The 54,967-nt window shown below is 70.9% G+C and carries 59 protein-coding genes, 1 tRNA gene and 1 pseudogene (1 of these 61 running past the window's edge); 43 read left to right on the forward strand and 18 right to left on the reverse strand.

What is annotated here, in order from left to right:
- The first annotated feature begins 64 nt into the window (after window positions 1-64).
- Window positions 65-274 (forward strand): hypothetical protein, encoded by a 210-nt coding sequence (locus JWR33_RS05245; protein WP_297410028.1) that lies wholly within the window; start codon window positions 65-67, stop codon window positions 272-274.
- The gene (locus tag JWR33_RS05250) at window positions 264-1,664 is read left to right on the forward strand and encodes an alpha/beta hydrolase (protein WP_297410029.1); all 1,401 of its coding nucleotides are present in this window, start codon (window positions 264-266) and stop codon (window positions 1,662-1,664) included. Before JWR33_RS05245 ends, JWR33_RS05250 begins: the two co-directional genes overlap by 11 nt.
- On the opposite strand, the gene JWR33_RS05255 is transcribed toward JWR33_RS05250, so the two are convergent.
- Window positions 1,618-2,019 (reverse strand): phage holin family protein, encoded by a 402-nt coding sequence (locus JWR33_RS05255; protein ID WP_297410030.1) that lies wholly within the window; start codon window positions 2,017-2,019, stop codon window positions 1,618-1,620. The two genes, JWR33_RS05250 and JWR33_RS05255, sit on opposite strands and share 47 nt — an antisense overlap.
- Before the next feature lie 43 nt (window positions 2,020-2,062).
- On the opposite strand from JWR33_RS05255, the gene JWR33_RS05260 reads away from it, so the two are divergent.
- The 13 genes from JWR33_RS05260 to JWR33_RS05320 all read left to right on the forward strand — a co-directional run bounded on the left by JWR33_RS05260 (window position 2,063) and on the right by JWR33_RS05320 (window position 13,013).
- Window positions 2,063-3,166: a histidinol-phosphate transaminase gene (locus JWR33_RS05260; protein ID WP_297410031.1), complete on the forward strand. Its 1,104-nt coding sequence runs from the start codon at window positions 2,063-2,065 to the stop codon at window positions 3,164-3,166.
- Between the two features lie 126 nt (window positions 3,167-3,292).
- The gene (locus JWR33_RS05265; RefSeq protein ID WP_297410116.1) at window positions 3,293-4,381 is read left to right on the forward strand and encodes a thiamine pyrophosphate-dependent enzyme; all 1,089 of its coding nucleotides are present in this window, start codon (window positions 3,293-3,295) and stop codon (window positions 4,379-4,381) included.
- Window positions 4,378-5,352, forward strand: coding sequence for an alpha-ketoacid dehydrogenase subunit beta (locus tag JWR33_RS05270; RefSeq protein ID WP_297410033.1), 975 nt, complete (start codon window positions 4,378-4,380; stop codon window positions 5,350-5,352). The genes JWR33_RS05265 and JWR33_RS05270 overlap by 4 nt, the downstream gene beginning before the upstream one ends.
- 10 nt (window positions 5,353-5,362) lie before the next feature.
- On the forward strand, window positions 5,363-6,658 hold the full coding sequence (locus JWR33_RS05275; protein WP_297410035.1) for a dihydrolipoamide acetyltransferase family protein: 1,296 nt from the start codon (window positions 5,363-5,365) through the stop codon (window positions 6,656-6,658).
- Between the two features lie 96 nt (window positions 6,659-6,754).
- On the forward strand, window positions 6,755-7,642 hold the full coding sequence (locus tag JWR33_RS05280; protein WP_297410036.1) for a zinc ABC transporter substrate-binding protein: 888 nt from the start codon (window positions 6,755-6,757) through the stop codon (window positions 7,640-7,642).
- 16 nt (window positions 7,643-7,658) lie between these two features.
- Window positions 7,659-8,462 carry an ATP-binding cassette domain-containing protein gene (locus JWR33_RS05285; protein WP_366073748.1) on the forward strand — a complete coding sequence of 268 codons (804 nt, stop codon included), beginning with the start codon at window positions 7,659-7,661 and terminating at the stop codon, window positions 8,460-8,462.
- On the forward strand, window positions 8,462-9,337 hold the full coding sequence (locus JWR33_RS05290) for a metal ABC transporter permease (protein ID WP_297410037.1): 876 nt from the start codon (window positions 8,462-8,464) through the stop codon (window positions 9,335-9,337). The genes JWR33_RS05285 and JWR33_RS05290 overlap by 1 nt, the downstream gene beginning before the upstream one ends.
- Window positions 9,334-9,753, forward strand: a complete 420-nt coding sequence (locus JWR33_RS05295; RefSeq protein ID WP_297410039.1) for a transcriptional repressor — start codon at window positions 9,334-9,336, stop codon at window positions 9,751-9,753. Before JWR33_RS05290 ends, JWR33_RS05295 begins: the two co-directional genes overlap by 4 nt.
- Window positions 9,754-9,876: 123 nt before the next feature.
- Window positions 9,877-10,113, forward strand: a complete 237-nt coding sequence (gene rpmB / locus JWR33_RS05300) for a 50S ribosomal protein L28 (RefSeq protein WP_297410040.1) — start codon at window positions 9,877-9,879, stop codon at window positions 10,111-10,113.
- Window positions 10,110-10,280, forward strand: a complete 171-nt coding sequence (gene rpmG, locus JWR33_RS05305) for a 50S ribosomal protein L33 (protein ID WP_366073768.1) — start codon at window positions 10,110-10,112, stop codon at window positions 10,278-10,280. Before rpmB ends, rpmG begins: the two co-directional genes overlap by 4 nt.
- A gap of 2 nt (window positions 10,281-10,282) precedes the next feature.
- A complete protein-coding gene (gene rpsN, locus JWR33_RS05310) occupies window positions 10,283-10,588 on the forward strand; it encodes a 30S ribosomal protein S14 (protein ID WP_297410043.1) in 306 nt (101 codons plus the stop codon).
- Between the two features lie 109 nt (window positions 10,589-10,697).
- A complete protein-coding gene (locus JWR33_RS05315) occupies window positions 10,698-10,979 on the forward strand; it encodes an HU family DNA-binding protein (protein WP_297410045.1) in 282 nt (93 codons plus the stop codon).
- A 117-nt stretch (window positions 10,980-11,096) separates the two neighbouring features.
- Window positions 11,097-13,013: a cytochrome c oxidase assembly protein gene (locus JWR33_RS05320; protein ID WP_297410047.1), complete on the forward strand. Its 1,917-nt coding sequence runs from the start codon at window positions 11,097-11,099 to the stop codon at window positions 13,011-13,013.
- Window positions 13,014-13,049: 36 nt separating this feature from the next.
- Here the strand turns inward: JWR33_RS05320 and JWR33_RS05325 are convergent, their stop codons facing one another.
- Window positions 13,050-14,060, reverse strand: a complete 1,011-nt coding sequence (locus JWR33_RS05325) for a hypothetical protein (RefSeq protein ID WP_297410049.1) — start codon at window positions 14,058-14,060, stop codon at window positions 13,050-13,052.
- A gap of 74 nt (window positions 14,061-14,134) precedes the next feature.
- Here JWR33_RS05325 and JWR33_RS05330 point away from each other — a divergent pair, with 74 nt between their 5' ends.
- Window positions 14,135-15,424: an AAA family ATPase gene (locus JWR33_RS05330; protein WP_297410050.1), complete on the forward strand. Its 1,290-nt coding sequence runs from the start codon at window positions 14,135-14,137 to the stop codon at window positions 15,422-15,424.
- 3 nt (window positions 15,425-15,427) lie between these two features.
- Here JWR33_RS05330 and JWR33_RS05335 read toward each other — a convergent pair whose 3' ends face one another.
- The 4 genes from JWR33_RS05335 to JWR33_RS05350 form a co-directional block, all read right to left on the reverse strand.
- Complete coding sequence (locus JWR33_RS05335) at window positions 15,428-15,961, reverse strand: hypothetical protein (RefSeq protein ID WP_297410051.1); 534 nt, start codon at window positions 15,959-15,961, stop codon at window positions 15,428-15,430.
- Between the two features lie 83 nt (window positions 15,962-16,044).
- Entirely contained in the window at window positions 16,045-16,500 is a 456-nt protein-coding gene (locus JWR33_RS05340; protein WP_297410052.1) for a DUF4383 domain-containing protein, read from the reverse strand.
- Between the two features lie 389 nt (window positions 16,501-16,889).
- A complete protein-coding gene (locus JWR33_RS05345; protein WP_297410053.1) occupies window positions 16,890-17,273 on the reverse strand; it encodes a hypothetical protein in 384 nt (127 codons plus the stop codon).
- A gap of 116 nt (window positions 17,274-17,389) precedes the next feature.
- Window positions 17,390-17,460 (reverse strand) — tRNA-Gly (locus JWR33_RS05350).
- Window positions 17,461-17,522: 62 nt separating this feature from the next.
- On the opposite strand from JWR33_RS05350, the gene dcd reads away from it, so the two are divergent.
- Window positions 17,523-18,128, forward strand: a complete 606-nt coding sequence (gene dcd / locus JWR33_RS05355; RefSeq protein ID WP_297410055.1) for a dCTP deaminase — start codon at window positions 17,523-17,525, stop codon at window positions 18,126-18,128.
- A 122-nt stretch (window positions 18,129-18,250) separates the two neighbouring features.
- Here the strand turns inward: dcd and idi are convergent, their stop codons facing one another.
- A complete protein-coding gene (gene idi / locus JWR33_RS05360; protein WP_297410056.1) occupies window positions 18,251-18,784 on the reverse strand; it encodes an isopentenyl-diphosphate Delta-isomerase in 534 nt (177 codons plus the stop codon).
- Between the two features lie 26 nt (window positions 18,785-18,810).
- Here idi and JWR33_RS05365 point away from each other — a divergent pair, with 26 nt between their 5' ends.
- The 6 genes and pseudogenes from JWR33_RS05365 (at window position 18,811) to JWR33_RS05390 (ending at window position 23,823) form a co-directional block, all read left to right on the forward strand.
- Entirely contained in the window at window positions 18,811-19,875 is a 1,065-nt protein-coding gene (locus tag JWR33_RS05365) for a polyprenyl synthetase family protein (RefSeq protein WP_297410057.1), read from the forward strand.
- Window positions 19,872-20,621, forward strand: a pseudogene (locus JWR33_RS05370) (squalene/phytoene synthase family protein); the annotation flags it as partial. The gene JWR33_RS05365 and the pseudogene JWR33_RS05370, both read left to right, overlap by 4 nt.
- On the forward strand, window positions 20,549-22,324 hold the full coding sequence (crtI, locus tag JWR33_RS05375) for a phytoene desaturase family protein (RefSeq protein ID WP_366073770.1): 1,776 nt from the start codon (window positions 20,549-20,551) through the stop codon (window positions 22,322-22,324). The pseudogene JWR33_RS05370 and the gene crtI, both read left to right, overlap by 73 nt.
- Window positions 22,321-22,650 carry a lycopene cyclase domain-containing protein gene (locus JWR33_RS05380; protein WP_297410060.1) on the forward strand — a complete coding sequence of 110 codons (330 nt, stop codon included), beginning with the start codon at window positions 22,321-22,323 and terminating at the stop codon, window positions 22,648-22,650. The genes crtI and JWR33_RS05380 overlap by 4 nt, the downstream gene beginning before the upstream one ends.
- On the forward strand, window positions 22,647-22,973 hold the full coding sequence (locus JWR33_RS05385) for a lycopene cyclase domain-containing protein (protein ID WP_297410061.1): 327 nt from the start codon (window positions 22,647-22,649) through the stop codon (window positions 22,971-22,973). The genes JWR33_RS05380 and JWR33_RS05385 overlap by 4 nt, the downstream gene beginning before the upstream one ends.
- Window positions 22,960-23,823 carry a prenyltransferase gene (locus JWR33_RS05390; protein WP_297410062.1) on the forward strand — a complete coding sequence of 288 codons (864 nt, stop codon included), beginning with the start codon at window positions 22,960-22,962 and terminating at the stop codon, window positions 23,821-23,823. The genes JWR33_RS05385 and JWR33_RS05390 overlap by 14 nt, the downstream gene beginning before the upstream one ends.
- Window positions 23,824-23,886: 63 nt before the next feature.
- On the opposite strand, the gene JWR33_RS05395 is transcribed toward JWR33_RS05390, so the two are convergent.
- Window positions 23,887-25,257, reverse strand: coding sequence for an MFS transporter (locus JWR33_RS05395; protein ID WP_297410063.1), 1,371 nt, complete (start codon window positions 25,255-25,257; stop codon window positions 23,887-23,889).
- 238 nt (window positions 25,258-25,495) lie between these two features.
- Between JWR33_RS05395 and dnaK the strand changes: the two genes are divergently transcribed.
- From dnaK to JWR33_RS05430, 7 genes are all read left to right on the forward strand, one after another.
- The gene (gene dnaK, locus JWR33_RS05400) at window positions 25,496-27,346 is read left to right on the forward strand and encodes a molecular chaperone DnaK (RefSeq protein WP_297410064.1); all 1,851 of its coding nucleotides are present in this window, start codon (window positions 25,496-25,498) and stop codon (window positions 27,344-27,346) included.
- Between the two features lie 7 nt (window positions 27,347-27,353).
- A complete protein-coding gene (grpE, locus tag JWR33_RS05405; RefSeq protein WP_297410065.1) occupies window positions 27,354-28,004 on the forward strand; it encodes a nucleotide exchange factor GrpE in 651 nt (216 codons plus the stop codon).
- A gap of 34 nt (window positions 28,005-28,038) precedes the next feature.
- Window positions 28,039-29,034 (forward strand): DnaJ C-terminal domain-containing protein, encoded by a 996-nt coding sequence (locus JWR33_RS05410; RefSeq protein WP_297410066.1) that lies wholly within the window; start codon window positions 28,039-28,041, stop codon window positions 29,032-29,034.
- A 17-nt stretch (window positions 29,035-29,051) separates the two neighbouring features.
- Window positions 29,052-29,465, forward strand: a complete 414-nt coding sequence (locus JWR33_RS05415; RefSeq protein ID WP_297410119.1) for a MerR family transcriptional regulator — start codon at window positions 29,052-29,054, stop codon at window positions 29,463-29,465.
- 14 nt (window positions 29,466-29,479) lie between these two features.
- The gene (gene clpS, locus JWR33_RS05420; protein WP_297410067.1) at window positions 29,480-29,782 is read left to right on the forward strand and encodes an ATP-dependent Clp protease adapter ClpS; all 303 of its coding nucleotides are present in this window, start codon (window positions 29,480-29,482) and stop codon (window positions 29,780-29,782) included.
- Complete coding sequence (locus tag JWR33_RS05425) at window positions 29,779-30,258, forward strand: DUF2017 family protein (RefSeq protein ID WP_297410068.1); 480 nt, start codon at window positions 29,779-29,781, stop codon at window positions 30,256-30,258. The genes clpS and JWR33_RS05425 overlap by 4 nt, the downstream gene beginning before the upstream one ends.
- Before the next feature lie 102 nt (window positions 30,259-30,360).
- Entirely contained in the window at window positions 30,361-32,526 is a 2,166-nt protein-coding gene (locus tag JWR33_RS05430) for an AAA family ATPase (protein ID WP_297410069.1), read from the forward strand.
- Between the two features lie 6 nt (window positions 32,527-32,532).
- On the opposite strand, the gene JWR33_RS05435 is transcribed toward JWR33_RS05430, so the two are convergent.
- Entirely contained in the window at window positions 32,533-32,925 is a 393-nt protein-coding gene (locus JWR33_RS05435; protein ID WP_297410071.1) for a DUF6855 family protein, read from the reverse strand.
- 113 nt (window positions 32,926-33,038) lie between these two features.
- Between JWR33_RS05435 and JWR33_RS05440 the strand changes: the two genes are divergently transcribed.
- On the forward strand, window positions 33,039-34,091 hold the full coding sequence (locus tag JWR33_RS05440; RefSeq protein ID WP_297410072.1) for a zinc-dependent alcohol dehydrogenase family protein: 1,053 nt from the start codon (window positions 33,039-33,041) through the stop codon (window positions 34,089-34,091).
- A gap of 120 nt (window positions 34,092-34,211) precedes the next feature.
- On the opposite strand, the gene JWR33_RS05445 is transcribed toward JWR33_RS05440, so the two are convergent.
- Window positions 34,212-35,258 carry a low specificity L-threonine aldolase gene (locus tag JWR33_RS05445; protein WP_297410075.1) on the reverse strand — a complete coding sequence of 349 codons (1,047 nt, stop codon included), beginning with the start codon at window positions 35,256-35,258 and terminating at the stop codon, window positions 34,212-34,214.
- Window positions 35,259-35,301: 43 nt separating this feature from the next.
- On the reverse strand, window positions 35,302-36,666 hold the full coding sequence (locus JWR33_RS05450) for a DUF6421 family protein (RefSeq protein ID WP_297410121.1): 1,365 nt from the start codon (window positions 36,664-36,666) through the stop codon (window positions 35,302-35,304).
- A 253-nt stretch (window positions 36,667-36,919) separates the two neighbouring features.
- Here JWR33_RS05450 and JWR33_RS05455 point away from each other — a divergent pair, with 253 nt between their 5' ends.
- The gene (locus JWR33_RS05455; protein WP_297410076.1) at window positions 36,920-37,780 is read left to right on the forward strand and encodes a DNA-formamidopyrimidine glycosylase family protein; all 861 of its coding nucleotides are present in this window, start codon (window positions 36,920-36,922) and stop codon (window positions 37,778-37,780) included.
- A 16-nt stretch (window positions 37,781-37,796) separates the two neighbouring features.
- On the opposite strand, the gene JWR33_RS05460 is transcribed toward JWR33_RS05455, so the two are convergent.
- Complete coding sequence (locus JWR33_RS05460) at window positions 37,797-38,180, reverse strand: DUF6264 family protein (protein ID WP_297410078.1); 384 nt, start codon at window positions 38,178-38,180, stop codon at window positions 37,797-37,799.
- 177 nt (window positions 38,181-38,357) lie between these two features.
- Here JWR33_RS05460 and JWR33_RS05465 point away from each other — a divergent pair, with 177 nt between their 5' ends.
- Window positions 38,358-39,281, forward strand: a complete 924-nt coding sequence (locus JWR33_RS05465) for an AEC family transporter (protein WP_297410080.1) — start codon at window positions 38,358-38,360, stop codon at window positions 39,279-39,281.
- 18 nt (window positions 39,282-39,299) lie between these two features.
- On the opposite strand, the gene JWR33_RS05470 is transcribed toward JWR33_RS05465, so the two are convergent.
- Window positions 39,300-40,139 (reverse strand): exodeoxyribonuclease III, encoded by an 840-nt coding sequence (locus JWR33_RS05470; RefSeq protein ID WP_297410082.1) that lies wholly within the window; start codon window positions 40,137-40,139, stop codon window positions 39,300-39,302.
- A gap of 79 nt (window positions 40,140-40,218) precedes the next feature.
- Between JWR33_RS05470 and pyrE the strand changes: the two genes are divergently transcribed.
- Both pyrE and JWR33_RS05480 read left to right on the forward strand, forming a co-directional pair.
- Window positions 40,219-40,767, forward strand: a complete 549-nt coding sequence (pyrE, locus tag JWR33_RS05475) for an orotate phosphoribosyltransferase (RefSeq protein ID WP_297410083.1) — start codon at window positions 40,219-40,221, stop codon at window positions 40,765-40,767.
- Complete coding sequence (locus JWR33_RS05480) at window positions 40,768-41,424, forward strand: septum formation family protein (RefSeq protein WP_297410085.1); 657 nt, start codon at window positions 40,768-40,770, stop codon at window positions 41,422-41,424. It begins immediately after the preceding gene.
- A gap of 3 nt (window positions 41,425-41,427) precedes the next feature.
- Here the strand turns inward: JWR33_RS05480 and JWR33_RS05485 are convergent, their stop codons facing one another.
- The 4 genes from JWR33_RS05485 to JWR33_RS05500 all read right to left on the reverse strand — a co-directional run bounded on the left by JWR33_RS05485 (window position 41,428) and on the right by JWR33_RS05500 (window position 46,739).
- Window positions 41,428-42,228 (reverse strand): HAD-IIA family hydrolase, encoded by an 801-nt coding sequence (locus JWR33_RS05485; RefSeq protein WP_297410086.1) that lies wholly within the window; start codon window positions 42,226-42,228, stop codon window positions 41,428-41,430.
- A gap of 73 nt (window positions 42,229-42,301) precedes the next feature.
- Window positions 42,302-44,077 (reverse strand): ABC transporter ATP-binding protein, encoded by a 1,776-nt coding sequence (locus JWR33_RS05490; RefSeq protein ID WP_297410088.1) that lies wholly within the window; start codon window positions 44,075-44,077, stop codon window positions 42,302-42,304.
- Entirely contained in the window at window positions 44,058-45,791 is a 1,734-nt protein-coding gene (locus JWR33_RS05495; protein WP_297410090.1) for an ABC transporter ATP-binding protein, read from the reverse strand. Before JWR33_RS05495 ends, JWR33_RS05490 begins: the two co-directional genes overlap by 20 nt.
- A gap of 87 nt (window positions 45,792-45,878) precedes the next feature.
- Entirely contained in the window at window positions 45,879-46,739 is an 861-nt protein-coding gene (locus tag JWR33_RS05500) for a site-specific DNA-methyltransferase (RefSeq protein ID WP_297410092.1), read from the reverse strand.
- 88 nt (window positions 46,740-46,827) lie between these two features.
- Between JWR33_RS05500 and JWR33_RS05505 the strand changes: the two genes are divergently transcribed.
- Window positions 46,828-48,024, forward strand: coding sequence for a CoA transferase (locus JWR33_RS05505; RefSeq protein ID WP_297410093.1), 1,197 nt, complete (start codon window positions 46,828-46,830; stop codon window positions 48,022-48,024).
- Entirely contained in the window at window positions 48,021-49,205 is a 1,185-nt protein-coding gene (locus tag JWR33_RS05510; protein ID WP_297410095.1) for an acyl-CoA dehydrogenase family protein, read from the forward strand. Before JWR33_RS05505 ends, JWR33_RS05510 begins: the two co-directional genes overlap by 4 nt.
- A gap of 32 nt (window positions 49,206-49,237) precedes the next feature.
- On the opposite strand, the gene JWR33_RS05515 is transcribed toward JWR33_RS05510, so the two are convergent.
- Window positions 49,238-50,200 carry a quinone oxidoreductase gene (locus tag JWR33_RS05515; RefSeq protein WP_297410097.1) on the reverse strand — a complete coding sequence of 321 codons (963 nt, stop codon included), beginning with the start codon at window positions 50,198-50,200 and terminating at the stop codon, window positions 49,238-49,240.
- A gap of 67 nt (window positions 50,201-50,267) precedes the next feature.
- Here JWR33_RS05515 and JWR33_RS05520 point away from each other — a divergent pair, with 67 nt between their 5' ends.
- The 6 genes from JWR33_RS05520 to JWR33_RS05545 form a co-directional block, all read left to right on the forward strand.
- A complete protein-coding gene (locus JWR33_RS05520) occupies window positions 50,268-50,921 on the forward strand; it encodes an RNA methyltransferase (RefSeq protein WP_297410099.1) in 654 nt (217 codons plus the stop codon).
- Between the two features lie 82 nt (window positions 50,922-51,003).
- Window positions 51,004-52,290, forward strand: a complete 1,287-nt coding sequence (locus tag JWR33_RS05525) for an adenylosuccinate synthase (protein WP_297410101.1) — start codon at window positions 51,004-51,006, stop codon at window positions 52,288-52,290.
- Window positions 52,291-52,293: 3 nt separating this feature from the next.
- Window positions 52,294-52,929, forward strand: coding sequence for a GNAT family protein (locus JWR33_RS05530; RefSeq protein ID WP_297410103.1), 636 nt, complete (start codon window positions 52,294-52,296; stop codon window positions 52,927-52,929).
- Between the two features lie 26 nt (window positions 52,930-52,955).
- Window positions 52,956-53,288, forward strand: coding sequence for a chorismate mutase (locus tag JWR33_RS05535; protein WP_297410105.1), 333 nt, complete (start codon window positions 52,956-52,958; stop codon window positions 53,286-53,288).
- A gap of 57 nt (window positions 53,289-53,345) precedes the next feature.
- The gene (locus tag JWR33_RS05540) at window positions 53,346-53,894 is read left to right on the forward strand and encodes a PadR family transcriptional regulator (RefSeq protein WP_297410107.1); all 549 of its coding nucleotides are present in this window, start codon (window positions 53,346-53,348) and stop codon (window positions 53,892-53,894) included.
- A gap of 23 nt (window positions 53,895-53,917) precedes the next feature.
- Window positions 53,918-54,967: the 5' portion of a DHA2 family efflux MFS transporter permease subunit gene (locus tag JWR33_RS05545; RefSeq protein WP_297410123.1), read on the forward strand. Its footprint extends 459 nt past the window's final position; 1,050 of the gene's 1,509 nt are visible here — the first part of the coding sequence; it begins with the start codon at window positions 53,918-53,920; the stop codon falls past the right edge of the window.

Consider the following 54,967-nt stretch of genomic DNA (forward strand, 5'->3'; position numbering starts at 1 on the left):
CCGAACGGCACACCGAACGCTCTCTGCCCCGCCCCCATCTGGCCGGGGCAGGGAGGATCCGTCGATGCGATCCGATCCTCTTCCCGGCCCGCTCTGCGCGGCCGTCGAGGGACTCGCGGCCGACCTGCTCACTCTGGTGCCGCGGCTGCACTCCGCGGCCGACTGCTCCTGGCGCTCGCCTGCCGCGGACGTGTTCCGGTCCGCAGTCGACGCCGCGGTCGAGGAGATCCTCGCGCTCACGGCGTCCCTTCGTGCCTTGGCCGATGAGCGATGAGCTCGTCGTCTCGGGCGGCGGCACCATCACCGTCGCCACGGAGGACCTGTTCATGGCGGTCACGACCTGCCGGGCGGTCTCCGCCGCACTCGCCGAGCTGGAGCAGCGTGCCCGCGCCCTCGCCTGGTTCCCGGATGGGCAGCGAGCCGTGGACCTCCTCAGGGTCGCCGGCAGGATCGGCGAGCTGGCCACCCGGCTGGAGGAGCTCGGCGTGCGGCTCGCGAGCGCGGCGGACGCGTACTCCCTCGTCGAACAGGTCGCGACCTCCGCCGCAGCGACCGCCGTGGGGCAGGGAGGCTACTGGGCCGGCCTGCTGGGCCCCGCGATCGTGGCCGCTCTGCCCCCGGCGGTGCTGGTCGGGTCGGTGCTGGCCGGAGGAGTGCTGGTCGCGACGAGCAGGGAGGTCTGGCAGGCCAACCGTGGGGTCCTCCTCTCCGACCCCCGGATCGTGAACCTGGTCCGGCTGGCGGTGGATGGTGCCGACGACGCCGCACGGGGCGCACTGCATGTGCCGTGGCTTCCGTCGCAGCTCGCCGACGACCGGATGACGGGACTGTTCGGCCGGGAGGAGACGGCACAGGGTCTGCTGCTCGGCCTGCAGGCGACCGGAGTGCTGTCCCCGAGCGCGGCGGCCGTCCGTCGGGTCGACACCCGCTCCACCGAGCCGCCGTCCTCCGTCGCCGACCTCGTTCGCCGCATCCCCGGCGGCGGAAAGGACCAGCCGCAGGTCCGGATCGAGCGCTATCCGTCGCAGCAGGGAGACCGTTACGTGGTCTACCTGGGCGGCACCGTCGAGGTGGGACTCGGCGCCGCGGCAGACCCGTGGGACCTCTCCTCCGACCTCGCCGGCATCGCGGGAAGCCGGGCCGACTCTGCGCAGGCCGCAGCCGACGCGATGGCCGCCGCCGGCATCGGGCCCGATGACGGAGTGCTGCTCGTCGGCTACTCGCAGGGCGGGCTCCTGGCATCCCGCCTGGCGAGCGACCCGCGCTTCGCGGTGGCCGGGATCGTCACGGTCGGCTCGCCCGGAGCGTCCATCGACGTTCCGGCGGAGCTCCCGGTGCTGGCGCTCGAGCACAGCGACGACCTGGTGCCGGCACTGAGCGGCGTGCCGAACGCGCGCCCCCGCCCCTCGGCTCAGGTCACGGTCTCCCGCTCCGCCTTCGACGGGCGACCGCCGATCGCGGGCGCGGCGGTGCCGGCGCACTCGCTCGCGCAGTACCGGGTCACCGCGGGACTCGTCGACCACTGCGAGGAGGGGCGGGTCGCGGCCGTGCGGCAGCGGATCCTGGCATTCCTGCCGGCGGGAAGGGGCGAGTCGAGCCGGTGGCGTGCGGAGCGGGTCAGCGGCGACGGCCGCCGGCCAGCGGCCGCAGCACCAGTCCGATGATCCAGTTGAAGATCGCCATCACCAGCGCGGCGAGGACGCCCCACCAGAAGCCGTCCACCTTGAGCCCGAAGCCGAGCAGGTCGCTGATCAGGCCGACGAGGAGGAACAGCAGGCCGTTGACGACGAGGGAGATCAGGCCGAGGGTGAGGATGTAGAGCGGGAACGCGACGATCCTGATCGCGGTGCCGATGACGCCGTTGACGATGCCGAACAGCAGGCCGAGCAGCAGGTAGGTCAGCACCGTCGCCGTGACGTCGCCCACCTCGTAGGAGGTGACCCCGATGCCGGCGACGATCAGGGTCGTGAGCCAGAGGGCGACGGCGTTGCCGACGGCGGACACGACGAACCTGCGCATCCCCCAACTATGGCATCGAGGCCGCGAAATAGGATGGGTGCCCGTGACCGAGCCTCCTCCTCCGCCCGTGCGGCTGCGCCCCGAGATCGTCGCGCTTCCGGCGTACAAGCAGGGGCGCCCTGCGGCCGCCGACGGCTACAAGCTCTCCTCCAACGAGAACCCGTTCCCGCCGCTGCCGGGCGTGCTGGCGGCGGCGGCGGCGGCGGCGAACGACCTCAACCGCTACCCCGACGGCGCCTCGGTGGAGCTCCGGCAGCGCCTCGCCGAGCGGTTCGGCGTCGACCTCGACGAGGTGCACGTCGGCGCGGGCTCGGTGGCCCTGCTCGCCCAGTTCCTCCAGGCGGCAGCCGGTCCGGCCGACGAGGTCGTGTACGCCTGGCGCTCGTTCGAGGCCTACCCCGGCCTCGTCACGGTGACGGGCGCCACAAGCAGGCAGATCCCGCTCCTTCCCGACGGGAGGCACGATCTGCCTGCCATGGCTGCGGCGATCGGCCCGCGCACGCGCGCCGTGCTGGTCTGCTCGCCCAACAATCCGACCGGCACCGTCGTGACCGCCGCCGAGCTCGACGCATTCCTCGCCGCCGTGCCCTCCGACGTGCTCGTGCTGCTCGACGAGGCGTACACCGAGTTCGTCCGGGATCCCGCCGCCGTGGACGGCCGCACGCTGATCGGCCGTTCTCCGAACCTCGTGGTGCTGCGCACCTTCTCGAAGGCGTGGGGCCTGGCCGGGCTGCGGGTCGGCTATGCGATCGGCGCCGCATCGGTGCTCGACGCGGCCCGGGCGACGGCGATACCACTCTCCATCACCGCGGCGGCACAGGTCGCGGCGGTCGCCGCGCTGGACGCCGAGGAGGAGGCGATCGCGCGCGTCGAGCAGATCGTGCTGCGGCGAACCGCCGTGCAGGAGGGGCTCGGCAAGCTGGGCCTCGTCGTCCCCCGCTCGGAGGGCAACTTCGTCTGGCTGGCGCTCGGCGACCGGACCGGCGACGCAGCCGACGTGCTCCATGAGGCGGGCATCAGCGCCCGCGCGTTCCCGGGCGAGGGCATCCGCGTCTCCATCGGTGAGGAAGGCTCGGTGGCTAAGCTCCTAACCGCCGCCGCCGAGATTGTGCGCATCCTCCCCGAGGGCCCGCCGCGAGGCGGATAGATTAGGGCCGGTGCCGACCCCTGACCTCGCTTCCTGCGCGCCTGCCGCCCGCGCGGCGCGAGGACGAAACACGATCGGAGTGTGAGCGTGGCCGACGCCCCCCAGCACGATGCGGTCTCCGTGCAGATGATCTCCCCCGAGGGACGCTTCGAACCGAACGCGGCCGCCGAGGAGTTCCTGCCGTACCTGGATCGACTCGACGAGGACCGCCTGCGCACCTTCTATCGAGACATGGCGGTCATCCGGCGCTTCGATGCCGAGGTGGGTCACCTGCAGCGGCAGGGTCAGCTCGCGCTCTGGGTGCCGAGCCACGGCCAGGAGGCCGCCCAGGTCGGCTCCGGCCATGCCGCCCGGCCGCAGGACTCGATCTTCCCGGCGTACCGCGAGCACGCGGTCGCGAAGATCCGCGGCGTCGACCTGATCGACATCGTGCGGATGCTGCGCGGCCTCACGCACGGTGGCTGGGTGCCGGCGGAGCACGGCAACTTCCACCTCTACACCCTCGTGATCGGCTCGCAGACGCTGCACGCCACCGGCTACGCCATGGGCATCGCCCTCGACGGAGCGCCCACCGGCGATCCGGAGAAGGACGAGGCCGTCATGGTCTACTTCGGTGACGGGGCGACGTCGCAGGGCGACACCAACGAGGCGATGATCTGGGCCGCGAGCTACGCGACGCCTCAGGTGTTCTTCCTGCAGAACAACCACTGGGCCATCTCGGTGCCGGTCAGCCGCCAGTCCCGCACTCCCCTCGTGGACCGGGCCCGCGGGTTCGGACTGCGCTCCACCCGCATCGACGGCAACGACGTGCTCGCGAGCTACGCCGTGACGGCCAAGCAGCTCGACGACGCTCGGGCGGGCCGGGGCCCCGGCTTCATCGAGGCGATGACCTACCGGATCGGGGCGCACACCACCTCCGACGATCCCACCCGCTACCGCGGCGCCGACGAGCTGAAGTTCTGGGAGGCGCGCGATCCGATCACCCGGTACCGCCACCACCTCGAGCAGCGGGAGCTGGCGGATGCAGCCTTCTTCGCGGACGTGGAGTCGGAGGCCGCCGACCTCGCAGCGGACACCCGGCGGCGCACGCTCGCCCTGGGCACGCCCGGCATCGACCTGATCTTCGACAACGTGTACGCGGAGGACCACCCGGTCCCCCGTGAGCAGAAGAAGTGGCTGCAGGACTACGAAGCCGGCTTCGGGGAGGCGCGATGACGACCTGGACGATGGCCAAGGCCCTCAACCGCGGGCTCGAGGCGGCGATGGTCGCCGACGACAAGGTGATCCTGATGGGCGAGGACATCGGCCCGCTCGGCGGCGTCTTCCGCGTGACGGAAGGCCTCTCGGCCCGGTTCGGGACCGACCGGGTGCTCGACACGCCCCTCGGCGAGTCCGGCATCGTCGGCGCGGCCATCGGCCTCGCCATGCGCGGCTACCGGCCCGTGTGCGAGATCCAGTTCGACGGCTTCATCTATCCCGCATTCGACCAGATCACCTCTCAGCTGGCCAAGCTCACGGCCCGGCACGAGGGCTCTGCCCGGTTCCCGATCGTGATCCGGGTGCCCTACGGCGGTCACATCGGCGCCGTCGAGCACCACCAGGAGAGCCCGGAGGCGTACTTCGCGCACACCCCGGGCCTGCGCCTCGTCTCGCCGAGCACGCCGAACGACGCCTACTGGATGATCCAGCAGGCCATCGCCTCCGACGACCCGGTCATGTTCTTCGAGCCGAAGAGCCGCTACTGGCCCAAGGGCGAGGTCGATGAGGGCGAGTCCGCCGCTCCCCTGCACACCACCCGGGTGGTGCGCGGGGGCACCGACGTCACCCTCGTCGGCCACGGGGCGATGGTGAGCGTGCTGCTGCAGGCCGCAGAGGTCGCGGCAGGCGAGGGCACGAGCATCGAGGTCGTCGACCTCCGCTCGCTGTCGCCGGTCGACTACGGACCGCTGCTCAAGTCCGTGGAGAAGACGGGCCGGCTCGTGGTCGCGCAGGAGGCGCCCGGCTTCGCGAGCGTCGGCTCGGAGATCGCGGCCACCATCGCGGAGCGGGCGTTCTACGCGCTCGAGGCCCCGGTGCTGCGCGTCTCGGGCTTCGACGCGCCCTTCCCGCCCGCCAAGCTCGAATCCCTCTACCTTCCCGACGCCGACCGCGTGCTCGATGCGGTCGACCGCGCACTCAACTACTAGGAGGCCGCGGATGAGCACGGCGAAGTTCAACCTGCCCGACGTGGGCGAGGGCCTCACCGAGGCCGAGATCGTGGCGTGGAGGGTCGCCCCCGGCGACACCGTCGAGGTCAACCAGGTGATCGTGGAGATCGAGACCGCCAAGTCCCTCGTCGAGCTCCCCTCCCCCTACGCGGGCGTCGTCAGCGAGCTGCTGGTGGCCGAGGGCGACACCGTCGAGGTGGGCACGCCCATCATCACGGTGACGGCCGAGGGTGCACAGCTCTCCTCCCCGCTCACCACCCCGGCCCAGGCGGCACTGCCCGGCGAGGTGCAGGTGACCGAGGGCAACGAGGACACCCAGCTCGAGTCCGGCAGCGTGCTCGTCGGCTACGGCACGGGCGGCCACGCCGTCACCCGCCGCTCCGGCCGCCGCGCGGCGCCCGCCGCACCGACCGGCCCGCTCGGCGGCACGGTCGTGGCGAAGCCGCCCATCCGCAAGTTCGCCAAGGAGCTCGGCGTCGACCTGGGCACGGTCACCGCGACCGGCTCCCGCGGCGAGGTGACCCGCGACGACGTCATCCGGCACGCCTCCCAGGCCAGCGTGTTCCGCAACATCCAGACCCCGGAGTGGCCGGAGTCGCGCGAGGAGCGCATCCCCGTGAAGGGCGTGCGCAAGGCGATCGCGGCCGCGATGGTGTCCAGCGCGTTCACCGCCCCGCACGTGAGCCTGTTCGTCGACGTCGATGCCAGTCGCACCATGGAGTTCGTCAAGCGTCTGAAGGCCTCCCCCGACTTCGCCGGGGTCAAGGTCTCACCGCTGCTGATCATGGCCAAGGCGATCATCTGGGCCGTCCGGCGCAACCCCACGGTGAACAGCACCTGGACCGACCGCGAGATCATCGTGCACCACTACGTGAACCTCGGGATCGCGGCGGCGACGCCTCGCGGCCTGATCGTGCCGAACGTCAAGGACGCGCAGGACATGTCGCTCCTGACCCTGGCCGCCGCACTGGAGAATCTCACCCTCACCGCCCGTGACGGCAAGACCCAGCCGAGCGACATGGCGGACGGCACCATCACCATCACCAACATCGGCAGCTTCGGCATGGACACGGGGACCCCGATCCTCAACCCGGGCGAGGTCACGATCGTCGCGCTCGGCGCGATCCGGCAGAAGCCGTGGGTGGTGGACGGCGAGGTGCTCCCCCGCTACGTGACGACGATCGGCGCGAGCTTCGATCACCGGATCGTCGACGGGGACGTGGCCAGCAGGTTCGTGGCGGACGTGGCGAGCGTGATGGAAGAGCCGGCGCTGCTCCTCGACTGAGCGACTTTGACAACCATTATCAATAACGGCTAGCGTCGGGACGGCGCGGCTCGCGCCCTCGGCACGTCCGAGCCGTCCCCCTGCACCGAAGGCCGCATGCGCTTCCTCCTGCTCCCCGCCCTCGCGCTCCTGGCGCCGGCGCTGGTGGCCTGCGGTGCGTCACCCGCTGAGAGCGACCCCCGCCCCTCGGTCGTCGCCTCCACCGACGTCTATGCATCCGTGGCCACCGCGATCGGCGGCGACCGGATCCGGGTCACCTCGATCCTCTCCGGCGACAGGGATCCGCACGAGTACCAGGCCTCGGCGCGGGACCTCCTCGCCGTCTCGCGGGCGGACGTGGTGATCCGCAACGGCGGCGGGTACGACTCCTTCCTCGACCCGATGCTCCAGGTGGACACCGATGTGCTCGACACGGCCGCACTGATCGGGTTCGACCCCGAGTCGGAAGGCATCGCCGGCAATGAGCACCTCTGGTACGCCCTGCCCGTCATGGGCGGCGTCGCCGACGCGCTGGCGGAGCAGCTTGCCGACATCGATCCCTCGGGCGCAGAGCTCTACCGGGACAACCTCCTCGCCTTCGACTCCCGCCTTGCCGAGCTCGAGGGGCGGGTCGCCGCGCTGTCGGAGGAGGAGGACCCGGCCTCCGGCGTACTCGTCACGGAGCCGGTGCCGCTCCATCTGCTCGCCGACCTCGGCCTCGAGGACCGCACTCCCCCGCAGTTCTCGCAGGCTGTCGAGGAGGACGGCGACGTCGCTCCCCAGGTGCTCGCCTCTGTGCTCCACCTCGTCCGGGGCGGGAGGCTCGCCTTCCTCGCGTACAACCCGCAGACCGCGACCGCTCAGACCGAGCAGGTGCGGGGGGCGGCGGAGGCGGCCGGTCTCCCGGTGGTCGAGTTCACCGAGACGCTGCCAGCGGGACTGACCTACCTCGACTGGATGAGCGCCAACATCGAGCACGTCGCCTCGGTGCTCGGAGCCGACTGAGGATGCCGGAGCTTCCGTGGTGATACCAAGCGCGGGCTCCCCCGCCCCGGCGCTCGAGCTGTCGGCCGCAACCCTGGAGCTGGGCGGGCGCGTCCTGTGGCGCGACCTGGACCTGCGCCTGGCGCCGGGTGAGTTCCTCGCCGTCCTCGGACCGAACGGCGCGGGCAAGTCCAGCCTGCTGCGCGCCGTCCTGGGCCAGCAGCCCCTCGCATCCGGGGCGGTGCGGGCGCTCGGACGGCCCATCACACGGGGACGGGAGGACATCGGGTACATCCCCCAGCAGCGCCTGTTCGACCGGGACACCGCGCTGCGCACTCGGGACCTCGTCGCGCTGGGGCTCGACGGCACGCGGTTCGGCCCCGGGTGGCCGTCCCGCGGACGGCGGCAGGCGATTGACGCGGCACTGGAGCGGACCGGCCTTCTCGACCGGTCCCGCGCCCCTCTCGGCCTGCTCTCGGGCGGCGAGCAGCAGCGCGCCCGGATCTCCCAGGCCCTCGTCTCCGCGCCGGGCCTGCTGCTCTGCGACGAACCCCTGCTCTCCCTCGACCTTGCGCATCAGCGGGCGGTGAGCGACGCCATCGACGGTCACCGCCGTGAAACCAGCGCGGGAGTCGTCATGGTGACCCACGACATCAACCCGGTCCTCGGCCTGGTCGACAAGGTCCTCTACCTGGCGGCCGGGCGGCACCTCGTGGGACCCCCGACCGACGTGCTGCGCACCGAGGTGCTCAGCGATCTCTACGGCACCCACGTGGACGTGCTGAACGTGCACGGCAGGATCGTCGTGGTGGGCCCGCCCTCCGAGTCGGGATCGCCCTGATGGCCGACTGGATCGCCCAGCTCTGGGGCACGCTCTTCAACTTCGACGACTACGGCGCACTGCTCCTGCTGCTGCGCAACTCGATCCTCGCGGGCGCGGTGCTCGGCGTCGTCGGCGGGCTCGTCGGCTACTTCGTGATGCACCGTGACCTCGCCTTCGCCGTGCACGGCATCAGCGAGCTCTCCTTCGCGGGAGCCTCCGCGGCACTGCTCTTCGGTGCGAACGTGGTCGTGGGGTCTCTCGCCGGGTCGCTGCTCGCTGCCCTCCTGATCGGGGTCCTCGGCACCCGCGCCCGGGAGCGGAACTCCGTGATCGGGGTGGTGATGCCGTTCGGGCTGGGACTCGGGATCCTGTTCCTCGCCCTCTACCAGGGGCGCGCCTCGAACAAGTTCGGCCTGCTGACGGGGCAGATCGTGGCGGTGGACAGCCCGGAGCTGGTGGTGCTGCTCACCGTCTCCGCCGTGGTCCTGGTGGCGCTGGCGGTGCTCTGGCGCCCCCTGCTCTTCGCGAGCGTGGACGAGGACGTCGCCGCCGCGCGCGGGGTGCCGGTCCGGGCGCTCTCCATCGCGTTCCTCCTGCTCCTGGGCCTCGCCACCGCCGTCGCGATCCACATCCTCGGCGCACTGCTCGTGCTCTCGCTGCTGGTGACCCCCGCGGCCGCGGCCATGCGGGTGGCGTCCTCTCCCCCGGTCGTCGTCTCGCTCAGCGTGCTGTTCGCCCTCACGGCGATGGTCGGCGGGATCCTGCTCGCGCTGGGCGCATCCATCCCGATCAGCCCCTACGTGACCACGATCTCGTTCCTTCTCTACCTCGGCTGCCGCATCGTCGGCGCCCGGCGGAGGCCTCGCGGGGCCCGCCTACACTGGGCGCGATGAAGCGCAACACCTGGCAGCGGCAGGCGGTGCGGTCCGCCCTCGGCGAGTCCGCGGGCTTCGTGTCCGCCCAGGAGCTGCACGCCTCCCTGCGCGATGCGGGCTCTCCCATCGGGCTGGCCACCGTCTACCGTGCGCTCGCCGACCTCGCCGTCGAGGGGGACGCCGACTCGCTGCAGTCGGTGGAGGGCGAGAGCCTCTACCGGGCCTGCGCCTCGCCCCGGCATCATCACCACCTCATCTGCCGCAGCTGCGGAACCACGGTCGAGGTGGAGGCGGACGATGTGGAGGAGTGGGCCGCTGCGACCGCCGCGCGGCACGGCTTCACCGAGCCGCGCCATGTCATCGACGTGTTCGGGCTGTGCGCCGCCTGCACCTCAGCGGGGCCGCGTGTTGCGGCGAGCCCCCCGAGTCCGTAGCATTGACGGTCGGCCGTCGGGTCCGAACCGACGGCAGCGCCCCCAGCAGGCTTCTCGCCTACGGGTGTGCGCAGACAAGGGATCTTGGGCGGAGCCGATCGGCTTCGCGGTATTGGAGGAATCATGGCAGCAGTCTGCCAAGTGACCGGAGCGGTTCCCGGCTTCGGACACAACATCTCGCACTCGCACCGCCGCACCAAGCGGCGCTTCGACCCGAACGTGCAGCGGCGCAAGTACTACGTGCCATCGCTCCGGCGCAACATCACGCTGAACGTGAGCGCCAAGGGGATCAAGGTCATTGACGTGCGCGGCATCGAGTCCGTCGTCAAGGACATGCTGGCCCGTGGGGAGAAGATCTGATGGCACGCCAGCAGGACGTCCGCCCGATCATCAAACTCCGTTCCACGGCCGGCACCGGGTACACCTATGTGACCCGCAAGAACCGCCGCAACAACCCCGACCGCATCGTGCTCAAGAAGTACGACCCGGTTATCCGCAAGCACGTCGAATTCCGCGAGGAGCGGTAACTATGGCCAAGAAGAGCAAGATCGCGCGCAACGAGCAGCGCAAGGTGATCGTCGACCGCTGGGCCGCCAAGCGGCTCGAGCTGAAGAAGGCACTCATCGCCCCCACCTCCACCGACGAGCAGCGCGAGGAGGCCCGCCTGGGCCTGCAGAAGATGCCGCGCGACGCATCGCCGGTCCGCCTGCGGAACCGGGACGCCGTCGACGGCCGTCCCCGTGGCAACCTCAGCAAGTTCGGAATCTCCCGTGTGCGTTTCCGCGATATGGCCCATCGGGGCGAATTGCCTGGTATCACGAAGTCAAGCTGGTAAGTTACTGGGCGGTCACGCTTGACCGCCCGGGCTTCCTGCCCCCATCGTGATACACGTCAAACGAAGGCCGTCTTTCCCAGGATGGCGACAGTCCGAGGAGGACACATATATGGCATCCCTGAACCGCACCGATCTCGTCGCCGCTGTGGCTGCTGAGTCCGGCCAGAGCCAGTCCGCAGTCAACGGCGTCCTCGACGCCCTCTTCTCAACCCTGGCCAAGTCGGTCGGCGAGGGCACCAAGGTCACCATCCCGGGTTGGCTCGCAGTCGAGCAGACCTCGCGGGCTGCGCGCACCGGTCGGAACCCGCAGACCGGTGAGCCGATCGAGATCGCCGCGAGCAAGGGCGTCAAGATCAGCGCCGGAAGCAAGCTGAAGGCCGCCGCCAAGTAGCACGAGTGCTCAGAGAGGGGACGCGCGGTTCGCCGCGCGTCCCCTCTCTCGTCTCCCCGGGACTCGACGCTGCCGAACGCGCCGGTCGCCGAGTGGTCGCCGCCTAGGCTTGCGGACGTGGCTTCCGGACCTGCCCCCGCGCGCCCCTCGGGCTATCTGGGCGCCGGCGTCCTCGCCGCCGCGGCCGCACTCACGCTGCTGTTGGCCCTTGCCGTGGGCGGGGGAGCTGCGTCGCTGCTCATCGACGACCCGGGACCCGTCGTGCGCTTCGGACTGCCCGCGGCGCGGCTCCTCGTCGACCTCAGCGTCGCGCTGGCCCTGGGCGCGCTCGTCCTCGTCGCCTTCGCCCTCCCTCCGGGCCCGGTCCTCGGCCGCACGCTGGATCTCGCGGCAGCGGCGGCCGGCGTCTGGACCGTGGCAGCGGCAGTGACCGGGCTCCTCACCTTCCTCAGCGTCACCGCGGTGCCACTGTCCTTCGACGAGCAGTTCAGCGCCCAGCTCGGCTTCTTCCTCACCTCCATCCCCGCGGGACGGTCCTGGCTCGTCACGACCCTGATCGCCGCCTCGGTCACGGTGCTCTGCTTCGCGGTGCGGTCCAGGGGCCCCCTGCTCCTCGTGCTGCTGCTCGCGCTCGGCGGTCTCCTCCCTCTCGCCGAGCAGGGCCACAGCGCCGCTGCCGGCGACCACGACCTGGCAGTTGGCGCTCTCGCCCTGCACCTGGTCTTCGCCGCGGTCTGGCTCGGCGGGCTGCTCTGCCTGATCCTGCTGCGTCCCCGCCTCGAGCGGGCGAGCGTCGCTGCCATCGCCGGCCGGTACTCGTCGATCGCCCTGGTCTGCTTCATCGCGGTGGCGGCATCCGGCTACGTCAGCGCGGAGATCCGGGTCGGCTCCCTCGACCGCCTTGCGACGCCCTATGGCGCGCTGGTGCTCGTCAAGGTCTCCGCCCTCGTCGCGCTCGGCGTCGCCGGCGCGCTCCATCGGCGGTTCGCGCTGCGCCGGCTGAGTGCGGGGGAGGACCGGTCGTTCTGGCGCCTCGTCCTCGGTGAGCTGGTGTTCCTCGGCATCGCGTCGGGCGCCGCGGCGGGGCTCGCGCGCACCGCGTCGCCGGTGAGTGATGACGTGCCCCTGGCCGACTCGTCGCCCTCGGCCATCCTCACAGGGGAACCGCTGCCTGCGCCGATCGGTTTCGGCACCCTGCTCGCCGGGGGACGCCTGGACCTGGCATGGCTGCTCCTCTGCGCATTCGGCGTCGCGTTCTACCTCGCGGGCGTCCTCCGCCTTCGAGGAAGAGGCGAGAGCTGGCCCGCGCAGCGCACCGCCGCGTGGATTCCCGGAATGGTGCTGCTCGCCGCGGTCACGAACGGAGGCATCGCGCTCTACGCCCGGCACCTGTTCAGCGCGACAGCCCTCGGCATGACGATCCTGCTCGTGGCAATTCCGCTCTTCCTCGTCTGCGCACGCCCGCTGGAGCTGCTGAGCCGGGCCGCCGCACCGCGCCCGGACGGCAGCAGGGGGATGCGCGAGTGGGTCGGCCTGGCTCTCGACTCTCCGACCGGGAGGCGGCTGCGCACGCCCGGCTGGGCCGCGCTCACGGTGGGCATCGTCCTCGCACTCTGGGTCTACGGTCCTGCGCTGCGCTGGTCGGTCAGCGAGCAGCTCGGGCGGGAGCTGACGCCGGCGATCGAGCTGACCGCGGGCTGTCTCCTGGTCTCCGCGGCACTTTCCCGGCGCTTCGCGGCGTGGGCACGGGCAGCTGCCGTCGGGGCGGTCGCGCTCGCGTTCGCGGGAGTCGGCATCCTGCTCACCGCGGGGGACTCGCTCCTGCTCGCCGACTGGTTCGGCGCGATGGGCTGGGGGACGAGCGCGATCGCCGACCAGCGGCGGGGCGGGCTCGTGCTCCTTCTCGCGGCCCTGCTCCTCGCCGTGCTTGCCGCTGCGGCCGGGCTCCGCCGCGCGACTCCGCGGCAGCCGCGCGCGAACGCCGGCACCCGTCGGTCACTGCGCGAGCGCGTGCGCCTGGCAGGCAAGGCCTGATCCAGCGCACGATCGGGCGATGGCGGGGGAGCGACGTCAGACCCAGAGGATGTCGAGGCCGCCGTCCGGCCGGATGGTGACCTCGAAGCTCACCGCGAAGCGGACGTCCTGGTCCGCGGACGAGACCGTGCCGTCGAAGAGCGACACCACGTCGGCGCTCAGTCGGGCGACGCCGGACGCCGAAGGGACGCTCCAGACCGGTCCCTCCCGGCTCGGCCGTCCCGGTTGGATCGTCACCTGGGGATAGGAGGCGATCTTCCATGTCGGGGGAGCGAGCACCCGATCCTGCAGGACCTTCCCGAACGGGCACCCGGCCGGCTGGAGCACCTGCTGTCCCGCACACGTATCGAGGAAGTCGTCGACCTCCGCCTGCACGTCCGCCTGGAACCGGTCGTTGGCGCGGACCTTGACGGTGACCGCCGCCTCGGCCGGACTGGTGAGCGACACGCGAACGGGATCGGCCGTGAGGTAGGTGCTGCGGGAATCCGCGACCAGGAGGGCGGGCACCAGCACCGCGACAGCAAGAGCGCCGTCCCCGGTCTCGTCAGGCTTCGCGGTCTGCAGGGCGACGCCGTTGATGCGGAAGTCGGCCGCGTTCCGCACGGTCACGTCCGCCACCGCGACGGGCGACACCGCGAACCGCCAGCCGGCGAACAGCAGGAAGGTCGGGGGCGCGCTCTCGACCACGAACTCGGTCCGCTCGCGGGAGCCGCCGAGCGCATATTCAGCGGTGACTCCCGTGCGACCCTGCCCCAGGTCGCGCTGCCCGACGATCGTGTGCGTGCCGATCGGGCCGAGCGCCGAGCGGCTGAGTGCGGCGTGCGAGACACCGCGCGGGATCTCGACTCCGGGGGTCTCCAGCGCGACGGCGAGGTCCCGACGCTGCAGGGCATCCAGGTACCGGTCGACGAAGCCGCCTGCGCTGTAGACCCCGGCGTTCAGCGCCACGACGACGACGCCGAACGCCAGCGCGGTGGCACCGAGCATCGCGATCCAGCGCCGCACGGGCTCGGATGCGCGCGCGACGGCGCCCTCCGGATCCGCCATGCGGTCATCCTAGGTCGGCAGGACGGGCCGCCCTGTCGGGCGCACCGCGCGGTGCCTGCGGGTAGATTGACCGGATGCCCACGGGATTGTCCGCCGAACAGCAGGCCGTTTTCGACCTGATCGAAGGCACCCGCGGTCATGTCTTCGTGACCGGCCGGGCGGGAACGGGGAAGAGCACGCTTCTGGGTCATCTGGCCTGGCACAGCGAGAAGCAGCTGGTGGTGTGCGCGCCAACGGGGGTGGCGGCACTCAATGTAGGCGGCCAGACGGTGCACTCGCTGTTCAAGCTGCCGATCGGGGTCATCGCCGACCGAGACCTCGACGACGACCCGGCGCTGCGGAAGCTGCTCGGCGCGATCGACACCGTCGTGATCGACGAGGTGTCCATGGTCAACGCGGACCTGCTCGACGCGGTCGATCGCAGGCTCCGGGCAGCTCGTCAGCGGAACGAGCCGTTCGGCGGAGTGCAGGTCGTGCTGTTCGGCGACCCGTTCCAGCTGGCGCCGGTTCCGGGCGACGTGGACGAGCGGGCCTACTTCGCGGACAACTACCGTTCCATGTGGTTCTTCGACGCCAAGGTGTGGGAGCAGGCGGAACTCACCGTGGTCGAGCTGCGCGAGATCCACCGGCAGCAGGACGACGAGTTCCGGGCGATGCTCAACGCGGTGCGTCACAACAAGGTGACCGCAGAGATTGCGGGCAGGCTGAACGGTGCAGGTGCCCGGCCGGTTCCGTCGGAGGCGCCCATCACGCTGGCCACTCGCAACGACAGTGTGAACCGGATCAACGCCCGCGCGCTCGCGGCGCTGCCCGGGAAGAACAAGGTCGCCAAGGCCGAGATCAACGGCGAGTTCGGCGGCCGTGCCTTCCCCGCTGAGGAGAGCCTCGACCTCAAGCCCGGGGCGCACGTCATGTTCCTCCGCAACGACCCTGACCAGCGCTGGGTCAACGGCAGCATCGGCGTCGTCACCCGGATCCGCAACAGCGTCGTCGTCGACCTCGGCGGAGAGGAGCATGAGGTGTTCCCGGTCAGCTGGGAGCGGCATCGCTACAACTACTCGGCGGCCACGAAGAAGCTCACCCGGGAGGTCGTCGCGGAGTTCATCCAGTTCCCGCTGCGCCTCGCCTGGGCGGTCACGATCCACAAGTCCCAGGGCCAGACCTACGACTCGGCTGTGGTCGACCTCGGCAACCGGGTGTTCTCCGCAGGCCAGACGTACGTCGCACTCAGCCGGCTGACGACTCTCGAAGGCCTCTACCTCACCCGCCCGCTCGCGCCTCAGGACATCATCGTGGACCGCGACGTCATCCGGTTCATGACGAGCGCACCGAGGATGCGCCTGAGCGAGCCGACTCCTCGCTAGGACTCAGTGGCCGGTGTGGCCGGTCGGCAGGTCCTGGTGGTGAGCATGCGGACCCCCCAGAGCGGCGATCCCCGCTTCGGTCTGCCCGAGCGCCGGAAGCGCGACCGCGGTCATCAGGGCGGCGCCGGCCAGCACGCCCAGCAGGAGCCGGCCCGCACGCGGCTCGACATCGACGTCGCCGGGCAGGCGAGGGGCCCGGCGGAGGGACACCGCCATGGTGACCGCCACGACCACGTCGAGTGCGGACGCGCTGGCGAGGGCGAAGGGCGGCAGGTTGTCGACGGTCACGCCGATGCCTCCGCCCGCGAGCACCGCGGCGGCCCAGATTACGAGGGCGAGCAGGGATCCCACGAGGGCCAGACGACGGACGGGGAAGTGGGAGAGCCGCAGTGCTGCGGCGAACCAGGCGAGTTCTGCCAGCCCCAGAAGGGAGAAGACGACGAGGAGCAGCGGGGGCGCCCCGGCGGCCACGGCGAGGTGGACGAGCCCCGCGCCCAGTGCGGCGAAGGCGATCCAGATGCGGGCGATGGCTTTCATTGTCTTCTCCTTGGCGGGAACGGGAGGGGGAATGGCTGCGGCCGGCCGGAGCGAGTCCGGCCGGCCGCAGCGTTCTCTGGTTGTCAGGCGACCGACGTGCGCGCCGACTTGTCCGCGCCGAGCGCCGTACCGAGGAGCACGACCGCGCTCGCGAGGTGCAGGAAGTGGTCAGGCGTGTTGAGGGCGAGGAAGTTGACCGCCGACTCCGGGTCCGCGGCGAGGAAGAATCCCGCGATGCCGAGCAGGAGGTAGGCCGCACCGACGATGCCGTTGACCGTCTTCGCCGCGGAGACCGAACTGAGCCCTGCGATGAGCAGGGCGGCGCCGATCAGGAGGTGAGCGACGTTGTGCAGCTGGTTGACCTCGAAGATGCCGAGGATGAGGGCGCCCTGCGGGTCGACGAAGCCGACGCCACCGGAGACGAGGAACCCGATGAGGGCGACCAGGATGTAGACCGCTCCGAAGATGGTGGCGATCAGGCGGTTGGGAGAACGGGTGAGTGCGGGCTTTGCAGTGGTGTTGCCCCGAGCTGTGCTCATGTTCGTACCTTTCATTTTGTCAGCGCGACTCTGAGCCGCATCATGAGGTGTTCGACACAGGCAACGTTACGGATTGCCGAAGGATACTCACGGGGGCTTGCTCTATGCCGTCCCGTGCGGGATTCTGTGCGCGCACCGCTGCCTTTCAGCAAAACTGCCGGTGATCGGCAGGTTTCCTGTCCGATCTCCCGCACTCGCGGGCGCGAGCCGACCGGGGAGCCGTCCGGATCCTCAGGCTTCCGGCGCAACCGCCGTGCCGGACCACAGCATATTGCTAGACGCTCTAGTCAAGGCTTCTCCCTTGACGAACGGCCGGGGAGTCGTCACAATCCGCCATCTCGCCCGATGGCTGCTCCGACCCGAGGCCGCGCACGAGGGGAGAAGGCGAGTCAGCGGCGGTTCTTGCCGGAGGTGTCCACGTCGGGGTCGACCTCGTCGGCCTTCCGGAACGTGCTGTTCGCCCGCGAGCGGATCTCCTCTGCGGCGGACTGTCGCTGGTCGCCCTCCGCGGCCAGGCGCTCGGCCCGAACCTGCGCCTCCTGCGCCTCGGCCTTCGCCCGCTGGGCGTCGGCCTGCACCCGGAGTGCCTCCGCCTCCCGCTCCCGGGCCTCCAGGTCGTGCTTCTGAGCCTCCGCGCGAATGCTCTCCGCCTGCCGGCGGTGGGCCTCCGCCCGTCCGCCGCCCTTGCGCCGCATCAGGAAGACCACGACCGCGGCCACGATCAGGATCACCACGACGATGATCACGATGGTCCAGATGAGTCCTGCATCCATGAGTTGCACCCTTCGACGGATTCAGTATGAGCGCCGGGGGAGGGGGAAGGACCGGGGTTGACGAGCGGCCGAAGCCGCGCCAGAGCGCCGGCAGGATCGACCGGAAGGAGGAGGAGAGCGGGTGACGGGAATCGAACCCGCGCTATCAGCTTGGGAAGCTGAAGTTCTGCCATTGAACTACACCCGCGACGGCCGTCCGAGGCGGCCAGCAACCATTGTAGGGGAGGGGCGAACGGCTACAGTGGCCGTGTGCTGCTCTCGGACCGCGACATCCGCTCGGAGATCGAGGCAGGGCGGATCGGCCTGCTGCCGCACGATCCGGAGCTTCTGCAGCCGTCCAGCTTCGACGTTCGCCTGGACCGGTACTTCCGGCTGTTCGACAACCACAAGTACCCGTACATCGATCCCGCCGAGGACCAGCCCGACCTGACCCGGCTCGTGGAGACGAAGGCCGATACCGCGTTCATCCTGCATCCGGGGGAGTTCGTGCTCGGCTCGACCTATGAGCAGGTGACGCTGCCCAACGACATCGCGGCCCGGCTCGAGGGCAAGAGCTCGCTGGGGCGGCTCGGGCTCCTCACCCATTCCACCGCCGGCTTCATCGACCCCGGGTTCTCGGGGCACGTCACGCTCGAGCTGAGCAACGTCGCGACTCTTCCGATCAAGCTGTGGCCCGGCATGAAGATCGGCCAGCTGTGCTTCTTCCGGCTCACCTCGGAGTCGGAGCATCCGTACGGCACGGGTCCCTACGGATCGCGGTATCACGGCCAGCGCGGGCCCACCGCGTCCCGGTCGCACCTGAACTTCCACCGGACGGACGTCTCCGGCACCGACGCGGGCCGCACCGGCGGCTGACCGTCGGCACCCGCCTGCGGGACCCACTTGCCAGAAAGTTACGCTTTCGGGCGCGGATAGCGTGATTTTGTGGCAAGTCGGTCACCCGGGGAGGCAACCGGGTCCGCCTCTGAGGCAGCAGGTCAGCGGCGGACGGGGTCCGCGAGGGCGGGCAGCTGCAGCGCCAGCCACGGGCTGAACGCGAAGGGCGCCAGCCGCACCGCTTCGGTCAGCCGCTTCCGGTCGTACCAGGCCCAGTCCATGACCTCCGCCGGGTCCGGCTCCACCGGGCCGCGAGCCGTCGCAGTGAACACCGGGCAGAGCTCGTGCTCGACGATGCCCGCCGCGTCCACCGCCCGGTAGCGGAAGTCGGGCAGGGCCAGCTCGAGATCCGCGAGCTCCAGGCCCAGCTCGTGCCGGGCACGACGGATCACCGCGTCGCGGAGGTCCTCGCCTGGCGCCGGGTGGCCGCAGAAGGAGTTCGTCCATACCCCCGGCCAGGTTCGCTTGCCGAGCGCTCGACGGGTGACGAGGAGGTTGCCGAGCTCGTCCTCCACGTGGCAGGAGAACGCGAGGTGCAGCGGGGTCGACGCCGTGTGCACGTCGGCCTTCAACGCCTCGCCGATCGGCCTGCCTCCGTCGTCGACGAGGACCACGTATTCGTCCAGGGGCGGCATAGGGCAACTGTGGCACACTGACCGGCATGGAGGCCGCCGGCGTGAAGCAGGCGGATCTCGATGAGCTCGTTCCCGTCGACCTGGTCCTCGAGCGCTTCTTCCGGCAGGCGAAGACCCGGGCGGAGCGGATCGGGGCCTCCTACCTGGGGCTCTGGACTGCGCTCGAGTCGAGCACGCGAGGAGGCAAGCGGTTCCGGCCGAGGCTGGTGCTCGCGGCCTACGCGGGGTTCGGCGGACGGGACCCGTCCGCCGCCGCCCACCTCGCGGCGGCCTTCGAGCTGCTGCACACCGCGCTGATCGTGCACGACGACGTCATCGACCGGGACTTCACCCGGCGGGGCGGCCCGAACGTGTCCGGGCGATATCGCGACGACGCGACGACCGCGGGCATCCCCGTTCCGACCGCCGAGCACCGCGGCATGTCCACGGCCATCATCGCCGGCGACCTCGCGCTCTTCCACTCCTACCGACTCCTCGATCGCAGCGGCCTCGCCGACGACCTGCGGGAGGCGCTCCTGCAGATCCTCGACGACGCGCTGTTCGCCTCGGCGGCGGGAGAGCTCATCGACGTCGACTTCTCGATCGCCCGGGATGTCCCCTCGGTCGAGGACGTGGTGGAGATGGAGCGGCTGAAGACCGCGGTGTACACCTTCGAGGCGCCGTTGCAGGCGGGTGCGGTGCTGGCCGGCGCCGACGCGGCCCACCTTCCCGTGCTCGCCCAGTTCGGCCGGCGTCTCGGCATCGCCTACCAGGCCATGGACGACCTCCTCGGAGTGTTCGGGAACGAGCAGGAGACGGGCAAGTCCACGCTGGGCGACCTCCGCGAAGGCAAGCGCACGCTGCCCATCGCCTTCGCGGCGACCACTGACGCCTGGCCTGGCATCGCCGCATGGATCGGCAAGCCTGACCTCACCGACGGCGAGGCCGATCAGGTGCGGGCGCTCCTGCTCTCCTGCGGGGCCGAGGCGTTCACGCGGCGTCTCGCCGCGGAGCACGCCGCCGCCGCCCTCCGGCTGCTCGACCGCCTGCCGGTCGAGGTCGCCCAGGAGCTGAGCCCCTTCGTGGGACCCGCGCTGGACCGGAGCCGATGAGCGGTCTGCCGGCCCTGGAGCTCTATGACCGCGTGGCCCAGGAGGCCGCGGCCGTCGTGATCCGGCGGTACTCCAGCTCCTTCGGACTCGCCGCCCGCCTCCTGGATTCCGGCAGTCGCGTGCACATCCGCAGCATCTACGCCCTCGTCCGGGTCGCGGACGAGATCGTCGACGGCGTCGCCGCAGCCGCGGGGTTGCCCCCCGAGGCCGTCCTGAGGCGACTCGACGAGCTCGAGCGCGACCTCGACGACGCCATGGCGAGCGGCTACAGCGTGAACCTGGTGGTGCACGCCTTCGCGATCACCGCGCGGCGCACCGGGTTCGGACGCGAGCTGACAGCACCCTTCTTCTCTTCGATGCGCGCGGACGTGGACCGGCGCGAGCACACCGACGAGTCGTTCGCCGAATATGTGTACGGCTCGGCCGAGGTCGTGGGGCTCATGTGCCTGGCCGCCTTCCTCGAGGGCGAGCCCGCCCGCGACAGCACCGATCTGGTTCGGGGGGCGCGCGCGCTCGGGTCGGCCTTCCAGAAGATCAACTTCCTCCGCGACCTGGCTGCCGACTTCCGGACGCTCGGCCGAAGCTACTTCCCCGGAGTCCGGGTGGACTCGTTCGACGAGGCGACGAAGCTCCGCCTGCTCGACGACGTCGATGAGGACCTGCGCGTCGCGGCATCGCTTCTTCCCGCGCTTCCCGCAGGCAGCCGCCGGGCGGTCGCCGTGGCGCACGGCCTCTTCGTCGAGCTCTCCCGCCGGGTGCGGGCGACCCCCGCCGAGCGCCTGCTGACGGCGCGGATCAGCGTGCCGACCGCGGTCAAGCTGCGCATCGCAATGCGCCCGGCCGGCCTGGTTCCCCGACGATGACGCAGCGAGCGGCCGTGATCGGCGCGGGCATCGCCGGTCTCGCCACCGCCGCGCTCCTGGCCCGCGACGGCTACGAGGTCACGGTCTTCGAGGCACGCGACCGGGTCGGCGGCCGCGCGAGCGCCTTCGAGGCGGGCGGCTTCCGGTTCGACGAGGGCCCGTCCTGGTACCTGATGCCCGAGGTGTTCGATCACTTCTATCGGCTGCTCGGGACGAGCGCGGCAGAGCAGCTCGATCTGGTGCGCCTCGACCCCGCGTACGACATCCTGTACGAGCCCCGGAACGGGGAGCCGGCCGAGCGGATTCGCGTGGGGGCCACCCGGACCGAGAACGTGGCGCTCTTCGAGAGCATCGAGGCGGGAGCGGGTGCGCGCCTCGAGCGCTACCTCGACTCGGCAGCCGAGGTCTACGAGCTCGCGAAGCGCCGGTTCCTCTACAGCACCTTCGCGGACCTGCGACCGGTGTTCTTCGCCCGAGAGGTCGCGCGGCGCCTCGCACGCCTCGTCCCCCTGCTCCTGCGGCCGCTCGACCGCTTCGTGTCCCGCCGGTTCCGGGACCCCCGGCTGCGGCAGCTGCTCGGCTATCCGGCGGTCTTCCTCGGCTCCTCGCCGTTCGACACCCCGAGCATGTACCACCTGATGAGCCACCTGGACCTCGAGGACGGCGTGCTGTATCCGCGCGGTGGCATCGTGCGCGTGATCGAGACGATCGCCGCGCTCGCCGAGGCCGAAGGGGCGACCGTGCGCGTCTCCACGCCGGTCACCCGCATCGCCACCAAGCCGATCGGCGGCGGCCGCCCCTCCGTCACCGGCGTGCACTATCGGGACGGCAGCGGCCAGGAGCAGTTCTTCCCGGCCGGAACCGTGGTGGCCGCCTGCGATCTGCACTTCGCGGAGACACGGCTGCTTCCGGCAGGGCTGCAGACCTATCCGGAAGGATGGTGGGCCAAGCGCACGCCGGGGCCTGGCGCCCTGCTCCTGCATCTGGGCGTCCGCGGCGCCCTGCCGCAGCTCGGCCATCACACCCTGCTCTTCACCGAGGACTGGCGCGTCGGCTTCGACGCCATCTTCGGCGAGAACGCGTCCATCCCGAATCCGGCATCCCTCTACGTCTGCAAGCCGAGCGCCACCGATGCCGGCTCGGCACCGGCCGGGCACGAGAACGTGTTCGTCCTCGTGCCGGTCCCGGCCGACCCCAGCATCGGCCACGGCGGCGATGCGGCGGTCGAGCGGCTCGGCGACGCCGTGCTCGAGCAGCTCGCCTCCTGGGCCGGGATCCCGGACCTGGCCGAGCGCGTCGTCTTCCGCCGCACGGTGGCTCCGGGCGACCTCGCCGACGACCTCGGCGCCTGGCGCGGCACAGCCCTCGGCCCGGCCCACACGCTCCGGCAGAGCGCCTTCTTCCGCGCGGGGAACGTGAGCCGGCGCGTGTCCGGACTGCTGTACGCGGGCGGCTCCACCATCCCGGGCATCGGACTGCCGATGTGCCTCATCAGCGCCGAACTGGCGCTCAAGCGGCTGCACGGCGACACCTCTCCGGGTCCCCTTCCGGTTCCCCTCGTCGCTCCGCAGGCCCGCCGACGGTGAGCCTGCTCTACCTGGCGGCCCTGCTGGTCTCCCTGCTCGGCATGGTCGTGCTCGACGCTCGCTTCGGCCTGTTCTTCTGGCGCTCCCCGCGCCGGGCGGCGCTCGTGGTGGCGGCGGGGGTGCTGTTCTTCCTGGCCTGGGACCTGGCCGGCATCGCCGCCGGGGTCTTCTTCCGGGGGGCCGGCCCGCTCCTCACCGGCGTGCTGCTCGCCCCGGAGCTTCCCCTGGAGGAGGCCTTCTTCCTCGCCCTGCTCTGCTACGTGACGATGATCGCCTTCTGCTCCGCCGCGCGGCTGCTCGAACGGCGATCCGGGGAGCGGCCATGACCTACTGGGCGCTGAACGCGCTGTTCCTCGTGCCGCCGGTCGCGATCGCTGTGGCCGCGGCGATCGTGGCGCGCCGCCGCTCCGGCCGTGCTCGCCGCGTCCTGCTGGCCGCCGCCGCCCTCACCCTCGCGGCTGTCCTTCTGCTCACCGCGGTCTTCGACAACGTGATCATCGGACTGGGCATCGTCGCCTACGACCCCGCGGCGCTCAGCGGCCCGACCATCGGGATCGCCCCGGTCGAGGACTTCGCCTACGCCGTCGCAGTCGCCATCGGCCTGCCCTCCCTCTGGGTGCTCATCGGGGGCGCGCGTGAACCGCGGTAGGGCGCTCCTCGTCTCATCCCGGCCGCTGTCGTGGGTCAACACCGCCTTCCCGTTCGCGGCGGCCTACCTGGTGACGACCGGACGGATCGACCCGGCGCTCGTGGTCGGCACGCTCTACTTCCTGATCCCCTACAACCTCGCGATGTACGGCATCAACGACGTCTTCGACTACGAGTCGGACCTCCGCAATCCGCGCAAGGGGGGAGTGCAGGGGGCCGTCCTCGACCGGTCGCTGCACCGGGCGACGCTCCGGGCGGTAGGACTCAGCAATGTGCCGTTCCTCATCGCGCTGATCCTGCTCGGCGGGCCCGCGTCGTGGCTCGTCCTCGCCGTCAGCGTCGCCGCCGTCGTCGCCTACAGCGCCCCGGTCCTGCGCTTCAAGGAGCGCCCGTTCCTCGATTCGCTCACCTCGAGCGCGCACTTCGTGAGTCCGGCGGTCTACGGCCTCGTGCTCGGCGGCGCCCGCTGGACGGCGCCGCTCATCGCGCTCGTCGCCGCATACTTCCTCTGGGGCATCGCGAGTCACGCATTCGGCGCGGTCCAGGACGTGCTGCCCGACCGCGCGGCGGGGATCGGGTCGGTCGCGACGGCCATCGGCGCACCGCGGACGGTGCGGCTCGCCCTCGCCGGCTACCTCCTCGCGGGCGTCCTGATGCTCGCCACCGCCTGGCCGGGGCCCCTCGGCGCCGTGCTCGCCGTGCCATATGCGCTGAACGTCGCCCCGTTCCTCAGCATCCGGGACGAGGACGCGGAGCGCGCGAACGCCGGCTGGCGCCGCTTCCTCTGGCTCAACTACGTCACCGGCTTCCCGGTCACGCTCCTCCTGATCGGCCACGTCCTGCTTCGCTGACCTGCCGAGTTCTGCCGCAAGTCAGTGCCGAGTTGCGGCAGAAGTGGGCAGCTGGGCGTCCCCTCAGGGCCGTCGGGGCTCGCGCACCAGGAGCATCAGCACGAGGCCGACGAGCAGCACGGCCACGATGCCGAGGATGCCCCACGCGGTCGCGCCGAACACCACGATCAGTGCGGTCCACAGCGCGGGGGAGAGGAAGGAGGCGGCGCGTCCGGTCGTCGCGTAGAGGCCGAACACCTCGCCCTCCCGGCCGGCCGGGGTGACCCGGGCGAGGAACGAGCGGCTGGCCGACTGGGCGGGGCCGACGAACAGGCAGAGGAGAAGCCCGCCGACCCAGAAGACGATGTCGCCCAGGTCCCGCAGAGCGAACACGGCCAGGCCCGAGATCACGAGCCCGGTCAGCGAGGACACGATCACGACCTTGGGCCCGAACCTGTCGTCGAACCGGCCCGAGACGATCGTGGCGACGCCGGCGACGAGGTTCGCCGCGATGCCGAAGCCCACGACCTCGAGGAAGCCGAAGCCGAAGACGGCCGAAGCGATCACGGCGCCGTAGGCGAACACTCCGGCCAAGCCGTCGCGGAAGACCGCGCTGGCGAGCAGGAACCAGAAGGTGGTCCGCGACTCCCGCCAGAGCCGCACGATGTGCCGGCCCACCAGCACGTAGCTCTGCAGGATGCTCGGCCGGGCCCGGTCGGGGCCGGCGGGCAGCTCGGGCACATTGCGGAAGATCGGGATCCCGAACAGGACGGTCCAGACCGCGCAGCCCAACGCCACAACCCGGAAGGGCAGGCCGTCGCCCTGGGGGAGACCGAACCAGTCGGCGCTGTAGGCGACCACCACGATCACGAGCGCGAGGATGCCGCCCAGGTAGCCGAATCCCCAGCCCAGGCCGCTGACCCGGCCGACCGTCTTGGGCGTGGACACCTGCACGAGCATCGCGTTGTAGTGCACGCCCGCGATCTCGTTGAAGACGCTGCCGATCGCCACCAGGGCGACGCCGAGGACGAAGTACCCCGGCGAGCCCTGGACGAAGAACAGCGCCGCCATCGACAGCACCACGAGCAGGGTGCTGATCGCGAGCGCGCGCTTGCGGCGGCCGGTGCCGTCACTGCGCTGGCCGAGGACCGGGGCGACGAGCGCGATGAGGATGCCTGCGACGGTGTTCGCGAGGCCCAGGCCGCTCGCCAGCCCCGCGATCCCCGACTGGTACCGGGGATCCGCCTCGCCCAGCGCGGCGACCGCCGGATCGAGGAAGACGTCCGTCGTCAGGTAGAGAGCCGTGAAGATGAAGGTGAGGATGACCGTGTTGAACGGCTGGGTCGCCCAGTCCCAGAGGGCCCAGGAGAACACCTGGCGGCGGGGGATCGCCCGCCCCTCCTGCAGCTCCAGCCCCGTGGTGGCCTGGACAGCGTCGTCCCGGGAGCTCGTCATGGGCTCAAACTAGCGGCGCCCCTCGGCGCCTCGACGTCGCGTGCGGGCCCGGACTTCCTGTGTCGCGGTGTCCCTGGGGAAGAACTGGGAATTGAGCCACGTTGGATCAACTTCTCCCGCCCCCAACTTGACACCTCGCGGGGGCGCCATAAACTTGAGCCTGCGGGACTCAAGGGCCGCACAGACTTCCATCCGGGAGGCCACCGGCCTCCACGCAACCATCAGGAGAGCGACACATATGGCACGCGCAGTAGGCATCGACCTCGGCACCACCAACTCGGTGGTCTCTGTCCTCGAGGGCGGTGAGCCGGCCGTCATCGCGAACGCGGAGGGCTTCCGCACCACCCCCTCGGTCGTGGCATTCACGAAGGACGGCGACGTCCTCGTCGGCGAGACCGCGAAGCGCCAGGCGGTCACGAACGTCGACCGCACGATCTCGAGCGTCAAGCGCCACATGGGCACCAACTGGTCCACCTCGATCGACGGCAAGAAGTACACGCCGCAGGAGATCTCGGCCCGCATCCTCGCGAAGCTGAAGCGCGACGCCGAGCAGTACCTCGGCGACACCGTGAGCGACGCCGTGATCACCGTCCCCGCCTACTTCAACGACGCCGAGCGTCAGGCCACCAAGGAGGCAGGCGAGATCGCGGGCCTCAACGTGCTCCGGATCATCAACGAGCCGACCGCCGCCGCCCTCGCCTACGGCCTCGACAAGGGCAAGGAGGACGAGCTGATCCTCGTCTTCGACCTCGGTGGCGGGACGTTCGACGTCTCCCTCCTCGAGGTGGGCAAGGACGACGACTTCTCCACGATCCAGGTCCGCGCGACCGCCGGTGACAACCGGCTGGGCGGCGACGACTGGGACCAGAGGGTCGTCCAGTACCTGATCCAGCGCTTCAAGGACTCCACCGGCGTCGACGTGTCGAAGGACAAGATCGCGCTGCAGCGCCTCAAGGAGGCGGCGGAGCAGGCCAAGAAGGAGCTGTCGAGCTCGACCTCGACGAGCATCCAGCTGCCCTACCTCTCGCTCACCGAGAACGGCCCGGCGAACCTCGACGAGTCCCTCACCCGGGCGAAGTTCGAGGACCTCACCAAGGACCTGCTCGAGCGCACTCGCGGTCCCTTCCAGAGCGTGATCAGCGAGGCGGGCATCAAGGTCGCCGACATCGCCCACGTCGTGCTCGTGGGCGGCTCCACCCGCATGCCGGCGGTCAGCGAGCTGGTCAAGCGCGAGACGGGCAAGGAGCCCAACAAGGGCGTCAACCCGGACGAGGTCGTCGCCGTCGGCGCCGCGCTGCAGGCGGGCGTGCTGAAGGGCGAGCGCAAGGACGTCCTCCTCATCGACGTCACCCCGCTGTCCCTCGGCATCGAGACCAAGGGCGGGATCATGACGAAGCTCATCGACCGCAACACCGCGATCCCGACCAAGCGCAGTGAGACCTTCACCACCGCGGACGACAGCCAGCCCTCGGTCGCCATCCAGGTCTTCCAGGGCGAGCGCGAGTTCACCCGTGACAACAAGGCGCTGGGCACCTTCGAGCTCACCGGAATCGCCCCGGCTCCCCGCGGCGTCCCCCAGATCGAGGTCACCTTCGACATCGACGCGAACGGCATCGTGCACGTGTCCGCCAAGGACAAGGGCACCGGCAAGGAGCAGTCGATGACCATCACCGGCGGTTCCTCGCTGCCGAAGGAGGACATCGAGCGGATGGTGCGCGAGGCCGAGCAGCACGCGGCCGAGGACAAGGCCCGCCGCGAGGCCGCCGAGGTGCGCAACAACGCCGAGCAGCTCGTCTACTCGATCGAGAAGCTCATCAAGGAGAACGACGAGAAGCTGCCCGCGGACGTCAAGACCGAGGTGCAGGGCGATGTCGATGCGCTCAAGACGGCGCTCGCCGGAGACGATGACGACGCGGTGAAGTCTGCGCTCACCACTCTCACGGAGAGCCAGACCAAGCTGGGCCAGGCGATCTACGCTTCGTCGCAGGCCGACGGCCCCACGGCGGCGACGGACGAGCCGGCTGCGGCAGGATCCGATGACGACATCGTCGACGCCGAGGTCGTCGACGAGGACGACACCAAGAAGTAGGACGGATATGGCTCAGGACCCGAAGGACCCGAAGGACCCGAAAGAGCCGGAGCAGCCCGAGGAGGGTCGCGCGCAGGAGTCGCGCGACCCTTCGGGGAGCTCCGAGTTCCTCTCCATGGAGGGCCCCGACATCGAGACCCCGACCGCCGGGGCATCCGATGACCCGGCGGCCGGCTTCTCCGCCGACGATCTCACCTTCCTCGAGGACGTGTCGTCGGGGGCGGCCACCGCGCCCATCCAGACGATCGCGGAGGAGCACCTCGCCGACCTCAAGCGGGTGACCGCGGAGTACGCGAACTACCGCCGGCGCACCGAGGCCAACCGGCAGATCGAGCGCGATCGGGCCGTTGGCGACGTGGTCAAGCTGCTGCTGCCCGTGCTCGACGACCTCGATCGGGCCGAGAAGCACGGCGACCTCGGCGAGGGCACCTTCGCCACGATCGCCTCCAAGCTCCGCGCGAGCGCGGAGCGGATCGGCCTCGTCGCCTACGGGCTCGTGGGCGACCCGTTCGACCCCGCCGACCATGAGGCGATATTCCAGAAGCAGAATCCGGCCGTGACCACCGCAATCGTCGCGGATGTCGTCGAGCGGGGCTACCGCATCGGCGACGTCACGCTCCGCGTGGCCAAGGTCGTCGTCGATACCCCGGCCGACTGAGCGTCCGGCGAAGCAGAAAGCGTTCCCCTCACAAGTGGCCAGTCAGGATTGGTTCGACAAGGACTTCTACAAGGTGCTCGGCGTCTCCAAGGACGCCGACGAGCAGGCGGTGAAGAAGGCCTACCGGAAGCTGGCGCGCCAGTTCCACCCCGACTCGAATCCGGGCAACGACGCGGCAGAGGCGAAGTTCAAGGAGATCAGCGAGGCGTACTCGGTCCTCTCCGATTCGCAGCAGCGGCGTGAGTACGACCAGATCCGCGCCATGGGCGGCGGCGCGCGCTTCGCCGCGGGCGGCACGGGGGCGGGTGGCGGCTTCGAGGACGTCTTCGGCGGCATGTTCGGTGGAGGCGGCGGCGCTCGAACGGGCAGGCCCGGAGCGGGCTATCCCCAGCCGAACTTCGAGGACATCTTCGGCGGCATGTTCGGGGGCGGCGGGAGCCAGCCCACCGGCGGCTTCCGCGGCTTCGGCGGGCCGACCCCCGGGCGGGACGTGACGGCATCGACCACGGTCGACTTCATCACCGCGACGCAGGGCGACACGGTGCGGCTGCAGGGTGCCGACGGGCGTCCGATCAACGTGAAGATCCCCGCGGGCGTGAGCGACGGGCAGAAGATCAAGCTGCGCGGCAAGGGCGAGCCGAGTCCCGACGGCGGCGAGCCGGGCGACCTGGTGCTCACGGTGTCGGTGCGCAAGCATCCGGTCTTCGAGCGCGACGGTCTCAACCTCAAGGTGACGGTTCCGGTGACCTTCGCCGAGGCGGCGCTCGGCGCCACCATCGAGGTGCCGACCCTCGGTGGCGAACCGGTGCGCCTGAAGGTCGCGCCGGGGACTTCGAGCGGCAAGGTGCTCCGCGTCAAGGATCGCGGCGTGACCACGGCGAAGGGCACAGGAGACCTGCTGGCCCGCATCGAGGTGGCCGTTCCTGCCCGCCTCTCGCCGGAGCAGCGCGAGGCTCTCGAGCACTTCGTGGCGTCCGGTCCGGCCGAGAATCCGCGGGACGAGCTGGTCGCACGCGCCAGGGGCGTGTGACCGTGGATGCGGAGGAGATGGCCACGGCGCCGCTGTTCGCGATCGCGGTCGCGGCCGAGCTCGCCGGGATGCACCCGCAGACCCTCCGCCAGTACGACCGGATCGGCCTCGTCTGCCCCAGCCGAACCGCTGGCAAATCCCGTCGCTACTCCATGCGGGACGTCGCCCAGCTGCGTGAGGTCGCGAGGCTCGGCACCGAGGGCATCAGCCTCGAAGGGATCAAGCGCATCCTCGAGCTCGAGAACGAGGTGGCGAGCCTCCGCGGCCGCGTGCGTCAGCTCGAGTCGGCGCTCGCCGACGAGCTGCTCCGACGCCCTGGCCGGCGCGTGTTCGCGGCCGCCGAGGACGGCGGAGTGACGCCGCTGCGCAGCGGAACCCGCACCTCCCGGCGGACCGAGCTGGTCATCTGGCGGCCCGACGGGCTCGAGTAGCCCGTGATGCTCAGATGACCGGCGTGCGCGAGGAGACCCGTCTCGAGGAGGACCGAAGCCTCGCGGAGGACCTGAGCCTCGGCACGCCGTGGGTGCTCATCGTCTGGGACGATCCGGTCAACCTGATGACCTACGTGACCTGGGTCTTCCGCAGCTATTTCGGGTTTCCCCGACCCAAGGCGGAGCGCCTGATGCTCCAGGTGCACAACGACGGCCGTGCTCAGGTGGCCGTCGGCACGCGCGAGGAGATGGAGCGGCACGTCGAGGCGATGCACGGCTATGGGCTGCTCGCCACGTTGCAGAAGGTCGACGAGTGACCGGCTTCGCCCGCGTCGGTCCCGTCCTCGAGCGGCACTTCGACGGCCAGGAGCGCGCTCTCCTGCGTCGGCTCTGCGAGGAGCTCGCCGAGCTCATGGAGAGCGCCGGGGATCCGGCCGAGGTCGTTCCAGGAGACCGCGTGGTCGCCCGTCTCCTCCCCGATCCGTATCCGGACGACGCCGCGGCGTCCACCGAGTTCCAGGGCTTCGTGCGCTCCCGGCTGGCGGAGGACAAGGCCGGCACCGTGCGCGCCCTCGCCCACGATCTCTCGAGCGGCGACGCGGACGTCGGAGTGCTGGTGCGCCTGGATGAGCAGCGGATCGAGGTCTGGCTGCGTGGTCTCACTGACTTGCGCCTCGCCCTCTTCGAGCGGGCCGAGGAGGAGTGGGACCGGTCTCAGCGGCGCTCTCTGGAGCAGCTGCTCGACTGGCTCGGCTGGCTGCTGTCGGACCTGCTCGACCAGCTCGACGGCTGAGCGTTCGCCCGGAGCGAGCGCTCGCCGGCCCCCGTTGCTGGCGCGACGCGCCCGGGCCGGATAAACTTGAGCCAGCAGGACTCAAGTCAGTCGAGGAGAATCATGGCGAACTTCACGGGCGCGCCCAAGCAGGATGAGCAGAAGACCGCTCTCCAGCAGTACGGCATCAACCTCACCGAGGTCGCCCGCAGCGGCAAGCTGGACCCGGTGATCGGGCGGGATGCCGAGATCCGGCGGGTGAGCCAGGTGCTCACCCGCCGCACCAAGAACAACCCGGTGCTCATCGGCGAGCCCGGCGTGGGAAAGACCGCCGTCGTCGAGGGCCTCGCCCAGCGGATCGTCGCGGGGGACGTGGCCGACTCCCTCAAGAACAAGCAGCTCGTCTCCCTCGACCTCGCCGCGCTCGTGGCGGGCGCCAAGTATCGGGGCGAGTTCGAGGAGCGGCTCAAGGCCGTGCTCAAGGAGATCAACGACTCCGACGGTCAGATCATCACCTTCATCGACGAGCTGCACACCCTCATGGGCGCGGGCGGCGGCGAGGGTTCCGTCGCGGCCGCGAACATGCTCAAGCCGATGCTGGCCCGCGGCGAGCTGCGGATGATCGGCGCCACCACGCTCAACGAGTACCGGGAGTACATCGAGAAGGACGCCGCGCTCGAGCGCCGGTTCCAGCAGGTGTACGTGGGGGAGCCGAGCGTGGAGGACACGGTCGCGATCCTGCGCGGACTCAAGGAGCGCTACGAGGCCCATCACAAGGTCGCCATCGCCGACTCCGCCCTGGTGGCCGCCGCGTCCCTGTCCAACCGGTACATCACCGCCCGGCAGCTGCCCGACAAGGCGATCGACCTCATCGACGAGGCCGCGTCCCGCCTGCGGATGGAGATCGACTCGGCCCCCGTGGAGATCGACGAGCTGCGCCGCGGCGTGGACCGGCTGAAGCTCGAGGAGCTGGCCCTCAAGCGCGAGAAGGACGAGGCGTCGCGGGCCAGACTCGAGAAGCTGCGCGCGGATCTCGCCGAACGGCAGAGCGTGCTCACGGGCCTCGAGGCCCGATGGGAGCGCGAGCGCGCGGACCTGAACCGAGTGGGAAACCTCAAGGAGAAGGTGGACAGCCTGCGCATCCGCGCCGAGCGGGCCCAGCGTGAGGGCAACCTGGAGGAGGCGTCGCGCCTGCTCTACGGCGAGATCCCGGTGATCGAGCGCGAGCTGCTCGAGGCGGAGAAGGCGGAGGAGCACCCCGACGAGCCCCGCATGGTCAACGACCACGTGACCGACGAGGACATCGCCGCGGTCGTCGCCGCCTGGACGGGCATCCCGACGGGCAGGCTGCTGCAGGGGGAGACGGAGAAGCTCCTGCACCTGGAGGGGGAGCTGGGTCGCCGCCTGATCGGCCAGCGCAAGGCGGTCAGCGCCGTCGCGGACGCCGTGCGGCGCACCCGTGCGGGGATCTCCGATCCTGACCGGCCCACCGGGTCGTTCCTGTTCCTCGGCCCCACCGGCGTCGGCAAGACCGAGCTGGCGCGAGCGCTCGCGGAGTTCCTCTTCGACGACGAGAAGGCCATGGTGCGCATCGACATGAGCGAGTACGGGGAGAAGTTCTCGGTCTCCCGGCTCGTCGGCGCCCCTCCCGGCTATGTCGGCTACGACCAGGGCGGCCAGCTCACCGAGGCGGTGCGCCGCCGGCCATATTCGGTGATCCTCTTCGACGAGGTGGAGAAGGCGCACCCGGAGGTCTTCGACATCCTGCTCCAGGTGCTCGACGACGGCCGGCTGACCGACGGGCAGGGCCGCACCGTCGACTTCCGGAACACGATCCTCATCCTCACGTCGAACCTGGGCAGCCAGTACCTGGTCGACCCGGACTACACGCCGGAGCAGAAGGAGGAGACGGTGCAGGCGCTCGTGCGCCAGGCGTTCAAGCCGGAGTTCGTGAACCGGCTCGACGACATCGTGGTCTTCTCCACTCTCAGCAGCGAGGACCTCGGTCAGATCGTGTCGCTCTACATCGACCGGCTCGAGCGCCGACTGTCCGAGCGACGGCTCCAGCTGGCCGTCACTCCGGACGCGCGCGCCTGGCTCGCCGATCGGGGCTACGACCCCATCTACGGAGCCCGTCCGCTGCGCCGCCTCATGCAGCAGGAGATCGACGATCGACTCGCGCGGGCGCTGCTCGCCGGTGAGGTGCGGGACGGCGACACCGTGCGCGTGGATGTGGCGGCGGACGGGAACTCCCTGTCGGTCGGCCGGTTCGAGTTCGTCGAGGCGTAGGGCGGCTCAGTCGCGCGCCCGGACCTGGTTGTTGCGGGCGTCGTGGGTCAGCTCGACGAGGCCGAGTGCCTCGAGCAGCGGCGGCAGGTACATGCCGAACCGGCCGCGGTAGCCCTTGCGGACGCCGTACCAGCCGCCGACCGGGTTGACACCGGAGCGGCCGAACGCCTCGACCGTGCCCTCGGCAGCCGCCTTCTGCTCGTCGGCGGCGCCGAGCGGCACCCAGTCGCCCTGGATCCGCAGCCAGTCCGTCAGGTCCTCGATGGCGCGGGCCTGATACGCCAGCCGGGTCGAGCCGACCTGGCACACCAGCTCATCGCCGTCCCGGTACATCGTGTAGGCGGACGTGCCGGGCGCCGTTGACAGCTCCCACGGGTCGTCCTTCGTGCCTGCGGCCATGGTCGGTCCTTCCGGTCGGGTTCGGGACTCGGGCGTCCCGAGAGGCGATAGCGCCACTGCCTGCCAGTGTCGACCCTTTCGGGCGCGTGCGCGCGGTCGATTAGGTTCGAAGGATGCTGGCTACCCTGATCCACGGCGAACGCGACATCCGAGTCGAGGAGGTGCCCGATCCTCAGCTCTCCACCGGCGGCGACGCGATCGTTCGGGTGGTCGCCGCCTGCGTCTGCGGTTCCGACCTCTGGCCCTACCGCGGCGTCACGCCCACCTCGCGGCCGCACCGGATCGGCCACGAGTTCGTGGGCGTGGTGGAGGCCGTCGGCCCGGACGTCGGCCGGATCCGGGCGGGCGACTTCGTGATCGCCCCGTTCTACGACTGCGACATGACCTGCGCCAACTGCCGCAACGGGTTCAGCACCTCGTGCCTGAACGGCGGATGGTGGGGCGCCAAGGATCGCCTGGGCGGCTTCGCGGACGGCGCCCAGGGCGAGCGGGTGCGGGTGCCGCATGCGGACGGCTCGCTCACCGCCGTTCCCGGCGGCGAGCCGGACTGGGCGATGGTTCCGCACCTCCTCACCCTGGCCGACGTCATGGGCACCGGTCACCACGCCGCTGTCAGCGCCGGCGTGCGAGCAGGATCGACCGTGGTCGTCGTCGGGGACGGGGCAGTGGGACTCTGCGGCGTGCTGGCCGCCGCGCGGCTCGGCGCGGCCCGCATCGTGGCCATGTCCCGCCACTCGTCCCGCCAGTCTCTCGCCCGCGAGTTCGGTGCCACCGACATCGTCGAGGAGCGCGGCGAGGAGGGGATCGCCCGGGTCAAGGAGCTGTTCGACGGGATCGGTCCCGACTGCGTGCTCGAGTGCGTCGGCACCGCCGAGTCGATGGATCAGGCCCTGCGGTCCGCGCGTCCCGGCGGTCAGGTGGGCTTCGTGGGCGTGCCGAACGGCGGGTCGGAGCTGCCCATCCGGGAGATGTTCGACACGAACGTCGGCGCCCGCGGGGGAGTGGCGCCGGTGCGCAACTACATCGACGAGCTGCTCGTGGATGTGCTCTCGGGCGCCATCGAGCCCGGCAGGGTCTTCGACCTGGAGCTCCCGCTCACGCAGGCGGCAGAGGCCTACGCCGCGATGGACGAGCGCCGGGCCATCAAGGTGCTCCTCCGCCCGTAGCCGGGGGTGATGTGACCCGCCGGCCGATCGGATCCGCAATTCCTTCTCGAGCCGCCCGACGGAGAATGATCGAGCGGGAGACGGGGGCGTCGACGGAGGAGGGCGCAGCCGACAGGGTGCTCAGCCCGCGAGCTCCTCGCGGACGGCGGCGGTGAACGCGTCCACGTCGGCCTCGGTGGTGTCGAAGGCGCACATCCACCGCACCTGGCCGGCGGCGCGGTCCCAGTCGTAGAAGCGGAAGCGCTCGCGGAGGCGATCGGCGACGGCATTGTCGAGGATCGCGAACACGCCGTTCGCCTGCGTCGGCTGGGAGAACCCGATGCCGTCGAGGCCCTCCAGCGATCCCCGGAGCCGGGCCGCCATCGCGTTGGCGTGCCGAGCGGAGCGCATCCCCAGGTCGTCCTCGAACAGGGTGAGCAGCTGGACGCTGAGGAAGCGCATCTTGCTCGCCAGCTGCATGCTCAGCTTGCGCAGGTAGATCAGGCCAGGCGCGCTTTCCGGCCGCAGGACGACGACCGATTCGGCGCCGAGGAGACCGTTCTTCGTCCCGCCGAAGCTGAGGACATCGACGCCCGCGTCGGAGGTGAAGGCCGCGAGCGGGGTGCCCAGCGAGGCCGCGGCGTTCCAGATGCGGGCGCCGTCCATGTGCACCGTCATGCCGAGCCCGTGCGCGTAATCGGTGATCGCCTGCACCTCGTCGGGGGTGTACACCGTGCCCAGCTCCGTGGACTGGGTGATGCTCACGACCAGCGGCTGGGCGCGGTGCTCGTCGCCCCAGCCCCAGGCCTCGCGGGCGATCAGGTCGGGCGTCAGCTTTCCGTCGGGGGTCGGCACGGTCAGCAGCTTGAGCCCGCTCACCCGCTCGGGAGCTCCCGCCTCATCCGTGTGGATGTGCGCGGTTCCCGTGGCGATGACGGCACCCCAGCGCGGCATCATCGCGGTCAGCCCCACCACGTTGGCGCCCGTGCCGTTGAAGACGGGGAAGGCGAGCGTGTCCGGCCCGAACTCCCCGCGGAGCACGTCGGCGAGCCGGGCCGTGTACTCGTCCTCGCCATAGGAGATCTGGTGGCCCGAGTTCGCCGCGGCGATCGCCTCGAGGACCTCGGGGTGGACGCCGGCGTAGTTGTCGCTGGCGAAGGTGCGCAGGTTCGGATCGTGCAGTCTCACCCGACCATCCTCCCGGATCGGCGGAGCGCGCTCGTACGACGCGTCAGTTCCGGCCCGTGATGCCCGCGGTGGAGCCGATCACGTCGCTCATCTTCTTGCCCAGCGCCTCGTAGAACATGGACAGCGGGAACTCGTCGTCGAGCACCGCATCAGTCATGCCCTTCGGCGCCCCGGAGAGCACCTCGTCGGGGAGACCGCGCGCCCAGGCGGAGGCCGGATGCGGGCTGAGGCAGCCGCGGACCAGCTCGTAGGCTGCGAGCCAGTGCGCGGTCTTCGGGCGGTCGATGGAGCGCCAGTAGAGGTCGTCGATCGCGTCCGACAGGGCCACGACGGCGTCGGGCACGTCGGACCAGTCGACGGTGAGGCGGGTGTCGGTCCAGTGCAGCACTCGGTGCTGGTGCAGCCAGGCGAACAGCAGCTGGCCGCCGAGGCCGTCGTAGTTGCGCACCCTGCTGCCGGTCAGCGGGAAGCGGAACAGCCGGTCGAAGAGGATCGCGTACTGGGTGAGCCGGGCCCGGTCGCGGGTCATCTCGTCGGTCTCGTCGGCGCGGCCGAGGCGGACGGACTCGCGGAAGGCGGTGAGGTCGCAGCGCAGCTCCTCGAGCGAGTAGAGGAAGTAGGGCATGCGCTGCTTGATCATGAACGGGTCGAACGGGAGGTCGCCCCGCATGTGCGTGCGATCGTGGATGAGGTCCCACAGCACGAAGGTCTCCTCGGCGAGGCCCTGGTCTCCGAGCAGGCGCTCGGCGTCATCCGGAAGCTCGAGGTGCGTGATCTCCGCCGCCTCGCGGACCACGCGACGGAACCGCGCCGCCTCGCGATCGGCGAAGATCGCTCCCCAGGTGAAGCGCGGCAGAGCGGCTCCGGCGCCGGTGGCGACCGTCTCCGGGAACAGCACGGCCGAGTTCGTGTCGTAGCCCGCCGTGAAGTCGAGGAAGCGGATGGGCACGAACATGGCATTCGAGTAGGCCGTCGCCTCGAGGTCCGCCACGAAGTCGGGCCACAGCACTTCGAGGAGCACCGCCTCGAACAGCCGCTCCGTGCTTCCGTTCTGCGTGTACATCGGGAAGACGACGAGGTGCCGGAGACCGTGCCGGCGAGTGAGCTCGGGGCGGAACGCGACCAGCGACTCGGTGAAGTCGGGGACGCCGAAGCTTCCGGCCGCCCACCCCGCGAGGTCGGCGAGCAGGGCGGTCAGATAGCCGGAGTCGTGCGGGAAGCTCGGGGCCAGCGCGCGCACGGCGTCCGAGATCGCCTCGACCAGGGTTCCCGCCACCGCCGGGTCCGCGGCCTCGGAGAGGGAGCCGTCGGGGCTCTGGAGCTCGCGGAGCTCGGTGACCGCCGACTTCAGCGCGATCCACTGGGCAGTGGCGGTCAGGTCCGACGCGGGCGTCGCAGTCTCGATGATCGGGGGCCGTCCTCTCGGTAGGGGCGCCCTTCAGGCTATTGAGCGGGGTCGGAGCGATTACCTGCAGGATGCTGCGGGTCTCGTGCGGCGTGCGCAGCTTTCTTGCGTTCGCGTGCTGCGGAGTGTCGGCCGCCGGTCTCGCAGCGCCCCCCGGATATCGCCTGAGAGCCCAGAAGGCGCCGTGCAGCCGCAATCCGGGCCGGAACCTGCCGTCCCAGTGGACCCCGCGGGGCGTGCGGGAGCACACTGGAGCGTGCCAGAACTGCCCGAGGTGCAGGCCCTCGTCACCGATCTGCGCGGGCGACTGGTCGACCGCGTGGTCGATCGCCTGGACATCGTCGCGTTCTCGGCCCTCAAGACCTTCGACCCGCCGCTCTCCGCGCTCGCCGGAGCCACGATCACCGCCGTCGAGCGGCGCGGCAAGTTCCTCGACCTCACCGCGGACGACGTGCACGTCGTGCTGCACCTCGCGCGCGCCGGCTGGATCCGGTGGCGGAACGCGGCCCCCGTTCCCTCCGGGCGCCCCGGCAAGGGACCGCTCGCCGCGCGCCTCGTGCTCGACGACGGCAGCGGTCTCGACATCACCGAGGCGGGCACCAAGAAGAGCCTCGCCCTGTATCTCGTGCGGGACCCCGCCGACGTCCCCGGCATCGCCCGGCTCGGACCGGACCCCCTCGCGCCGGAGTTCACCGAGGAGGTCTTCGCGAGGCTGCTCGGAGCCGCCGGACGCGCACAGATCAAGGGCGTGCTGCGCAGCCAGTCGGTCATCGCCGGCATCGGCAACGCGTACTCGGACGAGATCCTGCACGCCGCCAGGATGTCGCCCTTCAAGCCGGCCTCGATGGGGGAGGACGAGGTGGCCCGCCTCTACGCCGCACTGCGCCGAACCCTCATGGAGGCGCTCGAGCGCGCCGACGGCCTCACCGCGTCCGAGCTCAAGCGGGAGAAGAAGTCCGGGCTGCGGGTGCACGGGCGCACCGGTGAGCCGTGCCCGGTGTGCGGGGACACCGTGCGCGAGGTCATCTTCGCCGACTCCACGCTGCAGTACTGCCCGACCTGTCAGACGAGCGGGCGCCCGCTCGCCGACCGGGTGCTCTCCCGGCTGGTCAAGTAGACGGTCGGCAGCGCGGTCAGAGGGTCGCGCCGGGCACCGAGCCGAAGACGAGGGCGACCCCGACCGCGAAGAGGCAGAGCGCCAGCAGCATCGTGGCGAGCGGCACCCAGAAGGCCAGCCGCCGCAGCACCAGCAGCACGATCGCGACGGCGATGCCGAGAATGCTGACGATGGCGGGGGTCACCGCGGCGACGAGAAAGCCTGCGGTCATCTGGTCGAGGTTGCACTCAGCGGGGCCGGAGCCGCACGAGTCGCTCGCGAACGCCAGGAAGGGCGAGATCACCAGGAGCAGCAGGGCGAGCAGCACCGACAGCACGAGCAGCACGATGGTGAGCACGACGTCCCAGGTCCGGCGAGGAGGGCGGGAGGCGACCGCGGCGGGCCCCGGGGGAAGCGACATGCCGAAAACGTAGTGCACGGCTCCGCGCGGGCAGGGGCGGAGCCCCGTGGCCGGCCCACGACGGTGCGGCCCGAGTACCGGGGCGCATCCGAACCTGGAGGAAGATCGAGGGGTGCGCGTCCTCCCTCCCGTCCCCCCGGCGTGCCCGAGCGGCGGAACTCGCGGCGCGGCTTCGGGATGACGGGCGTTCTCACCGGCTTCGCGATCATCGGCGTGATCATCGGCGCCGGATATCTCGTGGGCAGGACCGGTCTCTTGGGGCCGGAGGCCGGCCGCTCCCTCAGCCGACTCGTCTTCTTCGTGCTGTCGCCCTGCCTGCTCCTCACCGTGCTGGCCGACGCGGACGTGCACGTCCTCTTCTCCTCGCTTCTGCTGACCTCCGCGATCGCCGCCGTGCTGTCCTGCCTGCTGTTCGCCGGGATCGCCCTGCTCGTCTGGCGGAGAAGGCTGCCGGAGGCGGTGGTCGGCTCCCTCGGGTCCGGCTACGTGAACGCGAACAACATCGGCATCCCGGTGGCGGTCTACGTGCTCGGCGACCCCGCGTACTCGGCGCCCGTCATCCTGCTCCAGCTGCTGCTGCTCGCGCCCGTGGCACTCACGCTGCTCGACCTGGGCACGAGCGGCGACGTCTCGCTCCGGCGCATCCTGCTGCAGCCCGTGCGCAACCCGCTGATCATCGGCTCCGCGCTCGGCGTGCTGATCGCGGTGTCCGGCTGGAACCCGCCGGACGCGCTGCTCGAACCGTTCCGGCTGGTCGGCGCGGCCGCGGTGCCGATCGTGCTGCTCGGCTTCGGGATGTCCCTGCACGGGCAGCGGCCGCTGGCCTCGGGGACCGAGCGACGCGACGTGCTGCTCGCGGTGGCACTCAAGCTCGTCTTCATGCCGCTCGCGGCGTGGCTGGTCGGCACCGCGCTCGGGCTCGCGCCGGCCGCGCTCTACGCGGTCGTGGTGCTCGCCGCGCTGCCGAGCGCCCAGAACGTCTTCAACTACGCCCAGCGATACGACCGGGGCGTCGTTCTCGCGCGCGACACCGTGCTGCTGACCACTGTCGGCTCGATCCCGGTGCTCGTCGTCGTGTCCCTGGTGCTCGCCCACGCGTAGCCGGGCCGCTCCGCCCGGCTAGAAGATCATCGGGCGGTCGTCCTCGTCGATCGGCTCGGGAATCTCGAGGTCGACGACGACCGGGACGTGGTCGCTCGGCGCCTCCCCCTTCCGCTCGTTCCGGTGGATCTCTGCGCTCGTGACCAGCTCGGCGAACGCCGGCGAGCCGAGGACGAAGTCGATGCGCATCCCCTCGTTCCGCGGGAAGCGCAGCTGCTTGTAGTCCCAGTAGGTGAAGCCCTCGGGCACCAGGGGCCGAACCACGTCGGTCAGCCCGAGCGTCTGAAAGGCGGCGAACGCGGCGCGCTCCCGCGGCGAGACGTGGGTCGAGCCGGCGAAGAGGTGGATGTCCCACACGTCGCTGTCCAGCGGGGCGATGTTCCAGTCGCCCATGAGCGCCAGGGGACTGCCGGGATTCGCTGCGAGCCAGGCGGTGGTGCCCTCGGCGAGCCGGCCCAGCCAGTCCAGCTTGTAGTCGTAGTGCGGATGGTCGAGCTCGCGGCCGTTCGGCACGTAGAGGCTCCAGAGGCGCACGCCCTCGACGGTCACTCCCATGGCCCGCGCCTCGCCGGGCAGGATCCCCTGGTCGTCGACCTTGCCGAAGCCCGGCATCGATGAGAAGCCGCGTTCGATCTCCGCCATCGGCAGACGGCTCGCGAACGCGACGCCGTTCCACTGGTTGAAGCCGTGCGTCTCCACCTCGTAGCCCGCCTCCGTGAAGGGGAGAACGGGGAACTGGTCGTCCCGGCACTTGGTCTCCTGCATGGCCAGGACGTCGATGTCCTCACGCACGAGCCAGGCGGCCACCCGGTCGACGCGGGCGCGGATGGAGTTGACGTTCCAGGTGGCGACCCGCATGCCCTCAACGATACCCATCACCGCCGACCGGCTTTCCGGGCCCCGGCCGCCCGGGGCAGGTTCGCCTAGGCTGGTCGCCGTGACGGACGCCCGCCAGCAGCTCATCGAATTCATCGCCTCCGACGCCGTCTTCCACGGGGACTTCACCCTGACCAGCGGCAAGAAGGCCTCGTACTACGTCGACCTGCGTCGGGTGAGTCTCGACCATCGCGTCGCTCCGCTCATCGGCAAGGTGATGCTCGACCTCCTCGCCGACATCCCCGACGTCGCGGCCGTCGGCGGCATGACGATGGGCGCCGACCCGATCGCCGCCGCGATCCTGCATCAGGGCGCGGCTCGGGGGGCGGCCTATGACGCGTTCGTCGTGCGCAAGCAGCCCAAGGACCATGGCCGCGGACGGCAGGTCGAGGGCCCCGACCTCGCCGGCAAGCGCGTCATCGTGGTCGAGGACACGTCCACCACCGGCGGCTCGCCCCTCGCCGCGATCGAGGCGCTCCTCAAGGTCGGCGCCGAGATCGCCGGCGTCGCCGTAGTGGTGGACCGGGCCACCGGGGCGCGCGAGGCCATCGAGGCCGCCGGCTACCCCTACCGGGCGGCGATCGGACTCGCGGACCTCGGGCTCGCCTAGTTGAGCGAGCCCATCGAGCCGCTCCGCACCGACGGCTCCGAGCCGGCAAGCGGGGACGCGGGGGGGCCTGCCGACCGGGACCGAGGGAAGCGCCGGGAGCGCCTCCTCGTGCTCGTCTCGATCGGCGTGCTGGCCCTGGCCGGACTCGCCCTCGCCTTTTTCGTGGGCACGCGGCTGGGCGGCGCGGGCGTGGTCGCCCCCGTTCCGACGCCCGCCGGGTCCAGTCCGCGTCTGGCTCCCACTCCCACCCCCACGACGACCCCGACCCCCACGGAAGGCCCGGTCGCCGCAGGCGAGCACGAGTGGGACGAGCTGCTCGGCGGGGAGTGCATCTCGCCGTTCTCGTCGGTGTGGGAGCGGACGTTCGCCGTGGTCCCCTGCTCGGCCGCGCACGCCGCACAGCTCGTCGCGCGCGGCGCCTTCGAGGGCGACTCGGGCGATCCCTATCCCGGGGCCGAGGCGCTCACCTCGCAGCTGAACCTGATCTGCGCCTCGCCCGACGCTCTCGACCTCGCCGCGGCAGGGGAGTATCCCGACCTGCGAGTGCAGGCGGCGTACCCGGCGGGCGAACAGCAGTGGACCGAGGGCGACCGCAGCTGGTTCTGCTTCGCCTTCCGCGAGGGCGGGAAGCCGCTCGAGGGCTCGCTCGCGTCCTGACGGCTAGAGCTCGGTCTCGCCCGGCTCACCCTCCAGGAGGTCGGCCACCGAGCCGAGGATCTCGTCCGGCCGGAACGGGTACCGCTCGATCTCGGCGGCGTCGCTGATGCCCGTCATCACCAGGATCGTGTGCAGGCCCGCCTCGATGCCGGCGACGATGTCGGTGTCCATCCGGTCGCCGATCATGGCGGTGTTCTCGGAGTGCGCGCCGATCCGGTTCATCGCGGAGCGGAACATCATCGGGTTCGGCTTGCCCACCACATAGGGGATGCGTCCCGTCGCCTTGCTGATCAGCGCCGCCACGGCACCGGTCGCGGGCAGCGGCCCCTCGGGACTCGGGCCGGTGGCGTCGGGGTTCGTGACGATGAAGCGAGCGCCGTTCGCGATCAGGCGGATGGCCTTGGTGATCGCCTCGAAGGAGTAGTTGCGGGTCTCGCCGATGATCACGTAGTCGGGATTTGTCTCGGTCATGATGAAGCCCACCTCGTGCAGGGCGGTGGTCATGCCGGCCTCCCCGATCACGAACGCGCTGCCGCCAGGGATCTGCGACGCGCAGAAGTCCGCGGTCGCGAGCGCTGACGTCCAGATGGACTCCTCGGGAACGACCAGCCCGGATGCCCGGAGCCGCGCGTTCAGGTCCCGAGGGGTGAAGGTCGAGTTGTTGGTGAGCACCAGGAACGGCTTGCCCTGGTCGGTCCACTGCTGGATCAGCTCAGCGGCCCCGGGAATGGCCTGGTTCTCGTGCACCAGCACGCCGTCCATGTCGGTGAGCCAGCAGTCGATCTCGTCGCGCGATGCGCCCATGGGTTCCTCCCGGGATCCGGCCGTTCAGCAGAACCCTAGCGGCGCCGGATGTCAGGGAAAGCCGAGGCGGCGGTCACCCCGGAGAACCCTCCTGGAGGAGCGGCGGCTCGGCGTCCCGCGAGTTCCAGGCGCGCCAGAGCTCCGCATACTCGCCGCCATGCTCCAGCAGCGCCGCGTGGGTGCCGACCTCGGCGAGAAGACCGTCGCGCATCACCGCGATCCGGTCCGCATCGTGCGCGGTATGCAGCCGGTGAGCGATTGCCAGCACCGTGCGGCCCGCCAGGAGACCCGACAGTGTGCGTTCCATGGTCCGAGCAGCCGAAGGGTCGAGCAGTGAGGTGGCCTCGTCGAGCACGAGGTTCGCCGGATCGAGCAGAAGCAGGCGGCCGAGAGCCAGCTGCTGGGACTGGGCGGGCGTGAGCGGGAAACCGCCCGAGCCGACGCGGGTGGTGAGCCCGTCCGGGAGCGAGCCGAGCCAGTCGGCGGCGCCCACCACCGAGAGCACCTCGAGGATCTCGCCCTCGGTCGCGCCGGGACGCGCCAGCCGGAGGTTGTCCGCCACGGTGCCCACGAAGATGTGATGCTCCTGAGTGGCGAGCGCCACGTGCGTCCGAAGGTCGCGCACGGACAGGTCGCCGAGCGCGACGCCGCCGATCTCGACCTGACCCGAGGTGGGCGTGTCGATCCCGCTCAGAAGCCGCGCCAGCGTCGACTTGCCCGATCCGGTGGCCCCGACGATAGCGAGCCGCTCCCCAGGCACCAGCGTCAGATCGATGCCGTGCAACACGTCCACGCCCTCCTCGTAGAAGTAGCGCACCCCCTCCGCCGTCAACTCCTCGGAGGCGGGGGTGGCGGCACTGACGCTGATCGCGGGCGTGACCTGGGACACACCGACCATGCGGGCCAGGGCAGCCGCGCTCACTTGAACCTGGTTGGCCCACGCCACCAGCTCGCCGATGGGGCCGGCGAGCTGAGCGGTGAGGAGCGCAATGGTGGTCACGGCGCCGACCGTCGCGAGACCGCCCGCGACGAGCGCCGCGCCCCAGCCGAGGACGACGACGATCGGCAGGGTCAGCGCCAGCCCGGCTATCGGGAAGAAGAACGTGCGCAGGTGCAGCGTGTACCGATCCGATTCGTACCGCTCCCGGAGTGCCGCGTCGAGGTCTCTGTTCCGCGTCTCGCGGAGGCTGAGCGCCTCCACCGTCTCAGCTCCCTCGACGGTCTCGCTCACCGTGCCACTGAGCGTCGCGAACGAGGCCAGCTGCCGCGCGTAGCCCTTGGAAGACCGTCTCAGATAGCGGCGCGTCGTCACGGCGAGCACTGGCCCGCCGAGGAACAGCGACAGGGCCACCAAGGGGTTGAGAAGAAGCGCGGCGAAGGTCGTGACGATCACCGTGACCGTGACGATGAGGATGCGCGGCACGGCGAAGCGGACCGTCAGCGCCAGGCTGTCGATGTCGTTCGTGGTCCGCGACAGCAGGTCGCCGCTGCTCGCCTGCTCCACGGTCGTCAGCGGCAGGCGGACGAGGTCGCGCACCAGGTCCTCACGCAGGGTGGCGACGACCTCCTCTCCGAGCACGATGGAGGAGCGCTGGGCGAAGCGCAGCATGAGCGCCTGAATGGTCACGGCGGTGAGAAGCGCAGCGGCTGAAGCGGGAAGGGTGTCGGACGCGACCGCGTCGGTCGAGACGTCCTGCACGAGTCGGCCGATCACGATCGGGGGAACAAGAGCGGCCGCGGCCGCGAGCGTGTGCAGGGCCAGCACGCCCGTCAGCCTTCCGCGATGCCTGCGGGCGAGCCCGAGGGCGACCCGACCCACGGTCTTGCCGTCAGCGATGGGGAGCAGCATCCGCGGCCTCCATTCCCCGCAGGACGACCGACCGGTAGAGCGTGCCGATGGCGCCAGGCTCCTCGAGAAGCTCGTCGTGCCTGCCCTCGGCGACCACCTTGCCGTCATCGAGGAGGGCGACGACTTGAGCATGCCGCAGCAGCAGCGGGCTCTCCGTGGCCAGCACCGTGGTACGGCCGGCACGGGCCGCCGCAAGGCGGTCCGCGATCAGCTGCTCGGTCACGGAGTCGACCGCGCTGGTCGGCTCGATCAGGACGAGCACCTCGGCGTCGGTCAGCAGTGCCCGAGCGAGACTCAGCCTCTGCCGCTCGCCGCCTGAGAAGGAGCGTCCACGTTCGTTGACCACTGTGCCGAGGCCGTGGGGACGGGAGTCGATGATCTCGGTCGCCGCCGCGACGTAGACCGCCTCGGCGATCCTGTCCGCCTTCGCCGCACCGGCATCCCAGCTCCGCCGGATGTCCAGGTTGCTCAGCAGTGTGCCACTGAACAGGTGCGGGGTGGCGCCGGCCACCACGATGTGCTCGCGGAGCGCGTCCAGTGGGTACTCCACCTGGTCGATGCCGTCCCACAGGACCCGTCCGGAGTTGTCGTAGCGGCCCAGCCGCTCCGCGACGGCCGCAGCATCGTCCGGGTTCACGGCAACGACGGCGGTCAGCGCCCCCGGACGCACGCGGAGACCGCTGCTCTCGTCGAGAAGCTCTGCGGGGCGTGCCGGCACAGGCGCCTCGCCCCCGGAGTGGACGAGCGCCGGGATCTGCAGGACCTCGAGGACGCGCCGTGCCGAGACCACAGCCGCAGTGAGGACGAGGATCGCTTCCACGCCGGTGGAGATAGGCAGGAGCAGGAACACCGAGTAGCCGTACGCGGTGACCAGGTCCCCTGCGCTCCAGCGGCCGTCGAGCACCAGGCGCGCGCCGAACGCGGTCACCATGGCGACGATCGCTCCGGGGAAGAGGACCTGTGCGGCGAGCAACCAGGATTGCAGGCCGCCCGCCCGAACGCCCGAGTGCCGTACCTCCTGCGACTGAGCGACGTAACGGTCGACGAACTCCTCTTCGCCGCCGATCCCGCGAAGCACGCGGAGCCCCCCCGCGGCATCGGAGCCGAGGGCGGAGAGCGAGCCGAGCTGTGTCCGCTGGTCGCTCTGACGACGATCCAACGGACCCACGAGCAGAGCAAGCGCCCCACACGCGACGGGGACGCTGATCAGCGCCAGCACGCCCAACTCCGCGGAGGAGCGGAACATCAGTGCCGTGACGACGGCCCAGGCGAGCACAGCTCCGACCATCCGGGGCGCCAGATCGAAGACCCGGCCCACGCGCTGGGCGTCCGAGGTCGCGGTGACGACGACCTCCCCGGCGCCGCGAGCTCGCGTCAGCGCCCGGCCCGCTGCCGAGGCGTGGGCGCCGACCCGGCGTCCGAGCTCCAGCGAGCAGCGGAGGTAGTTGAGGTACGACGCCCGATAGTTGAGTGAGCCGCTCACCGATTGGGTGACGACGATCAGAGCCAGCGCGGCGAGCGCCAACAGCAGTTCGGAGCCGCGTCCTCGCCCCACGGCATCGATGGCCCAGCCGAGGATGAGGGGAAACAGCGCCTGGGACAGGACCCAGGCCGCCCCGAAGGCGATGCTGAGCAGAAGGCCCCCGAGGCGCTCCCGCAGCAGACCCCCGATGAAGCCGACAGCGGAGCTTGAGCTCTCGGTCGTCGTCCCCACGGTTCGCGGCCCCTCCTGCTCCGGCGGCTACCCTACGACGCGCCGTCGTGCGGGAGAAGGGCTCGGGGACAGAATGTGGGACCGATCTCACACGGCGGTGAAGCGCACGCTGCCGTCGTCGAGCCGGCGGCGCATCACCTCGACCGCCTGATCGCTCTCGTCGACGAGGACGAAGCGCCGGCCGAGTGCCCGGGCGGCGGCTCCCGTCGTCCCGCTGCCTGCGAAGAAGTCGAGCACCCAGTCGCCGGGCGCGCTCGACGCGGCGATGATGCGGCGAAGCACCCCGAGGGGCTTCTGGGTGGCGTACCCGGTCTTCTCGCTGCCCGTGGGCGAGACGATCGTGTGCCACCACACGTCCGTGGGCAGCTTCCCCCTGGCCACCTTCTCGGCGGTCACGAGGCCCGGTGCCATGTACGGCTCGCGGTCCACCTCCGCCGAATCGAAGAGGTAGCGCTTCGGATCCTTCACGTAGACGAGGATGGTGTCGTGCTTGGCGGGCCACCGCTTCGTCGCCCGTGCGCCGTAGTCATAGGCCCAGATGATCTCGTTGAGGAAGCATTCCCGCCCGAAGAGCCCGTCGAGGAGCACCTTGGCGTAGTGCACCTCGCGGTAGTCCAGGTGCAGGTAGAGCGTGCCCCGGGCGTCCAGCAGGCGCCAGGCCTCCTCCAGCCGCGGCTCGAGGAACTCCCAGTAGTCGGCGAAGCGGTCGTCGTAGCGGTACGCGATGCCCTTCAGCGTCGCGTAGGTCGCCCCCTTGAAGCCGACGCGGTCGCCGCCCTCGTCGCGGACGGTCCGGATCCCCGTGCGGCTCTGCTGCCGCCCGGTGTTGAACGGCGGATCCAGGTAGACGAGCCGGAACGACTCGGCCGGCAGGGAGCGGGTCACCGGCAGATTGTCGCCGTGCACGACCAGGTCCGGTCCCTCGGGACTCCAGAGGGGCTCGGGCACGCCCCGACGATACGGGATACTTCCTTCTACCGGCGCCGGCGGCGGGCCGGGACCTGTGCCGCCGTCGCGGGCGACAGCGGAGGCACCGATGCAGGGCAGAGCGGGCGATCCGGGGACTGTTCCTGCGCTCGGCGGCCTGACCATCGTCGACCTCTCCCGGGTGCTCGCCGGGCCATACGCGACCATGATGCTCGCCGACTTCGGTGCCCGGGTGATCAAGGTGGAGCGCCCTGGGGTCGGCGATGAGACCCGGGCCTGGATTCCGCCGGCGGACTCCGAGGGCAGGTCCACCTATTTCGCCTCGGTGAACCGCAACAAGGAGGGGATCACCGCCGACCTCGCCGACGATGGCGACCGGGAGCGGCTGCGCGAACTCCTCCGGGACGCCGACGTGCTCGTGGAGAACTTCCGGGCGGGGACGCTCGAGCGCCTCGGCTTCGGCTACGAGGAGCTGCGGAAGCTCAATCCCCGGCTCATCTACTGCTCGATCACCGGCTTCGGCTCCGCGGGCGGCGCGGCTCTGCCCGGGTTCGATCTGCTCGTGCAGGCGGTCGGCGGGCTGATGAGCATCACCGGGCCCCGGCCAGGGGAGCCCACCAAGACCGGGGTCGCCGTCGTCGACGTCCTCGCCGGACTGCATGCCGTCACCGGCATACTCACCGCGGTGATCGCCCGCGAGCGCACCGGGACGGGTCAGAGGGTGGAGGTGAACCTGCTCTCGAGTCTGCTCTCGGGGCTGGTGAACCAGGCCGGCTCGTACCTGCAGGCGGGAGTCGTGCCGGGGATCCTCGGCAATGCGCACCCGAGCATCGCCCCCTACGAACTGTTCGAGACGGCCGACCGGCCGCTCGCCGTGGCGGTGGGCACGGACCATCAGTTCCGGGCGCTCGCCGCCGCCCTCGGCGCTCCTGGACTGGCCGACGATCCGCGCTTCCGCACCAACGAGCGGCGGGTCGAGCATCGCGCCGAGCTCGCCGCAGTGCTGACGGAGCGCCTGGCCGGCGCTCGTGCGGGCGAGTGGTCGGCCATCCTCGCCGCAGTCGGAGTACCGGCGGGGCCCATCAACACCCTGGACGAGGCGTTCGCGCTGGCCGAGCGCCTGGGCCTCGCGCCCGTCGTCGACGTGCACGGCTCGCGGCAGGTCGCCAACCCGGTGACCCTCAGCGACACTCCCGCCCAGTACCGGCTCGCGCCGCCCGCACTCGCCGACGCCTCGCTCCCGAAATCCTCCGCTGCCGCCTCATCCGCGGCGCACCCTCCGCTCGACGACAGGACCACCCGATGACCGACTCCCGTTCCGCCGGCCGCGAGGCGCTCGCCGGCGTCTTCGACCTCGACGCCCTCCTGCAGCCCGACGAGCGGGACTGGCAGCAGCGTGCGCGACGGATCGCGCGGGAGCGCATCGACCCCGTGATCGAGCAGGACTTCGAGAACGGGCACTTCCGGGCTGAGCTGATCCCCGACCTCGCCGAAGCCGGTCTCCTCGGCATGCACATCTCCGGCTACGGCTGCGCGGGGGCCAGCGCAGCGAGCTACGGCGCCGTGTGCCTCGAACTCGAGGCCTCCGACAGCGGGTGGCGGACGTTCGTGTCGGTGCAGGGCTCCCTCGCGATGAGCGCGATCGCCAAATTCGGCTCCGAGGAGCAGAAGACGCAGTGGCTGCCGCCGATGGCCCGGGGCGAGGTGATCGGCTGCTTCGCGCTGACCGAGCCCGACGGCGGCAGCGACCCGGCCGCCATGCGCACCCGCGCGGTGCGGGACGGCGGCGACTGGCTGATCAGCGGCACGAAGCGGTGGATCGGACTCGCGAGCATCGCCGGCGTCGCGGTCGTCTGGGCGCAGACCGAGGAGGGCGTCCGCGGATTCCTGGTGCCCACCGAGACCGCCGGCTTCACCGCGACGCCGATCACCGGGAAGCTGGCCATGCGGGCCTCCATCCAGTGCGACATCGCGCTCGACACGGTCCGGGTGCCGGATTCGGCGCGGCTGCCCGACGCCCAGGGCCTCCGCGCGCCGTTCTCCTGCCTCAACGAGGCGCGCTTCGGCATCGTCTGGGGCGTGCTGGGCGCGGCGCGGAGCTGCCTGGAGGCGGCGCTCGACCGGGCGATCACCCGCGAGGTGTTCGGCGGACCGATCGGACGGTTCCAGCTGACGCAGGACAAGCTGGCGGACATGCTGCTCGAGTACGAGAAGGGCGTGCTGCTCGCGCTGCACCTGGCCCGGCTGAAGGACGCGGGCACCCTCACGCCGGCGCAGATCAGCGTCGGCAAGCTGAACGGCGTGCGCGAGGCGATCCGGATCGCCGGCACCGCCCGGTCCATCCTCGGCGGCGACGGCGTCACGGGCGAGTTCCCGGTGATGCGGCACATGGCGAACCTCGAGGCGGTGCGCACCTACGAGGGCACGGACGAGATCCACTCCCTCGTGATCGGACGGGCCCTCACCGGGCTGAACGCGTTCTCCTGACGCACGACTTCGGGGTCGGCGCAGGGGACGGCTCACGTCAGCAGCACGAGCTTTCCGCTGGTCCGCCGCGCCTGCAGGTCCTCGTGTGCGCGACCGGCGTCGGCGAGCGGGTAGGTCGCTCCCACCCGCACCTTCAGCGTGCCGGCCGCGACCGCATCGAACAGCTCGCCCGCCCGCCAGGCCCGCTCGCCGGCGTCGCGGAGGTAGTCGACGAAGGTCGGACGGGTGAGGAACAGCGAGCCCCCGCGGTTGAGTCGCTGCGGGTCCACCGGCGGCACCGGGCCTGACGCCGCACCGAACAGCACGAGCGTGCCCCGAACCGCGACCGACTGCAGGGACGCGTCGAACGTGTCCCGCCCCACCCCGTCGAAGACGACCTCCGCGCCGCGGCCGTCGGTCAGCTCCCGCACCCGCTCGGCGAACCCGTCGTAGCGGAGCACCTCGGCGGCGCCCGCCTCCCGGGAGAGCAGCTCCTTCTCGTCCGTCGAGACGGTGGTGATCACCCGGACCCCGGATCCGGCGAGCAGCTGCGTGAGGAGCAGGCCCACTCCGCCCGCACCGGCGTGCAGCAGCACCGTGCTGCGCTCGCCGACGGGGACCACGCTCCTCGCGAGGAAGTGCGCGGTGAAGCCCTGCAGCGGAAGGGCCGCAGCGGTCAGATCGTCGACGCCGTCCGGGACCGGCACGGCCCTCGCCGCGTCGACCAGCGCGTACTCGGCGTAGGTGGCCCGCGCCTCTGCCGTGGTGACGCGGGTGCCCTCGGCGAGGTCGACCCCTGCCCCTGCCTGGACGACGGTGCCGGCCGCCTCCCGTCCGGGCGTGAACGGCAGCGGCATCGGGTAGATGCCCTCGCGCTCATAGGTGTCGATGAAGTTGACCCCGGCCGCCGCGACCCGGATCAGCACCTGGCCGGGCCCGGGCTCGGGCGGTGCCGCCTCCTTCAGCTCGAGCACCTCTGGTCCACCCGTGCGGGACATCACGATCGCCTTCGCCATCCGAGCCACCTCCGCATCCAGCCTAGGCACGCCGCGAGCGAGAGCAGGGCGGCGCTAGCCTGGCCCGATGTCCGAGCAGCCCGTGCCGAGCCCCGAGCAGGTGTCCCCGAGCGCTGAGCTGAGCACCGCCGGCGTCGGCCCATGGCAGGGCGAGTGGCCGACGGGCAGCGAGTACGACCCGGAGCTGCTCGAGCGTGGCGACAGCCGCAACGTCGTCGACCGATACCGCTACTGGCGGATGGAGGCGATCGTCGCCGACCTCGACACCCGTCGGCACCCCTTCCACGTCGCGATCGAGAACTGGCAGCACGACCTCAACATCGGCTCGATCGTGCGCACCGCCAACGCCTTCCTCGCCGACACCGTGCACATCGTGGGCCGCCGTCGCTGGAACAAGCGGGGCGCGATGGTGACCGACCGGTATCAGCACGTCCTGCACCACGACTCCGTGGCACGGCTCTCACGTTGGGCAGAGGAGCGCCAGCTGCCGATCGTCGCCGTGGACAACACCCCCGGCTGGGAGCCCATCGAGACCTTCGTGCTGCCCGAGCGCTGCCTGCTGCTGTTCGGGCAGGAGGGTCCCGGGCTCACCGACGAGGCGCTCGCCGCCGCCGTGACCACCGTCGGCATCACCCAGTTCGGCTCGACCCGGTCGCTCAACGCCTCCGCGGCGGCGGCGATCGTCATGCACTCCTGGGTCCGCGAGCACGCCCGCCCGTAGCGGGGGCCGGCCGCTCCTCGATGGCTGTTTCCGCACCCCCGCTAGAATCGGGGGGCCAACCGCAAGACGTGAGGGGACTCCTATGCCCGCGGTCGTACTGATCGGTGCCCAGTGGGGCGACGAGGGCAAGGGCAAGGCCACCGACCTGCTCGGCAGCCGCGTCGACTACGTCGTCAAGTTCAACGGCGGCAACAACGCCGGGCACACCGTGGTGGTGGGCGACGAGAAGTACGCCCTGCACCTGCTGCCCTCCGGCATCCTCACCGACGGCGTCGTGCCCGTCATCGCCAACGGCGTCGTCGTCGACATCGAGGTGCTCTTCAACGAGCTCGACGCGCTGAGCGCACGCGGCGTCGACGTGTCACGGCTGCTCGTGAGCGCCAACGCCCATGTCATCACCGCCTACCACCGCACTCTCGACCGGGTCACGGAGCGATTCCTGGGCAAGCGGCAGATCGGCACCACCGGCCGCGGCATCGGCCCGAGCTACGCCGACAAGATCAACCGGGTCGGCATCCGCATCCAGGACATCTTCGACGAGGGCATCCTCCGGCAGAAGGTCGAGGGCGCCCTAGACCAGAAGAACCACCTGCTCGTGAAGGTCTACAACCGGCGGGCGATCGCCGTCGAGGAGATCGTCGATGACCTGCTCGGCTTCACCGAGCGGCTCCGCCCGATGGTGGCCGACACCTCGCTCGTGCTGAACTCCGCGCTGGACGAGGGCAAGACGGTGCTGTTCGAGGGCGGGCAGGCGACCATGCTCGACGTCGACCACGGCACCTACCCCTTCGTGACGTCCTCGAATGCGACGAGCGGCGGCGCGGCCACCGGATCGGGTGTCGCGCCGAACCGGATGGAGCGGGTGATCGCGGTGGTCAAGGCCTACACGACGCGCGTCGGCGCTGGTCCGTTCCCCACCGAGCTGCACGACGAGTCGGGGGAGTGGCTGCGCGGGCGCGGCTTCGAGTTCGGCACCACCACCGGGCGGCCCCGGCGCACCGGCTGGTACGACGCGCCCGTCGCGCGCTACAGCGCCCGGATCAACGGGGTCACCGACTTCGTCCTGACGAAGCTCGACGTGCTCACCGGGCTGGAGACCATCCCGGTCGCCGTCGCCTACGACGTCGACGGAGAGCGTGTGGACGAAGTGCCGGTCTCCCAGTCCGACTTCCACCACGCCAAGCCCATCTACGAGGAGCTCCCCGGCTGGACCGAGGATCTGAGCGGCGCCCGCGAGTTCTCCGACCTCCCCAAGTCCGCCCAGGACTACGTGCTCACGCTCGAGGAGCTGAGCGGCGCCCGCATCTCCGCGATCGGCGTCGGCCCGGGCAGGGACGAGATCGTCGTCCGCCACGACCTCCTCGACTGATCCGTGGTCGCCCGCCCGCTGCCCCGAGGCCCGCTGCTGGGTCGCATCGTGCGGCTCGATCCGATGCAGCCCGACGACCTGCCGGAGCTGTTCCGCGCGATCGGCCGGCCCGAGGTGTTCGCCGGCGGCTACGGCGGCGGCCCCGCGGGCTTCCGGGACACCCTCGAGGGCTTCACGGAATTCGCGGAGCAGTACTACATCTGGGACGGGCCGGGAATCAGCTATACCGTGCGGCTGGTGGCCGGACCGGCGGCGGGAACGGTGGTGGGCACCTCCACCCTCGGCGACCTTGATCCGCCGAGCGAGCACGCCCATCTCGGGTGGACCGCCTACGCGCCCGAGGTGTGGGGCACCGCGGTGAACCCCGAGTGCAAGCTGCTCCTGCTCGACTCCGCCTTCGCGGCGGGCTTCGGTCGCGTCAAGCTGCAGGCGGACGAGCGCAACGCCCGGTCGCGGGCGGCGATCGCCGCGATCGGCGCAACCTTCGAAGGCATCACCCGCCGGGACAAGCTGCGGGCGGACGGCACCTGGCGCGACAGTGCGGTCTTCTCGGTGCTGATCGAGGAGTGGCCGTCCGTGCGAGCCCGGCTCGAGCAGCGGATCGCGGCGGCCGAGCCCGTCCCGCTCGGCGCGGGCTGACCCGAGTCACGATTAGGGTCTTTCCCATGACGCTCTCCGACCGACCGCTGGAGCCCGACGAGCAGGAGACGATCCAGGAGCTGCTCGCCCTCCGGCAGAGCATCGACAACATCGACGCGGCCCTCACCGCGCTGCTCGCCGAGCGGTTCAAGTTCACTCAGAAGGTGGGCGAGCTCAAGGCGGCCCAGGGCCTGCCCGCGGCCGACCCGGACCGGGAGCGCCAGCAGGTGCAGCGCCTTCGAGCCCTGGCCGAAGAAGCGCACCTCGACCCCGCCTTCGCCGAGAAGTGGTTCAGCTTCGTGGTCGCAGAGGTCATCCATCACCACGAGCGCATCGCGGGCGAGCGGGCCGGCGCCTGACGTTCCGCATCACCCGCTTCCATCGGGTATATTCCACCTGGAATAAGCGAAGGAAGCATGCTCACCCCACTCGCCGTCGCCGCGCTCGCCCTCCTGGCGGAGCGCCCGATGCACCCGTACGAGATGTACCAGCTGATGCTGCACCGTCGGGACGATCGGCTCGTGAAGGTCCGGCCCGGCTCGCTGTACCACACCATCGACCGCCTGGCCCGGGCGGGGCTCGCCGATGTGGTCGGCACGGAGCGTGAGGGCAATCGGCCGGAGCGCACCACCTATCGCGTCAGCGCCGCCGGACGGGACGCGCTGAGGGAGCGGCTGATCGGCATGCTGAGCAGCCGAGCGGGCGAGTATCCGGAGTTCCCCCTCGCCCTCAGTCAGGCCCATCACCTGCCTGCGCAGGACGCGACGGCGCTCCTGGCCACCCGCATCGATGGGCTGCGGGCATCCCTCGCCGAGCTCGACTCGGGTGTCGAGCACGTCACCTCGCTGTCGATCGCCGAGAAGTACTGGATCGACGTGGACTACCAGCGCGCGATGCTGCACGCCGAACTCGCCTGGCTCGAGCAGCTGCTCGAGCGGATCGCATCCGGTCGGCTCGACTGGTGACGCACGACAAGGAGAAGACAGCTATGGACAACCCCGTCCGGCCCTGGCCAGCACTCTGGTCCCTCATCCTCGGGTTCTTCATGATCCTGATCGACACGACCATCGTGTCCGTCGCGAACCCGGCCATTCTGCGAGGGCTCGACACCGACATCAACTCCGTCATCTGGGTGACGAGCGCCTACCTGCTCGCCTATGCGGTGCCGCTGCTCATCACCGGCAGGCTCGGGGACCGCTTCGGCCCCAAGAACCTCTACCTCACCGGGCTCTCGATCTTCACGCTGGCCTCGGTGTGGTGCGGCTTCTCCGGCAGCATCGAGATGCTCATCCTCGCCCGGGTCGTGCAGGGCCTCGGTGCCGCCCTGATGACACCGCAGACGATGGCCGTCATCACCCGCATCTTCGCGCCGAACCAGCGCGGCGCGGCGATGGGCCTCTGGGGTGCCACCGCGGGGGTCGCGACCCTCGTCGGCCCCATCCTCGGCGGTGTCCTCGTCGACGGCTTCGGCTGGGAGTGGATCTTCTTCATCAATCTGCCCGTCGGCATCGTCGGCTTCATCCTGGCGTTCCGCAACGTGCCCAAGCTGCCCACCCACCCCCACAAGTTCGACATCGTGGGCGTGCTCCTCAGCGCGGTCGGCATGTTCCTGCTCGTGTTCGGCATCCAGGAGGGGGAGCGCTACGACTGGGGCACCATCGTGGGGCCGATCTCGGTCTGGGCGCTGATCGTCGCCGGCATCGTGGTGCTCGGCCTGTTCGTCGTCTGGCAGCGGGTCGGCAAGGGCGAGCCGCTGCTTCCGCTCGACCTGTTCCGCGACCGCAACTTCTCGCTCGCGAACGGTGCCATCACCACGGTCGGGTTCGCGATCACGAGCATGTCCCTCCCGCTGGTGTTCTACTTCCAGACCGTGCGCGGGATGACGCCCACCCAGTCGGCGCTGATGCTCGTGCCGATGGCTCTGCTCGCCGGCGGCCTCGCTCCTGTGGTCGGCAAGATCATCGACCGGACCAACCCCCGCAACCTCGCGGTCGTCGGTCTGGTGCTGCTCGCCGTCGCGCTCGCCTGGTACTGGCTG

Origin of the sequence: Naasia sp., from assembly GCF_025465545.1 — a bacterium.
Taxonomy (GTDB): domain Bacteria; phylum Actinomycetota; class Actinomycetes; order Actinomycetales; family Microbacteriaceae; genus Naasia.

Bases quoted from the DNA above. Each gene is read 5' to 3' on its own strand.
- JWR33_RS05335 (WP_297410051.1), bottom strand. From the start codon at position 15,961: ATGAAAGCCATCGCCCGCATCTGGATCGCCTTCGCCGCACTGGGCGCG.
- JWR33_RS05315 (WP_297410045.1), top strand. From the start codon at position 10,698: ATGGCATCCCTGAACCGCACCGATCTCGTCGCCGCTGTGGCTGCTGAG.
- JWR33_RS05295 (WP_297410039.1), top strand. From the start codon at position 9,334: ATGAAGCGCAACACCTGGCAGCGGCAGGCGGTGCGGTCCGCCCTCGGC.
- JWR33_RS05415 (WP_297410119.1), top strand. From the start codon at position 29,052: ATGGCCACGGCGCCGCTGTTCGCGATCGCGGTCGCGGCCGAGCTCGCC.
- JWR33_RS05435 (WP_297410071.1), bottom strand. From the start codon at position 32,925: ATGGCCGCAGGCACGAAGGACGACCCGTGGGAGCTGTCAACGGCGCCC.
- JWR33_RS05270 (WP_297410033.1), top strand. From the start codon at position 4,378: ATGACGACCTGGACGATGGCCAAGGCCCTCAACCGCGGGCTCGAGGCG.
- JWR33_RS05290 (WP_297410037.1), top strand. From the start codon at position 8,462: ATGGCCGACTGGATCGCCCAGCTCTGGGGCACGCTCTTCAACTTCGAC.
- JWR33_RS05535 (WP_297410105.1), top strand. From the start codon at position 52,956: ATGACGCTCTCCGACCGACCGCTGGAGCCCGACGAGCAGGAGACGATC.
- JWR33_RS05340 (WP_297410052.1), bottom strand. From the start codon at position 16,500: ATGAGCACAGCTCGGGGCAACACCACTGCAAAGCCCGCACTCACCCGT.
- JWR33_RS05440 (WP_297410072.1), top strand. From the start codon at position 33,039: ATGCTGGCTACCCTGATCCACGGCGAACGCGACATCCGAGTCGAGGAG.
- JWR33_RS05470 (WP_297410082.1), bottom strand. From the start codon at position 40,139: ATGCGGGTCGCCACCTGGAACGTCAACTCCATCCGCGCCCGCGTCGAC.
- JWR33_RS05250 (WP_297410029.1), top strand. From the start codon at position 264: ATGAGCGATGAGCTCGTCGTCTCGGGCGGCGGCACCATCACCGTCGCC.
- JWR33_RS05275 (WP_297410035.1), top strand. From the start codon at position 5,363: ATGAGCACGGCGAAGTTCAACCTGCCCGACGTGGGCGAGGGCCTCACC.
- JWR33_RS05330 (WP_297410050.1), top strand. From the start codon at position 14,135: ATGCCCACGGGATTGTCCGCCGAACAGCAGGCCGTTTTCGACCTGATC.
- JWR33_RS05460 (WP_297410078.1), bottom strand. From the start codon at position 38,180: ATGTCGCTTCCCCCGGGGCCCGCCGCGGTCGCCTCCCGCCCTCCTCGC.
- JWR33_RS05505 (WP_297410093.1), top strand. From the start codon at position 46,828: ATGCAGGGCAGAGCGGGCGATCCGGGGACTGTTCCTGCGCTCGGCGGC.
- idi (WP_297410056.1), bottom strand. From the start codon at position 18,784: ATGCCGCCCCTGGACGAATACGTGGTCCTCGTCGACGACGGAGGCAGG.
- clpS (WP_297410067.1), top strand. From the start codon at position 29,480: ATGACCGGCGTGCGCGAGGAGACCCGTCTCGAGGAGGACCGAAGCCTC.
- JWR33_RS05430 (WP_297410069.1), top strand. From the start codon at position 30,361: ATGGCGAACTTCACGGGCGCGCCCAAGCAGGATGAGCAGAAGACCGCT.
- JWR33_RS05280 (WP_297410036.1), top strand. From the start codon at position 6,755: ATGCGCTTCCTCCTGCTCCCCGCCCTCGCGCTCCTGGCGCCGGCGCTG.
- JWR33_RS05395 (WP_297410063.1), bottom strand. From the start codon at position 25,257: ATGACGAGCTCCCGGGACGACGCTGTCCAGGCCACCACGGGGCTGGAG.
- JWR33_RS05465 (WP_297410080.1), top strand. From the start codon at position 38,358: ATGACGGGCGTTCTCACCGGCTTCGCGATCATCGGCGTGATCATCGGC.
- JWR33_RS05515 (WP_297410097.1), bottom strand. From the start codon at position 50,200: ATGGCGAAGGCGATCGTGATGTCCCGCACGGGTGGACCAGAGGTGCTC.
- dnaK (WP_297410064.1), top strand. From the start codon at position 25,496: ATGGCACGCGCAGTAGGCATCGACCTCGGCACCACCAACTCGGTGGTC.
- rpsN (WP_297410043.1), top strand. From the start codon at position 10,283: ATGGCCAAGAAGAGCAAGATCGCGCGCAACGAGCAGCGCAAGGTGATC.
- JWR33_RS05325 (WP_297410049.1), bottom strand. From the start codon at position 14,060: ATGGCGGATCCGGAGGGCGCCGTCGCGCGCGCATCCGAGCCCGTGCGG.
- grpE (WP_297410065.1), top strand. From the start codon at position 27,354: ATGGCTCAGGACCCGAAGGACCCGAAGGACCCGAAAGAGCCGGAGCAG.
- JWR33_RS05490 (WP_297410088.1), bottom strand. From the start codon at position 44,077: ATGCTGCTCCCCATCGCTGACGGCAAGACCGTGGGTCGGGTCGCCCTC.
- JWR33_RS05485 (WP_297410086.1), bottom strand. From the start codon at position 42,228: ATGGGCGCATCGCGCGACGAGATCGACTGCTGGCTCACCGACATGGAC.
- JWR33_RS05345 (WP_297410053.1), bottom strand. From the start codon at position 17,273: ATGGATGCAGGACTCATCTGGACCATCGTGATCATCGTCGTGGTGATC.
- JWR33_RS05525 (WP_297410101.1), top strand. From the start codon at position 51,004: ATGCCCGCGGTCGTACTGATCGGTGCCCAGTGGGGCGACGAGGGCAAG.
- JWR33_RS05265 (WP_297410116.1), top strand. From the start codon at position 3,293: ATGATCTCCCCCGAGGGACGCTTCGAACCGAACGCGGCCGCCGAGGAG.
- JWR33_RS05540 (WP_297410107.1), top strand. From the start codon at position 53,346: ATGCTCACCCCACTCGCCGTCGCCGCGCTCGCCCTCCTGGCGGAGCGC.
- rpmB (WP_297410040.1), top strand. From the start codon at position 9,877: ATGGCAGCAGTCTGCCAAGTGACCGGAGCGGTTCCCGGCTTCGGACAC.
- JWR33_RS05520 (WP_297410099.1), top strand. From the start codon at position 50,268: ATGTCCGAGCAGCCCGTGCCGAGCCCCGAGCAGGTGTCCCCGAGCGCT.
- JWR33_RS05385 (WP_297410061.1), top strand. From the start codon at position 22,647: ATGACCTACTGGGCGCTGAACGCGCTGTTCCTCGTGCCGCCGGTCGCG.
- JWR33_RS05510 (WP_297410095.1), top strand. From the start codon at position 48,021: ATGACCGACTCCCGTTCCGCCGGCCGCGAGGCGCTCGCCGGCGTCTTC.
- JWR33_RS05255 (WP_297410030.1), bottom strand. From the start codon at position 2,019: ATGCGCAGGTTCGTCGTGTCCGCCGTCGGCAACGCCGTCGCCCTCTGG.
- JWR33_RS05365 (WP_297410057.1), top strand. From the start codon at position 18,811: ATGGAGGCCGCCGGCGTGAAGCAGGCGGATCTCGATGAGCTCGTTCCC.
- JWR33_RS05245 (WP_297410028.1), top strand. From the start codon at position 65: ATGCGATCCGATCCTCTTCCCGGCCCGCTCTGCGCGGCCGTCGAGGGA.